The sequence below is a fragment of the Citrobacter sp. Igbk 16 genome (genome assembly GCF_028069755.1).
GTDB lineage: Bacteria > Pseudomonadota > Gammaproteobacteria > Enterobacterales > Enterobacteriaceae > Citrobacter.
On record NZ_JANEWJ010000006.1, the window covers coordinates 1 to 57671 of the forward strand.

At 51.3% G+C, this 57671-nt stretch carries 52 protein-coding genes and 1 other RNA gene (1 of these 53 running past the window's edge); 33 read left to right on the forward strand and 20 right to left on the reverse strand.

Translation table 11 applies throughout. The features are described from left to right. Nucleotides 1-123: 123 nt before the first annotated feature. From fumD to ttrS, 3 genes are all read right to left on the reverse strand, one after another. Nucleotides 124-333 (reverse strand): fumarate hydratase FumD, encoded by a 210-nt coding sequence (gene fumD / locus NNO03_RS05960; RefSeq protein WP_271449136.1) that lies wholly within the window; start codon nt 331-333, stop codon nt 124-126. Nucleotides 334-425: 92 nt separating this feature from the next. After that, complete coding sequence (gene ttrR / locus NNO03_RS05965) at nt 426-1010, reverse strand: tetrathionate respiration response regulator TtrR (protein ID WP_271449064.1); 585 nt, start codon at nt 1008-1010, stop codon at nt 426-428. Further along, nucleotides 985-2718, reverse strand: a complete 1734-nt coding sequence (gene ttrS / locus NNO03_RS05970; RefSeq protein WP_271449137.1) for a tetrathionate respiration histidine kinase TtrS — start codon at nt 2716-2718, stop codon at nt 985-987. Before ttrS ends, ttrR begins: the two co-directional genes overlap by 26 nt. A gap of 227 nt (nt 2719-2945) precedes the next feature. Here ttrS and ttrB point away from each other — a divergent pair, with 227 nt between their 5' ends. Genes ttrB through ttrA form a run of 3 tightly spaced genes read left to right on the forward strand, consistent with a single transcriptional unit; the run spans nt 2946 to nt 7764 of the window. Then, nucleotides 2946-3680: a tetrathionate reductase subunit TtrB gene (gene ttrB, locus NNO03_RS05975; RefSeq protein WP_005122827.1), complete on the forward strand. Its 735-nt coding sequence runs from the start codon at nt 2946-2948 to the stop codon at nt 3678-3680. After that, nucleotides 3681-4706: a tetrathionate reductase subunit TtrC gene (gene ttrC / locus NNO03_RS05980; RefSeq protein WP_271449065.1), complete on the forward strand. Its 1026-nt coding sequence runs from the start codon at nt 3681-3683 to the stop codon at nt 4704-4706. Further along, nucleotides 4699-7764, forward strand: coding sequence for a tetrathionate reductase subunit TtrA (gene ttrA / locus NNO03_RS05985; RefSeq protein ID WP_271449066.1), 3066 nt, complete (start codon nt 4699-4701; stop codon nt 7762-7764). The genes ttrC and ttrA overlap by 8 nt, the downstream gene beginning before the upstream one ends. A gap of 76 nt (nt 7765-7840) precedes the next feature. Here ttrA and NNO03_RS05990 read toward each other — a convergent pair whose 3' ends face one another. Genes NNO03_RS05990 through NNO03_RS06000 form a run of 3 tightly spaced genes read right to left on the reverse strand, consistent with a single transcriptional unit; the run spans nt 7841 to nt 10358 of the window. Further along, complete coding sequence (locus NNO03_RS05990; protein WP_048211834.1) at nt 7841-8653, reverse strand: MetQ/NlpA family ABC transporter substrate-binding protein; 813 nt, start codon at nt 8651-8653, stop codon at nt 7841-7843. 21 nt (nt 8654-8674) lie between these two features. Then, on the reverse strand, nt 8675-9343 hold the full coding sequence (locus tag NNO03_RS05995; protein ID WP_271440792.1) for a methionine ABC transporter permease: 669 nt from the start codon (nt 9341-9343) through the stop codon (nt 8675-8677). Beyond that, a complete protein-coding gene (locus NNO03_RS06000) occupies nt 9336-10358 on the reverse strand; it encodes a methionine ABC transporter ATP-binding protein (protein ID WP_271449067.1) in 1023 nt (340 codons plus the stop codon). The genes NNO03_RS05995 and NNO03_RS06000 overlap by 8 nt, the downstream gene beginning before the upstream one ends. A 509-nt stretch (nt 10359-10867) precedes the next feature. Here NNO03_RS06000 and NNO03_RS06005 point away from each other — a divergent pair. From NNO03_RS06005 to lpp, 7 genes are all read left to right on the forward strand, one after another. Beyond that, entirely contained in the window at nt 10868-12094 is a 1227-nt protein-coding gene (locus NNO03_RS06005) for a PfkB family carbohydrate kinase (RefSeq protein WP_271449068.1), read from the forward strand. Nucleotides 12095-12106: 12 nt separating this feature from the next. Beyond that, complete coding sequence (locus NNO03_RS06010) at nt 12107-12844, forward strand: glutamine amidotransferase (protein ID WP_271449069.1); 738 nt, start codon at nt 12107-12109, stop codon at nt 12842-12844. A gap of 61 nt (nt 12845-12905) precedes the next feature. Continuing rightward, a complete protein-coding gene (locus tag NNO03_RS06015; protein ID WP_271449070.1) occupies nt 12906-13799 on the forward strand; it encodes a proline iminopeptidase-family hydrolase in 894 nt (297 codons plus the stop codon). 20 nt (nt 13800-13819) lie between these two features. Continuing rightward, entirely contained in the window at nt 13820-15163 is a 1344-nt protein-coding gene (locus NNO03_RS06020) for an APC family permease (RefSeq protein ID WP_271440787.1), read from the forward strand. A 214-nt stretch (nt 15164-15377) separates the two neighbouring features. Next, nucleotides 15378-15572 carry a hypothetical protein gene (locus NNO03_RS06025; protein ID WP_245163452.1) on the forward strand — a complete coding sequence of 65 codons (195 nt, stop codon included), beginning with the start codon at nt 15378-15380 and terminating at the stop codon, nt 15570-15572. A gap of 7 nt (nt 15573-15579) precedes the next feature. After that, nucleotides 15580-16992, forward strand: a complete 1413-nt coding sequence (pykF, locus tag NNO03_RS06030; RefSeq protein ID WP_137383325.1) for a pyruvate kinase PykF — start codon at nt 15580-15582, stop codon at nt 16990-16992. 308 nt (nt 16993-17300) lie between these two features. Next, nucleotides 17301-17537 (forward strand): murein lipoprotein Lpp, encoded by a 237-nt coding sequence (lpp, locus tag NNO03_RS06035; RefSeq protein WP_003029373.1) that lies wholly within the window; start codon nt 17301-17303, stop codon nt 17535-17537. Nucleotides 17538-17604: 67 nt separating this feature from the next. Here lpp and NNO03_RS06040 read toward each other — a convergent pair whose 3' ends face one another. From NNO03_RS06040 to NNO03_RS06075, 8 genes are all read right to left on the reverse strand, one after another. Continuing rightward, nucleotides 17605-18609 (reverse strand): L,D-transpeptidase family protein, encoded by a 1005-nt coding sequence (locus NNO03_RS06040; protein WP_271449138.1) that lies wholly within the window; start codon nt 18607-18609, stop codon nt 17605-17607. A 123-nt stretch (nt 18610-18732) separates the two neighbouring features. Beyond that, the gene (gene sufE, locus NNO03_RS06045; protein ID WP_271440786.1) at nt 18733-19149 is read right to left on the reverse strand and encodes a cysteine desulfuration protein SufE; all 417 of its coding nucleotides are present in this window, start codon (nt 19147-19149) and stop codon (nt 18733-18735) included. 12 nt (nt 19150-19161) lie between these two features. Beyond that, nucleotides 19162-20382, reverse strand: a complete 1221-nt coding sequence (gene sufS, locus NNO03_RS06050) for a cysteine desulfurase SufS (RefSeq protein ID WP_271440785.1) — start codon at nt 20380-20382, stop codon at nt 19162-19164. Next, on the reverse strand, nt 20379-21650 hold the full coding sequence (sufD, locus tag NNO03_RS06055; RefSeq protein ID WP_271449071.1) for a Fe-S cluster assembly protein SufD: 1272 nt from the start codon (nt 21648-21650) through the stop codon (nt 20379-20381). Before sufD ends, sufS begins: the two co-directional genes overlap by 4 nt. Next, nucleotides 21625-22371 carry a Fe-S cluster assembly ATPase SufC gene (sufC, locus tag NNO03_RS06060; RefSeq protein ID WP_271440783.1) on the reverse strand — a complete coding sequence of 249 codons (747 nt, stop codon included), beginning with the start codon at nt 22369-22371 and terminating at the stop codon, nt 21625-21627. The genes sufD and sufC overlap by 26 nt, the downstream gene beginning before the upstream one ends. Nucleotides 22372-22387: 16 nt before the next feature. Further along, a complete protein-coding gene (gene sufB, locus NNO03_RS06065; RefSeq protein WP_061067803.1) occupies nt 22388-23875 on the reverse strand; it encodes a Fe-S cluster assembly protein SufB in 1488 nt (495 codons plus the stop codon). 8 nt (nt 23876-23883) lie between these two features. Further along, a complete protein-coding gene (gene sufA / locus NNO03_RS06070) occupies nt 23884-24252 on the reverse strand; it encodes a Fe-S cluster assembly scaffold SufA (protein ID WP_005120243.1) in 369 nt (122 codons plus the stop codon). 491 nt (nt 24253-24743) lie between these two features. Further along, on the reverse strand, nt 24744-25619 hold the full coding sequence (locus tag NNO03_RS06075; RefSeq protein WP_271449072.1) for a LysR family transcriptional regulator: 876 nt from the start codon (nt 25617-25619) through the stop codon (nt 24744-24746). A 122-nt stretch (nt 25620-25741) separates the two neighbouring features. Between NNO03_RS06075 and NNO03_RS06080 the strand changes: the two genes are divergently transcribed. Continuing rightward, nucleotides 25742-26593 (forward strand): Vmh family MBL fold metallo-hydrolase, encoded by an 852-nt coding sequence (locus NNO03_RS06080; RefSeq protein ID WP_271449073.1) that lies wholly within the window; start codon nt 25742-25744, stop codon nt 26591-26593. A gap of 70 nt (nt 26594-26663) precedes the next feature. Here the strand turns inward: NNO03_RS06080 and NNO03_RS06085 are convergent, their stop codons facing one another. From NNO03_RS06085 to NNO03_RS06095, 3 genes are all read right to left on the reverse strand, one after another. Further along, entirely contained in the window at nt 26664-26852 is a 189-nt protein-coding gene (locus tag NNO03_RS06085) for a YdiH family protein (RefSeq protein WP_005120249.1), read from the reverse strand. Nucleotides 26853-26929: 77 nt separating this feature from the next. Continuing rightward, the gene (gene menI, locus NNO03_RS06090; RefSeq protein WP_271449074.1) at nt 26930-27340 is read right to left on the reverse strand and encodes a 1,4-dihydroxy-2-naphthoyl-CoA hydrolase; all 411 of its coding nucleotides are present in this window, start codon (nt 27338-27340) and stop codon (nt 26930-26932) included. After that, nucleotides 27337-30393, reverse strand: coding sequence for an FAD-binding and (Fe-S)-binding domain-containing protein (locus tag NNO03_RS06095; RefSeq protein ID WP_271449075.1), 3057 nt, complete (start codon nt 30391-30393; stop codon nt 27337-27339). Before NNO03_RS06095 ends, menI begins: the two co-directional genes overlap by 4 nt. A 213-nt stretch (nt 30394-30606) precedes the next feature. Between NNO03_RS06095 and ydiK the strand changes: the two genes are divergently transcribed. The 9 genes from ydiK to NNO03_RS06140 all read left to right on the forward strand — a co-directional run bounded on the left by ydiK (nt 30607) and on the right by NNO03_RS06140 (nt 40004). Beyond that, a complete protein-coding gene (gene ydiK, locus NNO03_RS06100; RefSeq protein ID WP_271440778.1) occupies nt 30607-31716 on the forward strand; it encodes an AI-2E family transporter YdiK in 1110 nt (369 codons plus the stop codon). Nucleotides 31717-31904: 188 nt separating this feature from the next. After that, an RNA gene (rprA, locus tag NNO03_RS06105) (antisense sRNA RprA) lies at nt 31905-32012 on the forward strand. A gap of 192 nt (nt 32013-32204) precedes the next feature. Further along, a complete protein-coding gene (locus NNO03_RS06110; RefSeq protein ID WP_271449076.1) occupies nt 32205-32561 on the forward strand; it encodes a YdiL family protein in 357 nt (118 codons plus the stop codon). Between the two features lie 146 nt (nt 32562-32707). Continuing rightward, on the forward strand, nt 32708-33928 hold the full coding sequence (locus NNO03_RS06115; RefSeq protein WP_271440776.1) for an MFS transporter: 1221 nt from the start codon (nt 32708-32710) through the stop codon (nt 33926-33928). Between the two features lie 242 nt (nt 33929-34170). Beyond that, nucleotides 34171-35406 (forward strand): MFS transporter, encoded by a 1236-nt coding sequence (locus NNO03_RS06120; protein WP_202038793.1) that lies wholly within the window; start codon nt 34171-34173, stop codon nt 35404-35406. Nucleotides 35407-35427: 21 nt separating this feature from the next. Next, nucleotides 35428-36294 (forward strand): quinate/shikimate dehydrogenase, encoded by an 867-nt coding sequence (ydiB, locus tag NNO03_RS06125; RefSeq protein ID WP_271440775.1) that lies wholly within the window; start codon nt 35428-35430, stop codon nt 36292-36294. 34 nt (nt 36295-36328) lie between these two features. Continuing rightward, complete coding sequence (gene aroD, locus NNO03_RS06130; RefSeq protein ID WP_271449077.1) at nt 36329-37087, forward strand: type I 3-dehydroquinate dehydratase; 759 nt, start codon at nt 36329-36331, stop codon at nt 37085-37087. Nucleotides 37088-37243: 156 nt separating this feature from the next. Continuing rightward, nucleotides 37244-38839 (forward strand): acyl CoA:acetate/3-ketoacid CoA transferase, encoded by a 1596-nt coding sequence (locus NNO03_RS06135; RefSeq protein ID WP_271440774.1) that lies wholly within the window; start codon nt 37244-37246, stop codon nt 38837-38839. Between the two features lie 13 nt (nt 38840-38852). Further along, nucleotides 38853-40004 (forward strand): acyl-CoA dehydrogenase, encoded by a 1152-nt coding sequence (locus tag NNO03_RS06140; protein ID WP_271440773.1) that lies wholly within the window; start codon nt 38853-38855, stop codon nt 40002-40004. A 54-nt stretch (nt 40005-40058) separates the two neighbouring features. Here NNO03_RS06140 and NNO03_RS06145 read toward each other — a convergent pair whose 3' ends face one another. Beyond that, a complete protein-coding gene (locus NNO03_RS06145) occupies nt 40059-40949 on the reverse strand; it encodes an AraC family transcriptional regulator (RefSeq protein WP_271440772.1) in 891 nt (296 codons plus the stop codon). A 509-nt stretch (nt 40950-41458) separates the two neighbouring features. Between NNO03_RS06145 and NNO03_RS06150 the strand changes: the two genes are divergently transcribed. From NNO03_RS06150 to fadK, 5 genes are all read left to right on the forward strand, one after another. After that, on the forward strand, nt 41459-42223 hold the full coding sequence (locus NNO03_RS06150; protein ID WP_271449078.1) for an electron transfer flavoprotein: 765 nt from the start codon (nt 41459-41461) through the stop codon (nt 42221-42223). A 21-nt stretch (nt 42224-42244) separates the two neighbouring features. Next, nucleotides 42245-43180, forward strand: coding sequence for an electron transfer flavoprotein subunit alpha (locus NNO03_RS06155; RefSeq protein ID WP_271449079.1), 936 nt, complete (start codon nt 42245-42247; stop codon nt 43178-43180). 57 nt (nt 43181-43237) lie between these two features. Then, a complete protein-coding gene (locus NNO03_RS06160; RefSeq protein WP_271449080.1) occupies nt 43238-44527 on the forward strand; it encodes an FAD-dependent oxidoreductase in 1290 nt (429 codons plus the stop codon). Then, nucleotides 44524-44817 (forward strand): ferredoxin family protein, encoded by a 294-nt coding sequence (locus NNO03_RS06165; protein ID WP_271440768.1) that lies wholly within the window; start codon nt 44524-44526, stop codon nt 44815-44817. Before NNO03_RS06160 ends, NNO03_RS06165 begins: the two co-directional genes overlap by 4 nt. 81 nt (nt 44818-44898) lie before the next feature. Beyond that, on the forward strand, nt 44899-46536 hold the full coding sequence (gene fadK, locus NNO03_RS06170) for a medium-chain fatty-acid--CoA ligase (RefSeq protein ID WP_271449081.1): 1638 nt from the start codon (nt 44899-44901) through the stop codon (nt 46534-46536). A gap of 67 nt (nt 46537-46603) precedes the next feature. Here fadK and ppsA read toward each other — a convergent pair whose 3' ends face one another. Continuing rightward, a complete protein-coding gene (gene ppsA, locus NNO03_RS06175; protein WP_271449082.1) occupies nt 46604-48982 on the reverse strand; it encodes a phosphoenolpyruvate synthase in 2379 nt (792 codons plus the stop codon). 329 nt (nt 48983-49311) lie between these two features. On the opposite strand from ppsA, the gene ppsR reads away from it, so the two are divergent. The 8 genes from ppsR (at nt 49312) to NNO03_RS06215 (ending at nt 57432) form a co-directional block, all read left to right on the forward strand. Continuing rightward, a complete protein-coding gene (gene ppsR, locus NNO03_RS06180; RefSeq protein WP_137383349.1) occupies nt 49312-50145 on the forward strand; it encodes a posphoenolpyruvate synthetase regulatory kinase/phosphorylase PpsR in 834 nt (277 codons plus the stop codon). A 126-nt stretch (nt 50146-50271) separates the two neighbouring features. Further along, entirely contained in the window at nt 50272-51318 is a 1047-nt protein-coding gene (aroH, locus tag NNO03_RS06185) for a 3-deoxy-7-phosphoheptulonate synthase AroH (RefSeq protein WP_137383350.1), read from the forward strand. Between the two features lie 209 nt (nt 51319-51527). Continuing rightward, a complete protein-coding gene (gene hemP / locus NNO03_RS06190) occupies nt 51528-51716 on the forward strand; it encodes a hemin uptake protein HemP (RefSeq protein WP_271449083.1) in 189 nt (62 codons plus the stop codon). 72 nt (nt 51717-51788) lie between these two features. After that, the gene (locus NNO03_RS06195; protein WP_271449084.1) at nt 51789-53774 is read left to right on the forward strand and encodes a TonB-dependent hemoglobin/transferrin/lactoferrin family receptor; all 1986 of its coding nucleotides are present in this window, start codon (nt 51789-51791) and stop codon (nt 53772-53774) included. A gap of 47 nt (nt 53775-53821) precedes the next feature. Further along, nucleotides 53822-54850 carry a hematinate-forming heme oxygenase ChuS gene (gene chuS, locus NNO03_RS06200; protein WP_271449085.1) on the forward strand — a complete coding sequence of 343 codons (1029 nt, stop codon included), beginning with the start codon at nt 53822-53824 and terminating at the stop codon, nt 54848-54850. Next, on the forward strand, nt 54847-55668 hold the full coding sequence (locus tag NNO03_RS06205) for a hemin ABC transporter substrate-binding protein (RefSeq protein ID WP_271449086.1): 822 nt from the start codon (nt 54847-54849) through the stop codon (nt 55666-55668). The genes chuS and NNO03_RS06205 overlap by 4 nt, the downstream gene beginning before the upstream one ends. Next, a complete protein-coding gene (locus NNO03_RS06210; protein WP_271449087.1) occupies nt 55668-56660 on the forward strand; it encodes an iron ABC transporter permease in 993 nt (330 codons plus the stop codon). The genes NNO03_RS06205 and NNO03_RS06210 overlap by 1 nt, the downstream gene beginning before the upstream one ends. Next, nucleotides 56653-57432, forward strand: coding sequence for a heme ABC transporter ATP-binding protein (locus tag NNO03_RS06215; RefSeq protein WP_271449088.1), 780 nt, complete (start codon nt 56653-56655; stop codon nt 57430-57432). The genes NNO03_RS06210 and NNO03_RS06215 overlap by 8 nt, the downstream gene beginning before the upstream one ends. On the opposite strand, the gene selO is transcribed toward NNO03_RS06215, so the two are convergent. Continuing rightward, nucleotides 57429-57671: the end of a protein adenylyltransferase SelO gene (selO, locus tag NNO03_RS06220; protein WP_271449089.1), read on the reverse strand. It continues 1200 nt past the right edge of the window; the window shows 243 of its 1443 coding nt (coding positions 1201-1443); its start codon lies beyond the right edge, outside the window; it ends in the stop codon at nt 57429-57431. The two genes, NNO03_RS06215 and selO, sit on opposite strands and share 4 nt — an antisense overlap.

A 57671-nucleotide genomic window follows, 5' to 3' on the forward strand; every position in this document is an offset into this window, starting at 1 on the left:
AATATAATAGAATATATAACGAAGTTTGTGATTTTAGTGACCGAACTAAATTATATTTATTGGAAGATAACGAAGATGAAAATAAGAGGACGGCAGAATATTTCTACCGACCTCTTTTATGGATTAACCGGCCAATGCTTTGATCACCGTCTCCATGGCCTGTTTTTCTAACTCACTGCGTTTCACACGCTGATTGGCGAGGGTTGTTCTCAGTACGCCAGCAATGACGATATGCTTAGGCTCTTGCCCCAGATCGCGCATTTCCAGCACTAATTTACCGACTACTCTGCACATCTCGCGGTACAGCTCGTCGTCTTTGGTCTGATTTCCCATATTCACCCGCTCGTCATTAACTCAAACCCACAGCATATATCACTCTGGTGAATTAGACAAAATCCAATGAAAATCAAACAAATGTCACAATTTTACTGGATCCGCTGAAGCCGATTTACCAGCTCGGCAAGGCTTCCGGCCTTCATTTTTTCCATCACCCGCGCCCGATGCACTTCAACCGTGCGAACGGCAATATTCATGGCATCGGCTATTTCCCGATTTATCAATCCCTTTGCAACCAGATTCGCCAGTTCTCGTTCCTTCGGTGTAAGTTGCTGATAGCAAGCAACAATTTCCTGTCGCGAAAAAGCCGCTGCCGAGGTCTGCAAAGCATTTTCCAGCGCAGCCTGTAGCGGCGCGGCTGAAACCGGCTTCTGTAAGAAATCGACGGCTCCGCGCTTCATTTGTTCAACCGCCATGGGCACATCACCATGTCCGGTAAGAAATACCACCGCCAGGGTGCTCTCGCGCTGACGCATTGCTTCATGCACGGCATGCCCATCCAGTACCGGCATGCGCATATCCAGCAGCAATACGCCGACCTGGTGCAGATCGGCCTGAGCCAAAAACGTTTCGCCCTGCTCCCAGCAACGTACCTCGTACCCCATACTTTCCAGTAAAAATGCACAGGCCTGAGTCACCGCTATATCGTCATCCAACAGATGAATTATTGCCACGAGGCCCTCCTTCCTGTGTTTGCTTAAAATGTAATGTCACCACTGCCCCCGCCATGCCGTCAGGCGCTGGGTGATTTTTGATGCTGATGTCGCCATTTGCATAGCGAACCAGTCGCTGACAAATGGCCAGACCGAGTCCCATCCCTTCCTTGCGGGTGGTCATAAAGGGCTGGAATGCCTGGTATAACTGCGCATCGTCGATCCCTCCGGCGTTATCCTGCACCAGAATGCGTACACCATGCTCCTCACTGTACGCGGAGAACCACACCGTTTTTGCCCCCGCCTGAGCCGCGTTTAGTACCAGATTAGCCAGAACCTGCTCCAGCAAAACGGTCGGCAGTGTAACCGTGAGCGAATTGTCGACCTGCGTTTGTAACATTACCGTCGGGAATTGCTGTGCCATGCGTAACAACTGCCAGACATGATGGATCGCATCATGAACGTTAATAGGCTCCCAGTCGTCGGTCATCACCGGATTTCCCTGCGCCTGACTGACCCACTGACGTAAATTGCGTAGCGTATCGGCGCCCCGCTGCGCCTGCGCGTCAATCTGTTCAAGGGCGGGTAACAACGGATGCTGCTGATCCTGGCCACGCAGACGAATCAGACAGCCCTGTGCATAGTGGCGGATAGCCGAAAGAGGTTGGTTAAGTTCATGAGCGAATCCGGACGTCATCTCGCCCAGCACACTCATTTGACGCGCGGTTTCCAGCGCCTGTTCCTGTTTGCGCAACAACACATTATTACGCTCAAGCAGTCTTCCGCGTCGGCGGACCAACAGCATGACCCATATGTAATTGAGCGTCAGCAACAACAGGACGATACCTGCAGCCCCCATGGCCAGACGATGTTGAATAAACCAGCTTTTGACATCCAGCCAGAGTTGGCGTTGCTGTGGATGCTGACGGACATCGCGCAGTAAAGCTTCTACTTCGCGGGTCGAGGCCGGCGCGCCCCAACGAAAGGCGGCGTTTTGTGGCGCGTTAAACAGTACCCGCGTCACGCGATCGGCCAGTTCATCACTGACCGCGGGCAAGGCAGCAAACGACCAGTCAGGATAGAGCGGCGTACTGGTTACGCAAGGAATTGACGTTGGATAGGTAATCACGGGCCTAAAGTCCGCTTTGCGGATTAGCCCTTCTTCATCCATTTTTTCCAGCAGACACACGGGCACAATCACCGCCTGAACCGCTTTTTCACGTAATAAATACAGCAAAGCATCAGCAGGAAAGCCGGTAAACGTCAGACGTAAATCACGCTCAGGGCGTAAACCGGCATCGCTGAGTGCTTTGTATCCCAGCAAATAACCGCCAAATGCCTGAGCATCAATGGCACCTACCGTTTTACCAATCAGGTCGTGTGCATTCACAATCCCACTGTCACGCCTGACGAGGACAGCACTGCCAATCACGTTGCTGGTTGCCTTTCCGCCGCGAGTGGAGCGTAATGATGCCAGCCAGCGAAGCGCTGCATGGCTGTTTAGCTGCACGAATTGCGCAGGGTTGGTGACCACAAACTGGACGGTTCCACGGTTAACCGCCTCCTGCATCTGCTGCAGGTCCAGCGGTTGAATATGAAACTGTTCACCCGGGATTTGCTGATTTAACAGAGTTTCCAGCGGTTGCCAGTGGGTACGTGTCGAGACCTCTCCACGCATCGCTAAAACACCCACATTCCACGAACCTGCCCATGCCACGCTGCTGAGCATCCACACGGAGGCCAATAGCGTCAGGCATCGAACGATGTTACTTCCCACTGAATTATCCCTGTCAATTATGTTGTTTTAGATCAACAACAAGCCGGGTATGTGGTTAACCACAATAGAGCTGCCCCTGCCACGATTTTTACACTGTAAATCATTGAGATTCTTTATTCATCACACGCAAATCAACGGCGTGACCAATGTTTCGTTGTTGCATCGTGACGGGAGAAAATATGGACAGCAGTAAACGGCAGTTTCTCCAGCAACTGGGCGTCCTGACCGCTGGCGCATCACTGGTTCCCCTGGCACAGGCCCAGTTTCCCTTTTCGCCTGAACGACATGAAGGATCGCCCCAGCATCGCTACGGCATGCTGGTCGATCTGCGTCGGTGTATTGGCTGCCAGGCCTGCACCGTGAGTTGCGCGATTGAAAACCAGACGCCGCAAGGTGAGTTTCGTACCAACGTGAATCAGTATCAGGTGCAACTTGAAGGCCAGCAAAGCGTCACCAACGTCCTGCTGCCGCGCCTGTGCAACCATTGTGATAACCCCCCTTGCGTGCCGGTGTGCCCGGTGCAGGCTACCTTCCAGCGCGAAGATGGCATTGTGGTTGTCGACAACACACGCTGTGTTGGCTGCGCCTACTGTGTGCAGGCCTGCCCATACGATGCACGGTTTATCAACCATGAAACGCAAACCGCCGATAAATGCACTTTTTGCGTTCATCGACTGGAGGCGGGCCTGCTCCCGGCCTGCGTCGAGTCGTGCGTTGGCGGCGCGCGCATCATCGGTGATATCAAAGATCCACACAGCCGGATTTCTCAAATGCTGCAGCAACATCATGACGCCATCAAGGTCCTGAAACCGGAAAGTGGCACCTCGCCGCACGTGTTCTATCTGGGCCTGGATGAGGCCTTTGTGACACCATTAATGGGGCGCGCCCAGCCCGCGCTCTGGCAGGAGGTTTAAATGAACCCTACCCTGATTATCGAAGAGATTCTGACGCATCCGCAGGACGTAAGCTGGTTACCCTGGGCTGTGCAATATTTCTTTTTTATCGGCATTGCCGCCTGCGCGGCACTGTTTGCCTGCGTGCTCCACTGGCGCAAAAAGGAGAGGCCGGAGTTAGAAAACCTCACGCTGCTGGTAGCCCTGACCTGCGCGATTACTGCACCGTTGGCACTGACGGCTGATTTACACCAGACGGCACGCGTCTGGCATTTCTATGCCTACCCGACACCGTGGTCATGGATGCCGTGGGGGGCGCTATTTTTACCGCTGTTTACCGGGTTTTTAGGACTGTGGTTTATAGCACAACATGTTAAGCGATTAACCGCTAAAAGTTACAGTGTCACTAAATGGTTGGCCGTGGGAAGTGCGTTGTCGGCTATTGGACTGTTGGTCTATACCGGTCGCGAGGTCTCTATTGTCGAAGCGCGTCCGATCTGGTTCAGCTACGCCTTCCCGGTAGCGATGTTCCTCAGTGCCCTGCAAACGTTCCTTGCCCTGCTTATCGCCACGGTGAAAAACGCAGGGACAACATTACCGCGCCAACTGGCATGGGGACAGATAGTCACGCTGTGCGCGCTGGCTATCGTGGTGGTGATGTGGGCAAGTGGCAACACGCTATCGGGGTCAGCGATTCGCCAGTGGCTGGATGTGGCGGCTTCTGCGCGGCATTACGCCATCGGCTGGATTGCACTTTGGGTTACCTCACTGGGTCTTTGCGCCCTGGTGTTACGCCATCCGTTATCACTGCCATTACGTATTTTGCTGGCAATAAGCGCAATGGCATTGTGCTGGCTGATGCGCTGGACATTACTCATTCAGGTACAGACCGTACCGAAATTTAACGCCCAGTTTAACCCCTATACCCTGCCCGGTGGCACTGATGGCTGGCTGGCCATTCTTGGCACTTTTGGCCTGTGGGTCGCACTGATCATTATGGTTCGTGAAGCCCTGAACGCGATCGCAAGGAGAATGCAACATGGCTAATTTAACTCGTCGTCAGTGGCTAAAAGTCGGTCTTGCTGTCGGGGGCATGGTGACCTTCGGCCTGAGTTATCGGGACGTGGCGAAGCGCGCGATTGATGGTTTGCTTGATGGAACATCAGGAAAAATAACCCGCGATCGTATCTTTGGTAATGCACTCATCCCCGAAGCACATGCCCAACCGCGCTGGCAACAGAACCCGCAGCAGGTGATCTCCATGACGCAGTGTTTCGGCTGCTGGACGCAATGTGGCGTGCGTGTCCGTGTTGATAACGAACAAGGCAAAGTGTTGCGTATTGCGGGCAACCCGTACCATCCGCTATCTCACGAACACCACATTGACTCCTCAGTTCCCTTTGCCACCGCGATGGAACAACTGGCGGGTGAAACCGGACTCGATGCCCGCTCCACCGCCTGCGCTCGCGGTGCAACGTTACTTGAAGGCCTGTACAGCCCACTGCGTATTCTGGAGCCAATGAAACGCGTGGGTAAACGTGGAGAAGGCAAATGGCAGCGCATCAGCTTTGAGCAACTGATCAAAGAAGTGGTGGAAGGCGGTAATCTGTTTGGCGAAGGCCACGTTGACGGCCTGCGCGCGATCCACGATCCCGATACGCCGATTGATGCCCGACACCCCGGTTTCGGCCCAAAATCCAATCAGCTACTGGTCACCAATACCAGTGATGAAGGACGTGATACATTTTTGCGCCGCTTTGCCCTGAACAGTTTCGGCAGCAAAAACTTCGGCGCACATGGCGCGTACTGTGGTCTGGCCTATCGTGCCGGGTCTGGCGCTTTGATGGGCGATCTGGATAAAAATACCCACGTGAAACCCGACTGGGATAATGTCGAATTTGCGTTGTTTATGGGGACATCTCCAGCACAATCCGGCAACCCGTTTAAGCGCCAGGCTCGCCAGCTTGCCAGTGCCCGTTTACGTGATGACTTCCGCTATGTTGTGGTTGCACCAGCTCTACCGCTAACGACAGTGCTTGCCGACGATCGTGGGCACTGGCAGCCCGTACGTCCAGGGACGGACTCCGCACTGGCGATGGGGATGATCCGTTGGATAATCGAAAAGCAGCGCTATAACGCTGATTACCTGGCGATTCCTGACATACAGGCCATGAAGCAGGCCGGGGAAAAAAGCTGGACCAACGCTACCCATCTGGTCATTACCGATGAAATTCCAACGCTCGCCGGTCAGCATTTAACGCTGGCGCATTTACGCGCAGACGCCGCCAACGAACCCACCGTCATTAACGAAGCCGGAGAGATTGTCGCCGCCAACAGTTGCCAACGTGCCCAACTGTTCATCTCCCGTGAAGTCACGCTGGCCGGGGGGCAAACGGTCACGGTAAAAAGTGGCTTCCAGTGTCTGAAAGAATCCGCTGAGAAACTGTCAATGGCGCAATACAGCCAGCAGTGTGGTGTTTCTGAGGCAGACATTGGCGCGCTGGCCGATGCTTTCACCCGTCACGGACGAAAAGCTGCAGTGATCACCCACGGCGGGATGATGGCGGGTAACGGTTTTTATAATGCCTGGTCGGTGATGATGCTTAATACGTTGATCGGGAACCTGAGCCTCGAAGGCGGCGTGTTCGTCGGCGGCGGTAAGTTCAACGGTGCAACTGACGGCCCGCGCTACAATATGGACAGTTTTGCCGGGAAGGTGAAACCTAAAGGTCTGAGCATTGCCCGCAGCAAGACAGCCTATGAGTCTTCCGACGAGTACCGCAACAAAGTCGCCGCCGGGCAATCGCCCTTCCCGGCCAAAGCGCCCTGGTATCCATTTGTCGCAGGCCAGCTTACCGAATTACTGGTTTCTGCACTGGAAGGTTATCCGTATCCGCTAAAGGCCTGGATCTCCAACATGACCAACCCGTTTTATGGGATTGCAGGCTTACGCGGTGTAGCAGAAGAAAAGCTAAAAGACCCTGCGCGTTTGCCGTTGTTTATCGCGATTGATGCGTTCATGAACGAAACAACCGCACTTGCGGATTACATCGTACCGGACACGCATAACTTCGAAAGCTGGGGATTCAGCGCCCCGTGGGCCGGTGTCGCCAGTAAAGCCACCACCGCCCGCTGGCCTGTGGTCAGGCCTGCTACCCGTCAGACCGCTGACGGTCAACCCGTCTCGATGGAGGCTTTCTGCATCGCGGTGGCAAAGCGCATTGGTCTCCCCGGCTTTGGCGACAATGCCATTTCCGATCCACAGGGCAACGTGTATCCGCTCAACCGCGCCGAAGATTATTATCTGCGCCTTGCCGCCAACATTGCCTTTATGGGCAAAGCGCCGGTGGCAGAGGCACGGGAAGAGGATATCGCGCTCACCGGGGTGCAACGAATTTTGCCGGTGATGACCCAAACGTTAAAAGCCGATGAGGTGAGTCGCGTAGCGTTTATCTATTCGCGCGGTGGCCGTTTTGCGCCAGACAACAGTGGTCGGGTCGATAACCGCGTCGGTAATGCGTGGGAAAAACCGCTGCAAATCTGGAATGCGGATGTCGCTGCACACCGTCATGCGATTACCGGTGAACGCTACAGCGGCTGTCCGGCCTGGTATCCTTCGCGACTCTCTGACGGACGTTCAGTGGAGGAACTATTCCCTGAGCAGGAATGGCCACTGAAGTTGATTTCATTTAAATCGAATACCATGTCCAGCGCGTCGGCCGTGATCCCCCGGCTGCATCATCTTAAGCCAGTCAATCTGGTGGCGCTTAACCCGCAGGACGGCAAGCGCTATGGTTTATCTCACGGCGATACCGTTCGCATCACCACGCCAGGTGGGCAGGTTGAAGCGCAAATCAGCTTACTGCATGGCGTGATGCCAGGGGTAATCGCGATTGAGCATGGCTATGGGCATAAAGAGATGGGCGCTGCGCAGCATACGCTCGACGGTGAGCCGATGCCGTTTGATAAAAAGATAAAGTCGGGAATCAATATCAACGATCTGGGTTTTGCGGATCCGACACGAAAAGTGGCCAACACCTGGCTGGATTGGGTTTCAGGAGCCGCTGTGCGCCAGGGGTTGCCAGCGAAGCTTGAACGAGTGTAACTCGGGTGCCGGATGGCAACGCTAACGCGTTTATCCGGCCTACAGCACATCGTAGGCCGGGTACGGCATAAACGGATCAATTATTAACCGGGATAACCGCGCCTTTATATTTGGTGCGGATCCAGTCCTGGATCTCTTTTGAGTGCAGCACATCAACCAGCGCCACGATATCCTTTTTCTTCTCATCACCGCGATGAACGGTAATGATATTGGCATACGGGTTGTTTTCACCGCTTTCTACGGCAATCGGATCTTTCACCGGATCCAGCCCGGCGTCGATGGCATAGTTGGCGTTAATCACGACCGCATCCCCTTCTTCATTGTTATACATTTGCGGTAACAGCGCTGCTTCAACGTTAGGTAAGAACTTCAGCTTTTTCGGGTTCTCTACGATGTCGCTAATGCGCGCCGTCACTTTATCCACACCCGGCTTCAGCTTGATCACGCCCTCTTTTTCAAAAATCGACAGAATACGACCTTCTTCAGATACCGCATCACGCATGATCACCTTGCCACCTTCCGGCAGATCTTTCAGTGACTTCACCTTTTTCGAATAGATACCAATCGGCTCAATATGAATCGCCCCTGCGCTAACGAAATCATAGGATTTGTCGCCAGCATGATCTTTAATCACGCTATTCAGGTACGGGATATGCTGGAAATAGTTTGCATCAATCTCGCGACCCGCCAGGGCGGTGTTCGGCAGAATGTAGTCCTGGAATGGTTTAATCTCCAGGTCTATCCCCTGCTTCGCCAGAATCGGCTTGGCCTGCTCAAGGATCTCCGCATGGGGTACGTTTGACGCGCCAACGGTCAGCGTATCAGCCCAGGAAGCAAAGCTCAGGGCGCTTAAGGTTGCTGCTGCGAGTAATGTCAGTGATTTTTTCATGATGATGGTTTCCGTATTTTATTAGCGTTTATCTAACAGAGAGGTGATCACATCGCCGCAAAGCTGAATGATGAAGACGATGAGCAGAATCGTGACCGTCGCCACCAGCGTGACGTCGCTGTGGTTGCGCTGGAATCCTTCCAGATAAGCCAGGTTCCCTAAACCACCGGCACCAATCACCCCCGCCATCGCGCTGTAGCTAACCAGAGCAATCAGCGTCACGGTGATCCCGGACACCAGAGCGGGTGAGGATTCCGGCAGTAAAACCCGAAAAACAAGCGTCGTCAGACGTGCGCCCATCGAGCGCGTCGCTTCAATAACGCCTTTATCTACTTCACGCAGGGCGATTTCGACCAGGCGTGCGTAAAAAGGTGCAGCACCCACAATCAACGCGGGCAATGCGGCATTTGCACCGAGAATGGTGCCAACGATCGTTTTGGTAAAAGGTATTAACAACACGATCAGAATGATGAACGGGATCGAGCGGAAAATATTGACCACCAGCGAGATCGCGCTATACAAGGCGCGGTTCTGGAATAGTCCACCGCGCGCGGTCAGGAACAGCGCCATCCCGAGTGCAATCCCAAGGACAAACGTTGCCGCGCCAGAAAGCGCCGTCATGTAAAGCGTTTCCTGGGTCGCTGCCAGCAGTTGGTCCCACTTCAGATGGGGAAACAGATCTTCAGGCATGTTGAATCACCTCGCCTTCAATGTCGCTGTGGCGCAGGTCGGCCAGAATATTGCTGAGTTGTTCTTCGCTAGCCACAACATGCACCCAAAGCTGCCCGAACACGCCATGCGCGGTTTGCGTCATCTTGCCGTGCAAAATGTTAAACGGCAGGCCATAGCGCAGGGTTAATTCCCCAACAACCGGCCGGTGAGTGCGCTGCCCGGTAAAAGTTAACTTGATCACGACACCGCCCAGTTCGCTTGCCAATTGCGGATTAAACTCCTCTTCTTCGGTGTATTGGCTCACCTGCCGCACAAACTGTCGGGTAATCGGCTGCTGCGGATGGGTAAAGACAGTAAGTACATCGCCCTCTTCAACCACCCTGCCGTTTTCCATCACCGCGACGCGATCGCAGATTTTGCGCACCACATGCATCTCGTGGGTGATCAACACGATGGTTAATTTGAAGCGACGGTTAATATCGAGCAGTAACTCCAGAATCTGATCGGTGGTTTGCGGATCCAGCGCCGAGGTGGCTTCGTCACACAGCAGGACGTCCGGATTGTTCGCCAGCGCACGGGCAATCCCTACCCGCTGCTTTTGCCCACCACTCAGTTGGGACGGATACGCATTTTCGCGACCGCTCAGACCGACAAGGGTAATCAGCTCGGCCACTCTCGCCTTAATCATCGCTTTCGGCGCACCGGCAATTTGCATAGAGAAAGCGATATTTTCACTGACGGTGCGTGACCACAGTAAATTAAAGTGCTGAAACACCATGCTGATTTTCAACCGTGCCTGACGCAGCGATTCCCCGCGTGCGGCAGAAATATCGTGGCCGTTAATGGTCACGCTGCCGGACGAGGGTTTCTCCAGACCATTCAGCAGGCGAATCAAGGTACTCTTCCCTGCACCACTGTAGCCAATGATCCCGTAAATCTGCCCCTGCTCAACCGTCAGGTTGACATCATCGACAGCGGTAATGGAAAGCCTGCCTGGCGTAAACACTTTCGAAATATTTTTCAGGACAATCATGTCGTTTGGGTATCCGCTGCTGCTTATTGTTATCCTGCTAGTGCTTTTAGCTGTTTAGCAGTATGGATGTCCAAATGAGTGTAATCAGCGAGATGGTGTTTTAAAATGAATTAAAACGAATTTGATATAACTTTAAGGAATATCCATACCGCAACAAGAGACTCAGTCCGCGTTCACTTCCACATCCGAGTGGGCTGACAGCATGAAAAATTCTTCTGAAATATTTACTCACTGATTTTTAACTGACCAAACCGTGGTTATTTAAAACTGAATCGAGAAAGCCAACACCTTTATAAGAAGCGTTCAAAAATTGCATCACTGAGATATGACAATCATCACAAACTATAGCCCCACAAGTGTAAGCATATAAGAACTAATAAAATGAAAATGTCTTTTTACCCTGCGTGATAATTTGGTTTTGCTTCCGGTTTACAGCATGATCTGTGATTCATTTCACCACATGTCAACATTACTCTAAATACAATTCAACGAAATACACGGAGGCTTTAATGTTTAAAGAAGAAAGGCGCGCCACTATTCTTAACTTGTTGATCAAAGATCATAGCGTAAGCGTAAGTAAACTTGCCGTTCTTTTTAATGTGAGCCAGGAGACTATTCGTTCAGATCTTTATTATTTTCAGAAAACAGGAATGCTGGTGCGTTGTTACGGTGGTGGTATTGTTAATCGTCAAGCATTAAGCAAACTTATTACTGAAAATAAAATAGATATCTCCGGCACTATAGCAACTCCGGCAAACAAAGATATTCGCTTAAACAAAGAAGGGGCTAAAATGTCGGGCAAAGTTTGTATTTTAGGTTCATTTAATATTGACGTATCCGCCACTGTGCCGTGGCTGCCTCAGAGCGGTGAATCTATCCTCGCAAGCCAGTTCGGTTTTTATCCGGGAGGAAAAGGTGCCAACCAGGCTCTGGCCGCAAATAATGCGGGTGCTGATGTCCATTTTATTTTTAAAGTTGGCAAAGATCAGTTCAGCGCTTTCGCGCTCAATCATATTATTCAATCGGGCATCAACTCTTATTGTGCCTATCAAACCGATGATGCCCCCACCGGGAGTGCACTCATTTATGTTTCAGCGGAGGATGGTGATAATATCATCGCCATCTATCCCGGCGCTAATATGACGCTGAGCAAACAAGAAATTAATGAACAGCAGGGTTATATCTCTGAAGCCGATGTCCTGCTGATGCAACTGGAGACGAATATCGATGCTATTGAAGAGTTCGTGCGCCTGGGTAAATTAGAAAACAAAACTATCATTCTTAATCCAGCCCCCTATACTAAAAATATCCACCATTTATTATCTTCCATCGATATCCTGACACCTAATGAAACCGAGGCTTCATTTTTGTCAGGTATTACCATTACCGATATTGATGATGCAAAAAAAGCAGGGAATATCATTCTGCAGTCAGGCGTTAAGAAGGTCATTATCACTCTTGGCGCGCAAGGATCATTGCTGTGCGAACATCACCGAACGTTGTTTATCCCCGCCTGGAGTGCCGTCGTCAAGGATGCCGCGGGCGCGGGTGACGCATTTAATGGCGCACTGGCCACCTCACTTGCCCGAAAATCGGACCTTGTGTCAGCCATTCAGTATGCCTCTGCTTTTGCTTCACTGGCAGTAGAACAAGAAGGCGCATCGAGCATGCCGCAACATGAGCAGGTACTGCACCGAATGCGCACTCAATCGCATGAAATTGTTAATATCAAATAATAGGATATCAGTATGAAAATTTTATTTATCGGTGAGTCATGGCATATTCATATGATTCATTCTAAGGGATATGACAGCTTCACATCCAGTAAATACGAAGAAGGTGCTGACTATCTCTTATCCTGTCTGCGCCAGCAGAATATTACTATCGACTATATGCCAGCGCATATTGTACAAACCCGTTTTCCGCAAACCGTAGCGGAACTCGACGTATACGACGCGATCGTGATTAGTGATATTGGCAGCAATACCTTTTTGTTGCAAAACAAGACCTTTTATCAGATGAATATCATCCCGAATGCGTTAGCGCTGATTAAAGAATATGTCTCCAATGGCGGCGGTCTGTTAATGATTGGCGGATATCTGTCCTTCACCGGCATTGAAGCTAAAGCGAATTATAAAAACACCTTGCTGGCCGACGTTTTGCCTGTCGAAATGCTGGACTATGACGATCGCGTTGAAATTCCAGAAGGATGCAGCCCAATCAACACTGATGAACGGCATGTCATTACGCAAGATCTGACGCAGTGGCCCCCCTTACTCGGTTATAACAAACTGCGCGCCAAAGTAAACGCGACAACGCTGGTCAAAATAAATGACGACCCGCTATTAGTTCTCGGTGAATACAATAAAGGGAAAGTCGGTTGTTTTGCCAGTGATTGTGCGCCGCACTGGGGTAGTCCACAATTTATGCAATGGGAACATTACACGCCATTTTGGTGTAACGTTCTGCAATCAATTAAAAAATAAGCGTCTGTCTGCAGGTGATTATTGAATCACCTGCCCTTTTCTCTCTGTATCGGTTAAAAATATGCAAAGCCACTACAAATATGGTGAAATGTTTTACGATGGCATATTAACCAGCTATCGTATCTACGGCGATCCGGCATCTTCATTAATGCCATTAATTATTTTACATGGCGGCCCATCAGGCGGTTTTGATTATCTGTTAAATTATCACCAACTGTCTGATGATGGACGCATGGTGGTATTTTACGATCAATATGGCTGCGGTCGTTCCACGCATTTCCCGCTGGCGGAGGCCTCATTCTGGACAATAGAACGCTATCTTCAGCAACTCCAGCAATTAATCTGCCATCTGAATATTGGCCAGCGATATTCATTACTCGGACACTCCTGGGGAGGCATGCTGGCAGCAGAGCATGCCTGCACGCAGCCGGAAGGATTAGGTGGTGTGATATACGCTAGCTCTCCTGCCAGCATCCCACTTTGGCAAAGTGAAGTCCTGCGACTGTTTAAAGAACTCACGGCTGGCGCGGATACAATGCCAGACGATGTCATTATGCAGGCAAAAATCTATCAGCATCCGCCTGAGCAGCTTATTGCCTATTACGCCAGGCATGTTTATTCCCTGCAGCAAGAACCGCTGCATATTCAGCGTGCTAATGCGCAATTCGCCGCCGACCCCACGGCTTACCACATTTTGTGGGGCGCCAATGAGCTGGCGGTCAATGGCATGCTGGCACAGTGGGATATCACCGATTCATTGCACAAGATTCAATGCCCTGGATTAGTCCTTCATGGCGAGCACGATCAGGCGACATCGCAGGTCGTTCAACCGCTTATTACCCATATAACCCATTGTCGGGGCGTCACGATTCCTGACAGCAGCCATAACCCGCATGAAGAAAATACCGGGCCTTGCCTCACTGCGGTCCGTGCGTTTTTACGCGCCCTTGATTAACACGAATTGAGGTGTTTACTATGAGTAAAATCAAAAAGTTATCTCTTACAGATTTGGTGCTGTACGGGCTGGTATTTATGGTTCCGATCGCGCCGGTTTCTCTCTATGGTGTCGTCTATAACTTATCTCATGGCATGGTCGCGCTGGTGTATATTATTGGCGCTATCGCGATGTTTTTTACCGCCCACAGCTATTCAACATTGTCAAAGCACATCTCCTCCTCCGGGTCGGCTTATACCTATGCGGGCGTGTGCATCAACCCCGCGGTGGGTTTTCTCACCGGCTGGATTTTGCTGCTGGATTATCTGTTATTCCCTACGCTGGTTGCCGTGCTGGGCGGTGTTGCTGTTCATGCCATACTTCCGCAAATACCGATTTGGGTGTGGCCGTTAATTTATGTGGCCATCGGAACGGGCATAAACTATTTGGGAATACAACAAACGGCTAAATTCGACAAGCTGCTGGTCTTTATTCAACTCGGTATTCTGGCCATTTTTGTGGTGCTGATTTTGCGTCTGCTGATGCTCGATAGCAGCCATGTGTCATTCTCTTTCAAACCCTTTTTTGACTCTCAGTGGTTTACGCCTGGCTTAATTGCTACCGCTATCTCTGTTGCGGCACTCAACTTCCTCGGGTTTGATGCCATCAGTACCTTAAGCGAAGAAAGCGAAGGCGGCGGAAAAGCGGTCAGTAAGGCAACTCTTCTCGCCCTGATCCTGGCCACCGTGCTGTTTATTATTGTGGTGACGTTTGCCGCATTCGCCACCGGCAAAATAGACAGCTTTGCCGACGGCACTGAAACAAACGAAGCCTTCTTCACGATTGCAGGTGATGTTGGCGGTATCTGGCTTAAAGTCGCATTTTCTATCATCGTGGCGTTCGTTTGCGCGGTCGGCAATATCATTACGGCACAAACCGCCGTATCCCGCGTTCTGTTCTCTATGGGGCGCGACAAAATGTTGCCCACATTCCTGGCGCACGTACACAATAAAAGAAAAACACCTGACTATGCCATTCTGTTCACCGGGGCTGTGACACTCTTTCTTAGCTACCTGTTTTCCGGGAAAATTGAATCCATATCCACCCTTGTTAACTTCGGCGCGCTTTTCGCCTTCTTTGTGGTAAACCTGTGTGTCTTTGTGCTCTACAACGTAAAGATGAAAGAACATCGTCGCCTTTTCCCTCACGTGATCTCTCCTGTGCTGGGCATGGTCGTCATCGGTTATGTCTGTATGAATATGAACATTCACGCGCTGACGCTGGGGGGCATCTGGTCTGTCATCGGCCTGGCGATTCTGTGGTATCGGAAAGCGCATAAGCAGGACATCAATATCGATCTTGAGGGGCGAAAGCTACTCGACTAAGTCGTCTGAATACTGAGTTTGCAACAGGTTATTTTTTCTTGTTGCGCAACACCGCCTGACGTTGGGCGGTGTTTTGTTAACCAACCTGAAACAATTTAATGCAGATTCTTTGTTAAACTGCACAGAACTCTTTTGAAACGCTGTTTCCATTTTCCTTTTTGATAATTTTCAGCGTATAATGCGCGCCAATTGTCTCTTGAATGGTTTCAGCACATTGACCTGTAAAACTCAACGACTACAAAACTCACCATCCCGTTGGGCTGAAACGCAAGCACACATTCCTCTGCACGCTTTATCGATGTCACCTATTCTTAGAGCGAGGCATCACAACTTTCGTAACTCAGGTTTAGCTTTCCATCCGTGCGCGATGGAAGCCAGATTTCCATATCCTTCTCAACTTAAAGACTAAGACTGTCATGAAAAAGACGAAAATTGTTTGCACCATCGGTCCGAAAACCGAATCCGAAGAGATGTTATCCAAAATGCTGGACGCGGGCATGAACGTCATGCGTCTGAACTTCTCCCACGGTGATTACGCAGAACACGGTCAGCGCATCAAGAATTTGCGCAACGTCATGAGCAAAACCGGTAAAAAAGCTGCAATTCTGCTCGACACCAAAGGTCCGGAAATCCGTACCATTAAACTGGAAGGCGGCAATGACGTTTCTCTGAAAGCGGGCCAGACCTTCACTTTCACTACCGACAAATCTGTTGTCGGCAACAACGAAATCGTTGCTGTTACCTACGAAGGCTTCACTAAAGACCTGTCTGTCGGCAACACCGTACTGGTTGATGATGGCCTGATTGGCATGGAAGTTACCGCTATTGAAGGTAACAAAGTTATCTGTAAAGTGCTGAACAACGGCGATCTGGGCGAAAACAAAGGCGTTAACCTGCCAGGTGTTTCCATTGCCCTGCCAGCACTGGCTGAAAAAGACAAACAGGACCTGATCTTCGGTTGTGAGCAAGGCGTTGACTTCGTTGCGGCCTCCTTTATCCGTAAACGTTCTGACGTCGTTGAAATCCGTGAGCACCTGAAAGCACACGGCGGCGAAAACATCCAGATCATCTCCAAGATTGAAAACCAGGAAGGCCTGAACAACTTCGACGAAATCCTCGAAGCGTCCGACGGCATCATGGTTGCTCGTGGCGACATGGGCGTTGAGATCCCGGTTGAAGAAGTTATCTTCGCGCAGAAGATGATCATCGAGAAATGTATCCGTGCACGTAAGGTCGTTATCACTGCGACCCAGATGCTGGATTCCATGATCAAAAACCCACGTCCGACCCGCGCTGAAGCCGGCGACGTTGCGAACGCCATCCTCGATGGTACCGATGCCGTTATGCTGTCTGGTGAATCCGCGAAAGGTAAATACCCGCTGGAAGCTGTGACCATCATGGCCACCATCTGCGAACGTACCGACCGTGTGATGACCAGCCGCCTGGACTTCAATAATGACAGCCGTAAACTGCGCATCACTGAAGCGGTGTGCCGTGGTGCTGTTGAAACTGCAGAAAAACTGGATGCTCCGCTGATCGTCGTGGCAACCCAGGGCGGTAAATCTGCACGTGCTGTGCGTAAATACTTCCCGGATGCAACCATCCTGGCGTTGACCACCAATGAAACTACCGCTCGCCAGCTGGTGCTGAGCAAAGGTGTCGTTGCACAGGTTGTTAAAGAAATCACCTCTACTGATGATTTCTACCGTCTGGGCAAAGAAGTGGCGCTGGAAAGTGGTCTGGCACAGAAAGGTGACGTCGTTGTTATGGTTTCCGGCGCACTGGTTCCGAGCGGCACGACCAATACGGCATCTGTTCACGTGCTGTAATAATTCCATCGCGAATTAATTTGCTTAAAAAGCGCCCTTGCGGCGCTTTTTTTATTTTCTTGATAGCCACGATTAATAAAAAATCAAATCGGATTTCACTATCTAATCCGAGATTATCTAAGATGAATCCGATGGAAGCTTTCTGTTTTCTCTCGGGTTTTTAGCTGTTTTTGCACAATTCGATGCTTCTTTGAGCGAACGATCAAAAATAAGTGCATTCCCATCAAAAAAATATTCTCAACATAAAAAACTTTGTGTAATACTTGTAACGCTACATGGAGATTAACTCAATCTAGAGGGTATTAATAATGAATCGTACTAAACTGGTACTGGGCGCGGTAATCCTGGGTTCTACTCTGCTGGCAGGTTGCTCCAGCAACGCTAAAATCGATCAGCTGTCTTCTGACGTTCAGACTCTGAACGCTAAAGTTGACCAGCTGAGCAACGACGTGAACGCAATGCGTTCCGACGTTCAGGCTGCTAAAGATGACGCAGCTCGCGCTAACCAGCGTCTGGACAACGCAGCTACTAAATACCGCAAGTAATAGTATCTGTGTAATAAAAATGGCGCACATTGTGCGCCATTTTTTTTGCCCGTTATTTCCTTCCCTGTTACTGCGTTGTGCGCATCTGCGCATCCTCCCCTGGCGCACCGTTCTGCGCTGATTTCACTTCTGGTCCATTGGCAACGACAGGTGTCTGCCCGGCACTAACGGTCACGGGATAACCCGCACGACGATACAGAGCTCTCTCAACCAGACTGTTATCGACAGCCTTATTCTCTTTGAACTGATTAAAACCTACCGGTAATACATAGGGCATGGTCTGAACGTTTTGTTCCTCTTCCGGTGACAACGGCCTGTGCACCTCAACATAGCGCATACCATTTGGCTCAACGGAGTACTTTATCGGCTCGTTGATCACTCTGACAGGCGTACCTGGTCGCACCTGCTCGAACAACGCTTTGATATCCGGCGCGTTCATACGGATACAGCCAGAGCTTACGCGCAGGCCAACACTGTCAGGAGCACTAGTTCCATGGATAAGGTATTCACCATTTCCATGCGCCAGACGCAATGCAAAGCGTCCTAACGGGTTATTTGGCCCCGCAGGTACTACCGGCGGTAATGTTATGCCGCGCTCCAGAGAGCGCTTACGGATGCCCGGTGTAGGTGTCCAGGTAGGATTGGGTATTTTCTGCCCAACACGGGTTTCCATCACCGGTGTTTCCAGCCCCTGCAAACCAATGCCAATAGGGAATACCTGAACAATATTTTCTCCCGGCGGGAAGTAATACAAACGCAGTTCCGCCAGATTCACAATAATGCCTTCGCGTGGCACATCCGGTAGCAATAATTGCGAGGGAATGGTAATCAGGGTTCCAGGTCTGGGTACGGGGGCTATGGTGTTATTTGCTTCAAGGATAAGCATGGCAGCGGTGTCAAAACGCCGGGCTATCGCCTGGAGATTCTTATCGCCTTCCTGCACGGTGTAGGTTTGATTTTGCCCAACAAGACGGCTATTCGCCGCAGGCAACGGATAATCGACCGCCCAAGCGGCCTGTATAGCGCTGTAAGCGCCGATCAGCATTAACGTAATAATAGACGCGCGTTTCATACTCACTCACCCCCCTGGCGTTATTGCCGGATGACGGCAAGCGTCCGATCCGGCCTACGAGTCATTGCGGTGCCTTTCACGGAATCATTCCAGTCAGTCTGAAAGATGACGTGTTTTATCAGTTTAGCTAAGAGTTGCGGCTTTGGTGCGGATCGCCCGTATCATCGCTTCCAGTCCTTGTGAACGGGAAGGTGTGAGATGTTGTGCGAGCGCCATTTTTTCGAACCACGGACGCACATCAAAATTCACAATATCCTGAGCCGTCATCCGGTCATACAAAATGAAGACGACGGCGATAAGTCCTTTCACAATTGCCGCATCACTGTCGCCCTGCAATTCAATAATACCTTCAGCATTCTGCCGCATAACAATCCATACCTGACTTTGACATCCCTGAATGCTATTTTCCGGGCAGCGATCGTCGGCATTTAATTCCGGCAGCCGCTGACCCAGTTCAATGATGTACAGGTATTTCTCTTCCCAATTAGCGCAACGCAGAAAATTACGCAACAGTTTTTCTTTATCCGGTAGCGCAGCCATAATGCCTCCCTGTTATCCCAACAAGTGATGAATACGCTTGAGTCCCGTCACCAGGCGATCCACTTCTTCATGGGTGTTATACATGGCAATGGAAGCCCGGCACATCGCGGGAACGTGATAATAAGCCATCAACGGCATCGCGCAGTGATGCCCTGTACGCACGGCAATTCCATAGTTATCAAGAAAGCTACCAACGTCATACGCGTGATGTTTGCCCAGGTTAAAGGCGATCACGCCTAAACGATTTTCCGGGCCGTAGAGCGTCAGATTAGGTACCTCCGCCAGTTGCTCCAGCGCATAACGCATCATGAACTGCTCATATTCACTGATTTCAGTCAGCCCCAGCGCGCTAACATATTCAATGGCCGCTCCCAGACCGATAATCCCTCCGGTGTTCGGCGTTCCGGCTTCAAAACGCCAGGGGGCTTTGGCCCACGTCGTTCCCTGACTCAGACTGACGGTTGCTATCATCGAGCCACCGCCTTCCCACGGCGGCATTTCCTGCAGCAGCGATTCTCTGGCATACAGCACGCCAATGCCGGTGGGTCCATACAGCTTATGTCCGGAGAAGACATAAAAGTCACAATCCAGTGCCTGCACGTCCACCGGGTGGTGCATGACCGCCTGCGCGCCATCTACCAGCACTTTTGCGCCGTACTGGTGCGCCAGCTCAATCATCTCCGGCAGCGGGTTTTCCGTGCCCAGGACATTCGATACGTGGGTAATGGCCAACAGTTGAGTACGGTCGTCAAACAGCGTCGGCAACGTTTCCAGTTGCAACGTCCCGTCGGCATTCAGTGGGATAACACGCAGTTCCGCACCTACACGGGCGCACAGCATCTGCCAGGGGACAATATTGGCGTGGTGTTCCATTTCACTGATGATGATGTTATCACCCGCCCGGACATTGCTACTGCCCCAACTGTTCGCCACCAGGTTGATGCCCTCCGTCGTGCCGCGGACAAACACCAGTTCTTCGGCAGAACGTGCGTTAATAAACAATGACGCCAGCTTGCGTACATTCTCCATTTTTTCCGTCGCCTGGGCACTGAGCGTATGAATACCCCGATGGACTGCCGCATAGCCATGCCGATAAAACTCAGCCTCAGCATCAATCACCTGGTTGGGCTTTTGCGCACTGGCAGCACTGTCGAGGTAAGCCAGCGGTAAGCCGTTGACCTCACGCGTCAGGACCGGAAAGTCCGCCCGTACTTTTTCAATGGGAAATGTCATGCTACGCCTCCCGGTAGGCGTTGGGCTATCCGCGCCAGTACCTGTTGTTTCAGCGTTTCATCGCTCAGGGCTTCCGTCAGCTCAGCGGCAAACGCGTAGAGAATCATCTGTTGGGCATCCTGCTGGCCAATCCCACGCGAACGCAGATAGAACATCTGTTCATCGTCGATCCGCCCTACCGTCGCCCCATGGCTGCATTTCACGTCATCAGCGTAGATTTCCAGTTGCGGCTTGGTGTCCACTTCTGCCAGTTTACCGAGCAGTAAATTATTGTTCGTCATCTGACCGTCAGTTTTAATGGCATGCTGCGCCACGTTAATCAGGCCATTAAACACCGCACGGCCTTTATCGCTGACAATCGTTTTATGTAACTGGCGGCTGTTGCAATACCCCTTATTGTGTTCAAGCCAGGTTCGGGTATCGCAAACTTCATTTTTCACCGGCATCGCCAGGCTGTTAAGGCGCAGCGTGCTGTTCTCCCCGTTAAGCTGGGTACTGGTGTGATGGCGTAATACCGCACCACCGAGTAAGAAGCTGTAACTCATCGCCGTCGCATCTGCCCCTAACTGGATATCGTTATGCGCGAAATGGTGGCTAACCGGATTCTCAAACGCCAGTTTGATATGGTGCAAATGGGCATTTGCCGCCACGTTCATCGTTAAGCGTGCGCCGGTAAAATGTCGATGCGCATTCAGGCTAACATAGTGCTCAATGACGGTAGCTTCTGCGCCTTCAGCCAGTTCAAGATGGTGGCGATAGTGCGCGGTATTCACCTCATCACCCGCCAGCCCCTGGGTGATGTGCATCAACAGCAGCGGTTTCGCTGGACGTTGATGTCGTTTGACCTGTATGTGCGTGACGCTGCGTGAAAGGCTTTCGGTCAGATGCAGGAACACCTCTGGTTGGATAGCCGCAGGGAGCGCCTGACGCGCATCATCAACGGTAATGTCAAAGCCGCTGCCGTCAATGCTGTCGCTAAGTGCCTCGCAGTACTGACCGTCAACAAACACCAGACGTAGGGCATCAATAGCGCAGCTCAGCGCGTCGCACTGTGCTGACGTTATTGCAGAAAAACGGCTGACAAACTGGCTGTTGGTTAACCCTTCCAGCGGCGTATATTTCCAGTCCTCATGTTTACGCGTCGGCAACCCCAGCCGCAACATCTGTTGCAGGTGTTGTTGCGCATGCTGTGAGCGACGCTCACCCTGCGCTTCAAACAGATGGTGCCACTGCTGGAGCACGTTACTGCTGTTCACTAAGCCAGCCATACCCTTGCTCCTCCAGTTGTTTAACCAGCGTAAAATCACCGGACTTCACAATGCGCCCCTGGTAGAGAACGTGGACGTAATCGGGTTTGATATAGTCGAGGATTCGCTGGTAGTGGGTGACAATAACAAACGAACGCTTTCCGTCACGCAATGCGTTCACGCCATCTGCCACGATTTTCAGCGCATCGATATCCAGACCAGAGTCAGACTCATCAAGGATGCACAGCTGGGGTTCCAGCACCGCCATTTGCAGAATGTCATTACGTTTTTTCTCACCACCGGAGAAACCCACGTTCACCGAACGGGTGAGCAAATCTGCCGGCATCTTCAGCAATGCAATTTTCTCTTCCATCAGGTCCTGAAAGTCAAACCTGTCCAGCGACTCTTCGCCACGGTAGCCGCGCACCGCATTCAGTGCCGTTTGCAGGAAAAACTGATTGCTGACGCCGGGGATCTCCACTGGATACTGAAACGCCATAAAGATACCTTCACCAGCCCGGTCTTCCGGTGACAGTTCCAGCAAGTTCTTACCGTTAAATTCAACCGTCCCGCCCGTGACTTCATAATCTTCTCGTCCGGCGAGTGTCGCAGACAACGTACTTTTCCCGGAACCGTTCGGCCCCATAATGGCGTGTACTTCCCCGGGGCGAATCTCAAGACTCAGCCCACGCAGGATCGCCTTATCTTCCACACTGACCTGTAAATCTTTAATGCTTAACATGTGCTTTCCTTAAATTTTAGCCGACGCTGTGTTCAAGACTTATGGCGAGAAGTTTTTGCGCTTCCACAGCAAATTCCAGCGGCAGCTCAGAGAACACGTCTTTACAGAAGCCATTGACGATCATTGAGATAGCATCTTCTTCACTGATGCCACGTTGCAGGCAGTAGAACAGTTGGTCTTCACCAATGCGCGAGGTCGTCGCTTCGTGTTCAAGCTGAGCGCTGTTGTTACGGCACTCAACATACGGGAAGGTATGCGCCCCACAGTCCGCACCAATCAACATTGAGTCACATTGGGTGTAGTTACGGGCGTTAGTGGCGGTAGGCATAATTTTCACTAAGCCACGATAGCTGTTCTGGCTATGTCCGGCAGAAATTCCTTTCGAGATAATGGTCGATTTCGTGTTCTTGCCGATGTGAATCATTTTGGTGCCAGTATCAGCCTGCTGATGCCCGCTGGTCAGCGCAACAGAATAGAATTCACCGATCGAATTATCACCGCGCAGAATGCAGCTCGGGTATTTCCAGGTAATGGCTGAACCGGTCTCTGACTGCGTCCATGACATTTTGCTGTTTTCACCTTCACACAGCGCACGTTTGGTCACGAAATTCAGGATGCCGCCGGTATTGCCATCACCGGGGAACCAGTTTTGTACCGTTGAATACTTCACCTCAGCATCTTTATGGATGATCACCTCAACCACCGCCGCATGCAGCTGGTAACTGTCACGTACCGGAGCCGAACAACCTTCGATATAGCTGACGTAACTCCCCTCATCCGCCACCAGAATCGTGCGTTCAAACTGTCCGGTTTTTTCTGCATTGATACGGAAGTAAGTCGACAGTTCCATTGGGCAGCGCACACCTTTCGGCACATAAATAAACGTGCCGTCCGATGCCACCGCCGCATTCAGCGCGGCAAAGAAATTGTCATTCCCCGGGACGACGGTACCGAGGTATTTTTTTACCAGTTCAGGATGATCGTGAATGGCCTCGCCGAACGAGCAGAAAATAATACCCTGTTCCGCCAGCTTATCGCGGTAGGTCGTCGCGACTGACACCGAATCGAAAATGGCATCCACCGCCACTTCTTTGCCTTCACGGACCGGCACGCCAAGCTGCTCGAACGCGTCTTCAACCTCTTTGCTTAAAAACGCATTCGCGCCCGTTTGCTGAACCGCTCCCGGCTCAGAGGCGCAGGTTTCATCACAGTTACCGCAAGAAGGTGCAGAGTAATAGCTATAGTCCTGGTAGTTCAGTTTGTCATAGTGCGCTTTTAGCCAGTGTGGTTCTTCCATCGTCAGCCACGCGTTAAACGCATTCAGACGGAATTCCAGCATCCAATCAGGTTCATTTCGTTTTGCCGAAATTGCCCGGACAACCTCTTCGTTGATCCCTTTGGCCAGTTCATCGGTTTTGAGTTGGGTAAAGAACCCCTCTTTGTAATTGAGGTGCCCGCCAGCCCAGGTGTTGACATCGTCAGTTGCTTCAGTGTTACGAGACATAGTACCGCCTATACCCCAAAGCTTTCGCCACAGCCACATTCGTTCTGGGCTTTCGGGTTATGAAATTTAAATAACTGATTTAATCCTTCGCGAACGAAATCGACTTCAGTTCCATCGATAAACGGCATCGCCTGTAACGGGACATAAAGTCTGGCGCCCTCGGTTTCAAATAGCAGATCGTCTTTCTCAGGTTGCTTGACGGTGTCCAGCACATAGCCGAATCCCGCGCATCCGGTTTGTTTCACGCCTAACCGCACGCCCAACATATCGGGTTGCCTTGCCACCAGTTCACGGATATGCGCCGCTGCCGCTGGCGTTAACGTCAGCCCGCGCCACGCAAAATCGTTGGGATTAAATGTTCCTGAATGCAATTCCATAGGGTTACCTCGAGTCATTAGCTTTCAAGCTATAACACCATGTTAGTGATAATGATTATCACTTCAACCCCTCAACAGCAGGGGCATTCGGGTTAACCGCCCTTTTTGACGACTTTTATTAAGCATAGACCCTGCGGCGAGGGTTAACAGGGATGGATTTTTTTGTTCAATACATTGATTAATAATAGATTATGAATATGTAATCGTTCCGGCAGGTCAAATGCTAAAAGATGTATAGATAATGTCTATTTAAGGGATAGGTGGGGATGACTACGGGGGAACAATGCGATTCAAAACGCATGTGGGCCATAAAAAACCCTTAAGTCTGCATGCTGGCAGACTTAAGGGTTCCGGCCCCATCCGGCGCTTATCTCCGGCACTCACAATGGCTTAGCTCTTGAAGGGGCGATCAGAATAATCTCATACACTGATAAATTTTTTTTAACACAAATTGCGCTTTGACTATTTTATAAACACGCTCAATCACATAGTTAGCGCTGTGTCTCATTCAGTTCGTCCAGCAACAGCCGCAACCCCGCAGGCTGGTGATCGCGGGAAAGATATAAACCATAAATAGGCAGGCGTTTAGGCTGTAGTTGGGGGAGAAGTCGTATTAATCTCCCCTGCGCCAGCCCTTCTCTCGCCTCCTGCTCAGGAACCAACGCAATCCCCATCCCCGCCAGGGCGGATTCACATAGCAGTGACGAGATACCGGCGCTTAAATTCCCTTTAATGGCCACCGTGACGGCTTGCCCTTGCGCATCCAGAAAGTGCCATGACTTTCCGGCAAATCCACTGTAATAAAGGCAATTATGCTGCGCAAGATCGTCGACGGTTTTTGGGATGCCATGCTGGTTAAGGTAATCCACGGAGGCACATAACACCGATTCACAATCCCCTAAGCGCCGGGCAATCGTTCCGGGCTCGGGATTTTCCGTGATGCGGATCGCCACATCGATACGCTCCCCAACCAGGCTTACCGGTTGATTGTTGATCTCAACTTCAATGCGGAGTTCAGGATAGCGAGCAAGAAACGCGGGCAGCACCGGCGCCAGAATATGTATGGCAGTAAAATGTGCACACGCTACCCGTAGCGTGCCCGATGGGGTTTGCGCGAGCCCGGCGGCACCGATATCTCGCGAAAGCTGTGCCAGGGTGCGGGTTTTCACCAACGCTTCTTCGCCGGCAGGTGTGATTGTCAACCGTCGTGACGAACGATGGATAAGCCGCGCCCCGGTCCACTTTTCCATCTCATCCAGATAGCGACTGACCATCGGTCGGGAAAGCCCCAGCGCACGCGCGGCGGCACTCAAACTGCCTAAATCACAGATGTGGTTAAAAACGGTTGCCGCCATGACTCTGTCCATTGCATCCCATCCGATCGTTTTATGAAACTCAGCATGTCCTGATAAGGGAATTCTAACAGATCCGAATTTCCTTAAAATACAGGAACGATCAAAAGACAATGTCCTGCACAAGGTTCCCCGTTATGAAAATCAATACACTGGCTATGCTGTTACCCCTGTTTGCTTCTTCGGCATTTGCCGCTCCGCTACAGTTGGATGTCTATAATCCGCAGGAAAAGGCTATTTTCCCGGTCTCTTCTACGCTGGTGTCCGGCCCGAAAGAAGCCATTTTGTTTGATGCCCAATTCAGCACCAAAGACGGTGAAAAACTGGTACAAATGATTCGCTCCAGCGGTAAGACGCTGAAAGCCATTGTGATCACGTCTGGCGATCCGGATTTCTATTTTGGCCTTGAGCCACTCGTCAAAGCCTTCCCAGGTGTCAACGTGCTGGCTACGCCGCACGTGGTGGATCATATCCGTGCCACCAAAGAAGCCAAATTACAGTTCTGGGGCCCACAGATGAAAGACGGTGCCCCCACTTCACTCACTGTACCGCAGGCCATCACGCAAACACGCTTTACGGTTGATGGCGAAACGCTGGAATTACGCCATCCTAATGACTATGCGGCATATGTCTGGATCCCTGCGAACCGCGCCATCATTGGCGGAACCGGTATCGCTTCAGGTATTCACGTCTGGACAGCGGACACGCAGTCATCGGCTGGGCGCATGGCATGGCGTAACGTGCTGAGCGAAATGCAGCAATTACATCCTGCCCAGGTGGTTCCAGGTCATTATATTGGCGAACGCCCGGCGGGTGATAAAGCAATTCGCTTCACCCAGGATTACCTTCAGTCGTTTGAACAGGCGCTGGGCGCGAAAAAAGGTTCAGCCTACGTGATAAAAACAATGACCACAGCATGGCCTGGCCTTGCAGACGAAAGCTCTCTGGAACTGAGTGCGAAAGTGAATACCGGTGAGATGAAGTGGTAAACAAGGTTTAAGGCAAAAAATAACCCCGAACACATGTGTCGGGGTTTTTATTACGACAGGCATACCGGAATCAATGAACGCCCAGGCGCCAGGCAAAATAGATCTCTTCTTTCAGTTCAGTCGAAGAGAGCGTTAATAAATCGGCAAACTCCAGCTCTAATTGTTTCAGTCTTTTCAGGTACTGAGCCGGTGAAAGATCGGTTTTATCACGACGTAAAAATTCTATTGCCAGTTGGGCCGGGTCTAATTGGGTAGACATATCATCCTCGCTTGTGTTCAGAACCTGCACAGTATAACACCATTACCTGCGCAGATAATGACCAAACTCAACATGCATCACAAAATAGCAGTCGTCAGTCGCGAGGTGCAGCATAACCGGCCCTGCTCATCGAAGATTTCGATTTGCCACACCTGATGACGTGAACCGGTATGCACAGGGCTGCACACCCCTCTGACAAGCCCTTCACGTGCAGAACGAACGTGGTTGGCGTTAATCTCAAGGCCCACCACTTTCTGATCGCCCTGCGTACACAGATATCCAGCCACCGAGCCAATGCTTTCAGCCAGCACGACAGACGCCCCGCCGTGCAACAAACCAAAGGGTTGTTTGGTGCGATGGTCCACGGGCATTGTGGCTTCCAGAGTATTGTCGCCGATATGCACAAAACAAATATCGAGCAGCCCTACCATATTTCCTTCACCCATGGCGTTGAGCGCCTCGAGTGTGACTTCACGTTTCCAGATCATCCTATAATCTCCAGTAATGCCTGTAATGGGTGGCGAACGCCCGTGCCTTCTACGCGTTTAACCTGGCTGCGACATGAATACCCGGCTGCCAGACAACGGTTACGCGGCAATCGTTGCATTGCCTGGTGCCATGATAACTCATAGATCCCTAAAGAGTTCTGGTGATTCTTCACTTCATGGCCATACGTACCCGCCATCCCGCAGCACCCCACGCTGACATTTTCCAGTTTGGCCCCAAACCGGGCAAAAATCGCGGCCCACTGCGCAGGTGCTCCCGGCAGAGCGGTCACTTCGGTACAGTGTCCGAAGAAGTACCACGGTTCACCACCAACAGCGACCGACGGTTGTGACGCCAGTACAGCCGATAACCACTCATTGACCAGTAAGACATGGAAATCACCGCGCTGCTCGCCGAGCGCCAGCTTGTATTCATCGCGATAACATAGCACCAGCGCCGGATCGACACCGACCATCGGGATATTCAGCTTTGCCACCCGGTTGAGGAATTCAGCGGTCTTTTTCGCCGTTTTCGCAAACCGGTTTAAAAAGCCCTTTATATGCTGCGCTTTACCGTTAGGCGAGAATGGCAACAGCACCGGCTGTAAACCCAATTTTTCTACCAGTCGGATGAAATCAGCCACTACCTGTGCATCGTAATAGCTGGTGAAAGGGTCCTGCACCACCAGCACCGTACGGGCTTTTTGTTCCTGGCTGAGAGCTTCAAGCTGTTCCAGCGTCATATTGGCCGAACGATGCCCGACCAACTGTCGTTGTAATGATGGCGCAGACAACAGCGGCAAATCCACCATGCCGATGTGTTTTTTAGCCAGATTACGTACCAGCGGTTGATTGATGAAAAAGTTGAACGTTTTAGGTGCGCGCGCCATTAGCGGTGCATAACTCTCAACGGTGGCGACCATATGATCGCGGAGCGGGCGCAGATAGCGCGTGTGATACAGCTGCAGGAAGCGCGAGCGGAATTCCGGAACGTCAATTTTTATCGGGCACTGCGTCGAACACGCTTTACATGCCAGACACCCGGACATCGCCTCTTTCACTTCATGCGAGAAATCATACTCGCCCTTACGTGCATGCCAGCTGTTGCGGGTACGGGCGATTAGCATACGTAAACTGGCACGTTTTTCTGGCAACTCTTTTTCCAGTTTCACGGGGTCAATCCCACGATCGGCCAACAGACGCAACCATTCCCGTACCAGCGTTGCACGCCCTTTTGGCGAGTGAATGCGATTGAGGCTAATTTTCATCGACGGACACATCGGGCTTTTCGCATCGAAGTTAAAGCATAACCCGTTGCCGTTACACTCCATTGCTCCACGCCACTCCTGTCGAACGGCCAGCGGGATTTGACGATCGTAAGTCCCACGTTTAACCGCATCCACTTTCATCATTGGCGCATCGATGGCTTCCGGAGGGCAAATTTTCCCCGGATTGAGCCGGTTTTGCGGATCAAACGCCGACTTCACTTTGCGCAGTTCGCGATACAGTTCCTCGCCAAAGAACGCCGGGCTGTACTCAGCGCGGAAACCTTTCCCGTGTTCGCCCCACAGCAGGCCACCGTATTTTGCCGTCAGTGCCACCACATCATCAGAGATGCGTTTCATCAGCACTTCTTGTTGCGGATCGCACATATCCAGCGCGGGTCTGACGTGCAGTACCCCGGCATCCACGTGACCAAACATGCCATAGCTCAGGCCATGACTATCAAGTAGCGCACGGAACTCGGCAATATAGTCGGCCAGGTGTTCCGGCGGTACGCAGGTATCTTCGGCAAACGGAATCGGCTTCGCAGAGCCTTTGGCATTACCCAGCAGACCAACGGCCTTTTTCCGCATGGCGTAGATGCGCTCGACGCCGGCCAGTTCGGTACACAGTTGCCAGCCAATCACACCGGCTTCCTGCCGGGCAATTAGCCCGTCCAGGCGTTCACACAGCGCACTGACCTGCGAATCAATTAATGCTTCATCGTCACCCGCAAACTCGACGATATTCAGCCCGAGCATCTCTTTATCCGGGACATCGGTAATCAATTCGCTGACGGAGTGCCAGACAATATCTTCCCGCGCCAGATTAAGCACTTTGGAATCGACGGTTTCGACCGACAGCGCACGCGCCTCCACCATCACCGGCGCATTACGCAATGCAGAGTCAAACGAATCGTATTTGACGTTGACCAATCGCCGAACTTTAGGCAGCGGCGTGATATCAAGGCGGGCTTCGGTGATAAATGCCAGCGTACCTTCAGACCCCGTAAGGATGCGGGTTAAATCAAACTCGGTCATCTCATCATTGAAGACGTGCCGCAGATCGTAACCGGTCAGGAAGCGATTGAGCTTGGGGAATTTATCAATGATCAGCTGTCGGTTATCGCGGCACCGTTCATACACCGTTTTATAGATACGCCCAATCGCCGTATTGTTTTTACCGAGCATTTCGGCAAACTCAACCGGCATCGGCTGGGTATCGAGAATATCCCCGCCCATCAATACCGCGCGGATACCCAGCACGTGATCGGAGGTTTTACCGTAGACCAACGAACCTTGCCCGGAAGCGTCGGTGTTGATCATTCCCCCCAACGTCGCCCGGTTACTGGTGGACAATTCAGGCGCAAAGAAATAGCCGTAGGGTTTCAGATATTGGTTAAGCTGATCTTTTATCACCCCCGCCTCTACCCGCACCCAACCTTCCTGCACATTGATTTCGATGATGCGGCTCATGTAACGGGACATATCAACAATAATGCCCTGATTAAGCGCCTGACCGTTGGTGCCTGTGCCGCCACCGCGAGGGGTAAAAATCAACGACGAAAAGAGCGGCTCTGACGCCAGGCGAGCGATAAGTGCCACATCAGCCGTCGAACGAGGAAACACCACGGCATCAGGCAGAAGCTGATAGATACTGTTATCCGTCGACATTGTCAGACGATCGGCATAGCTCGTTGCCGTATCGCCCGTGAACCCTTGCTGCTCCAGCGCCTGCAAAAAATTGAGCACCAGTTGAACGACACCTGGCGCCTGAGAAATTTGTGGAATCATTATAGTGACCCTTTCCTGCGGTCTGTGTTGTGAATTTAATCGTTTGCGTGTTGCTTTGTTTGTTGTATCACATTTTTTTCTAATACGCTCAGCAGATTTACAGGCAGAATCCGCCTGTTCAAAACCGCTGAAATTGCTCATCATTATAGAGTGTGATTAACGTGTTCACGTCGCGTCAACGTTCTGACGCAAAGACAAAGGTGAAAAGTATTTATGGTAAATTTCCGTCAGCCCAGGGATATTGCACAAGTGCTGCTATCGGTGCTGTTTTTAGCCATCATGATTGTGGCCTGTCTCTGGATTGTGCAACCCTTTATCCTCGGTTTTGCCTGGGCAGGTACGGTGGTTATTGCGACCTGGCCCATCCTGATACGTATACAAAAATTGCTGTGGGGACGCCGTTCGCTTGCCGTGCTGGTGATGACCCTGTTGTTAGTTCTGTTATTCATTATTCCTATCGCTCTGTTGGTCAACAGCATCGTTGATGGCAGTGGTCCTCTGATTCATGCCGTTACCGCCGGTGATATGACGCTGCCGGATCTGGCGTGGTTAAACAGTATTCCTCTGGTGGGTGCCAAACTCTATGGCGCATGGCACAGTCTGTTGGATATGGGCGGTTCGGCTATCATGGCTAAGGTTCGTCCCTATATCGGTACCACAACCACCTGGTTTGTTGGCCAGGCCGCGCATATTGGCCGCTTTATGATGCACTGTGGCTTGATGTTGCTATTCAGCGCCCTGCTGTACTGGCGCGGTGAGCAGGTGGCGCTAGGTATTCGCCACTTCGCCTGCCGTCTTGCATCGAAACGCGGTGACGCTGCAATTCTGTTGGCAGCACAGGCCATTCGTGCGGTTGCATTAGGCGTGGTCGTCACGGCGCTGGTGCAGGCCGTCCTCGGTGGCATTGGTCTGGCGGTAACGGGGGTACCTTACGCTACACTACTGGCGGTGTTGATGATCCTCTCCTGTCTGGTGCAACTGGGGCCTTTACCGGTGCTGGTTCCAGCTATTATCTGGCTTTACTGGACAGGTGACTCTACCTGGGGCACGGTGCTACTTGTGTGGAGCGGTGTGGTCGGAACACTGGATAACGTTATTCGTCCCATGCTGATTCGTATGGGTGCTGATTTGCCATTGATCCTCATTCTTTCCGGGGTGATCGGTGGGTTGATTGCATTCGGTATGATTGGTCTGTTTATCGGCCCAGTGGTGCTGGCTGTTTCATGGCGCCTGTTCTCCGCATGGGTCAACGAAGCCCCTGCACCGGGCACCGACCCGGACCAAATCCTCGAAGAAATCGCTGAAATCGAAAGCAATAAGTAGTACAGCATCAGGCGGCAACATTGCCGCCTGATTGTTTAATATTGCTTATAATCGCATCACAGCTCCCCGAACCGAATCCAACGCCAGCCCTGTGTGAATACTCATTTATGTCGCAAATTCTTTACAGTTTTTAAACTATTGAGATGAATCTGATCGACGTGAAAAAGCAGCATGCCTACTATTACCCCAAGGCTTTAGATCAACACATTGATTTATAAGCATGGAAATCCCCTGAGTGAAATAACGAATTGCTGTGTGTAGTCTTTGCCCATCTCCCACGATGGGCTTTTTTTTTATCCTGAACTCTCCCCCTAACGACCTACATCGCATCAGCTAGCCCATTGCTTTATTTCACTCTCACACCAAATGCACCGACTTCACAGATTAATAACAAATAATATTGCACAAGATACTGTGACTCTCTTCAAGCCGAAATATCCACATTAATGTTATTACTATTCCACTGTCTTTTATGAAGTGATTAAATAATGAACGCATTAGAATTGCAGGCTATCCGCCATATTTTTGCTATGACGGTGGAAGAAAGCGCCGCGTATATCGCGCGGGATGGCGACATTGTCGCCTGGCAACAATGGGAAAGCGGTGAAAAAGAAATCCCAGAAAACATCGCGCGCATTTGTACAGAAATGAAAGCAAAGAGAAAGTTAAGAATTAACGCGATCATCGAAAAAATAAATAATCGTATCGGTAATAACACGATGCGTTTTTTCCCCGATCTGGTTTCTTTTCAGGCAGTTTATAGCCACGACAATTTTCTCGACTGGAAAATCTATCAATCGGCTGCTGTGGAACTCTATGCACACAACCTTGAGCGTTTGTGTTAAGCGGTTATAACGTCACCACTACGTTGCAACACGGGCACCCGACAATATGCCCTCGCTCACGCGCAGTCTGCATACTATTTGGGCTAACACGCCCTACGCGACACAGAACACAACATCCATTTAGCCTCTTCGCTGAGTAACACATTATGAAAAACACCTATTTCTCCACTGCGATAGGGCTGTACCTTAATTACCTGGTACACGGTATGGGGGTCATTCTAATGTCCCTCAATATGTCCTCACTTGAACAACAGTGGCAAACTAATGCAGCGGGGGTCTCGATTGTCATCTCCTCCCTTGGTATCGGTCGGTTAAGCGTTCTATTAGTTGCAGGCATGCTCTCCGATCGCTATGGCCGCAGACCGTTTATCATTTTTGGCATGATCTGCTACCTAATCTTCTTTTTTGGCATCATCAATACTCATAGCATTGTGATTGCCTACGCCTTTGGTTTTTTAGCGGGAATGGCAAACAGTTTTCTTGATGCCGGAACCTACCCCAGCCTGATGGAAGCCTTCCCCCGCTCGCCCAGCACCGCCAATATTCTGATTAAAGCCTTTGTGTCCAGCGGCCAGTTTCTGTTGCCGATGGTTATCAGCCTGCTGGTGTGGGCTGAACTCTGGTTTGGCTGGTCCTTCTTGCTGGCGGCGGGAATTATGGCAGTCAACGGCATATTTTTGTTTCGTTGCCGCTTTCCTGCACATCCTGGACCGAAGCATTCCATCACGCCATCATCCGTTTTACAGGAACCGATCCAACCAGAGCACCGTTGTTCCCTTCTCGATCTGGGGAGTTACACGTTGTATGGCTATATCTCGATGGCCACATTTTATCTGGTTAGCCAGTGGCTGGCACAGTATGGTCAGTTTGTCGCCGGTATGCCGTATACGTTATCTATCAAGCTGTTAAGTATTTACACCTGTGGTTCGCTGTTGTGCGTATTCATTACTGCTCCCCTGGCGAGAAAAGCGGGTCGTGCAACATCTCTGTTAATGCTGTACACCTTTATCTCCTTTGTCGCGCTGCTGGCGGTTTGCCTGCATCCAACAACCTGGGTCGTGATTACATTCGCCTTTGTCATCGGATTCTCTTCAGCCGGTGGTGTCGTACAAATCGGTCTAACGCTAATGGCTGCTCGCTTTCCGCATGCGAAAGGTAAAGCTACCGGTATTTACTACAGCGCGGGCAGTATCGCGACCTTCACGATCCCACTGATTACCGCCAGGCTCTCCGAAACCAGCATTGCGCACATCATGTGGTTTGATGCAGGCATTGCTGCACTCGGCTTCCTGCTGGCACTGTTTATTGGTTATCGCAGCCGACTTGCCGCAAAGCGTCAGTTAAACATGGCTCCGCTCGCGCAATAGCGCGGATGCAATATTGTTCCCCTCTTCTGCAAAATAATTGGACGTATTTTTAAAATAACGGCAAAACGTCGGTCTGACGAATTAGATTTCACAGTTTGATATGCAATATACCTGGTAACTTAAACGCCATGCTATGTAGGTACAATAACTACTGCCTGGTATATTAATTACAAGGTCGCCGAAATTTAAACTACACCGACGAGCACAGAATAATTTTAAAATCCGCAAGGAGTTGTGAAAAAATGTCTCAGAAAAAGACCTTTAACACGCCATTTCTTCTGGCGATAACCTGTATTTATTTAAGTTATTTTTTACACGGTATTAGCGTCATCACACTGGCGCAAAACATGACCTCCCTGGCTGAAAAGTTTTCAACCGATAATGCAGGAATTGCCTATCTAATTTCCGGTATTGGTCTTGGTCGACTGGTCAGTATTTTATTCTTTGGCGTTCTATCAGATAAGTTCGGTCGCCGGGCTATCATTTTGTTAGGCGTTATTCTATATATGCTGTTCTTCTTCGGTATTCCCGCCAGCCCCAATCTGATGATTGCCTTTATTCTTGCTGTATGCGTTGGCGTAGCAAATTCAGCGCTGGATACCGGTGGTTATCCTGCGTTAATGGAATGTTTCCCTAAAGCATCCGGCTCGGCGGTTATTCTGGTTAAAGCCATGGTGTCGTTTGGCCAGATGATTTACCCCATCATCGTCAGTACCATGCTGCTCAACCATGTCTGGTACGGCTATGCGGTCATCATCCCGGGTGTCCTGTTCGTGGTCATCACCCTGATGCTGTTAAAAAGTCGCTTTCCCAGTCAGATGGTGGACGCGGGTCTCGCCAAAGATCTGCCACAGATGAACAGTAAACCCCTGGTCTGGTTGGAAGGTGTCGCTTCCGTGCTGTTTGGGGTTGCCGCATTCTCAACCTTCTATGTCATCGTGGTCTGGATGCCGAAATATGCCATGGCATTTGCTGGCATGGCAGAAACTGACGCCTTAAAAACCATCTCTTACTACAGCATGGGATCGCTGGTCTGCGTATTCATCTTTGCTGCCCTCCTGAAGAAAATGGTTCGCCCCATTTGGGCTAACGTTTTTAACGCCGGTTTGGCAAGCATTACCGCTGCGGTCATTTATTTGTATCCCTCTCCGCTGGTTTGTAACGCAGGATCGTTTCTGATTGGCTTCTCTGCTGCTGGCGGTATTTTACAGCTCGGTGTCTCGGTGATGTCGGAGTTTTTCCCGAAGAGCAAAGCCAAAGTCACCAGTGTTTATATGATGATGGGTGGTGTAGCCAACTTTATTATCCCACTGATCACCGGATACCTTTCTAACATCGGCCTGCAATACATCATCTTGCTGGACCTTGCATTTGCTCTGCTGGCATTCATCACCGCCATCATCGTCTTTATTCGCTATTACCGCGTATTTGATATCCCCAAAAACGATGTGCGGTTGGGCGAACGTTATTTTCAATAAATTGTTTAGAAGGAGTATCAAATGGACGTAACTGCAAAATATGAACTGATTGGTCTGATGGCCTACCCTATCAGACACAGTCTGTCCCCTGAAATGCAAAATAAAGCATTAGAAAAAGCAGGGCTGCCTTTTACCTACATGGCATTTGAAGTCGATAACTCAACATTTGCTAATGCCATTGCCGGTTTAAAAGCGTTAAAAATGCGTGGTACCGGGGTTTCCATGCCCAATAAACAGCTGGCCTGTGAATATGTTGATGAATTGACGCCTGCCGCCAAACTGGTTGGCGCAATCAACACCATCGTTAATGATGATGGCTACCTGCGTGGTTACAACACCGACGGCACCGGCCATATTCGCGCGATTAAAGAAAGCGGCTTCGATATTAAGGGTAAAACCATGGTACTGTTGGGCGCGGGCGGCGCGTCTACAGCCATTGGCGCTCAGGCAGCTATTGAAGGCATCAAAGAAATTAAGATCTTTAACCGTAAAGATGAGTTCTTTGAAAAGGCGCAGGCATTCGCCAAACGTGTTAATGAAAACACCGACTGCGTTGTCACCGTTATCGACCTTGCCGATCGCCAGGCTTTTGCCGAGGCTCTCGCCAGCGCGGATATTTTGACCAACGGCACGAAAGTCGGCATGAAACCGCTGGATAACGAATCTATTGTGACCGACGTTTCCCTGCTTCGCCCGGAACTGCTGGTGACCGAATGTGTGTATAACCCGCATATGACCAAGTTGTTGCAACAGGCACAACATGCCGGTTGCAAAACGATTGATGGTTACGGCATGTTGTTGTGGCAAGGGGCTGAGCAGTTCAAGCTCTGGACCGGGAAAGACTTCCCGCTGGAGTATGTCAAACAGGTTATGGGTTTTACAGCCTGATGGGCAGTATTTGTGAATAGTTAAAGGGTAATCAATGAAAACCGTAACCGTAAGAAACCTCGTGATTGGCGAGGGTGCGCCGAAGATCATTGTCTCACTGATGGGTAAAGACATCTCAACGGTAAAAAGCGAAGCACTGGCCTATCGCGAAGCGGATTTCGACATTCTGGAATGGCGTGTTGACCATTTCGCCGATGTCGCTTCCATTGACGCAGTACTGGAGGCCGCACGTGCGATCCGTGATGTGATAACTGATAAACCGTTGCTGTTCACCTTCCGTAGTGCACAGGAAGGTGGTGAACAGGCACTGTCCGTCGAAAACTATATTGCATTAAATCGTGCAGCAGTGGACAGCGGTCTGGTGGATATGATTGACCTGGAGCTTTTCACCGGTGATGACCTGGTTAAAGCCACCGTCGAGCATGCACACGCGAAAAATGTCTTCGTTATTATGTCGAACCATGATTTTCACAAGACACCTGTAGCCGATGATATTGTCCAGCGACTGCGTAAGATGCAGGAACTTGGTGCAGATATTCCCAAAATCGCGTTGATGCCGCAAAGCAAAACGGATGTGCTGACATTGCTTAGCGCAACGCTGGAGATGCAGGAACGCTACGCCGACCGCCCTATTATTACCATGTCAATGGCGAAAACCGGTGTGATCTCACGACTGTCCGGTGAAGTCTTCGGTTCAGCGGCGACGTTTGGTGCGGTGAAAAAAGCCTCGGCCCCAGGACAAATCTCCGTAACCGATCTACGTACCGTTCTGACAATATTACACCAGGCTTAATAGCCAAATATTTTTAAATTGCAATAAATAACACCCTGCCCCAGATATTCGTTTTGCCACGAATATCTGGCAGACGATTAAATATTTTCAAATAACGCAAAACACTATTATCGAATATAGCGATAGGTATTCGCACGAATATAACATGGAGTTTATATGAAACTTTCAAGACCAACACGTTTAGATGGTCGGGTACCGGTACTATCTGCAGCTGACGCAATTAATTATATTCCGGATGAAGCCACACTCTGCGTATTAGGCGCTGGCGGTGGGATACTTGAGGCCACAACATTAATTAATGCACTGGCTGAGAAATATAAAAATAGCCAATCCCCACGTAATTTGTCGCTAATTAGCCCGACAGGACTGGGCGACCGCGCAGACCGGGGGATTAGTCCACTGGCTCAGGAAGGTTTAGTTAAATGGGCGTTGTGCGGCCATTGGGGGCAATCCCCACGTATATCCGACCTCGCGGAACAAAATAAAATTGCAGCCTACAACTATCCGCAAGGCGTATTAACTCAAACCCTGCGTGCCTCTGCGGCCCATCAGCCAGGTATTTTGAGTGATATCGGCATTGGCACGTTTGTCGATCCTCGCCAACAAGGTGGCAAACTCAATGAAGTGACCACCGAAGATCTGATCAAACTGGTAGAAATTGATAACAAAGAGTATCTCTACTACAAAGCCATTGCACCGAATATCGCCTTTATTCGTGCCACCACCTGTGACAGCGAAGGCTACGCCACCTTTGAAGACGAAGTGATGTATCTCGATGCGCTGGTCATCGCGCAGGCCGTGCATAACAACGGCGGCATCGTCATGATGCAGGTACAAAAAATGGTGAAGAAAGCCACACTGCACCCTAAAGCAGTGCGGATCCCTGGCTATCTGGTGGATATCGTCGTTATCGATCCTGAACAGACTCAGCTGTATGGCGGAGCGCCGGTTAACCGCTTTATTTCAGGCGATTTCATCCTTGATGACAGCTTGCAAACTGCCCTGCCGCTTAACCAACGTAAACTGGTAGCAAGACGTGCTCTGTTCGAAATGCGGAAAGGTGCAGTGGGTAACGTTGGCGTAGGAATTGCCGATGGTATTGGTCTCGTCGCGCGTGAAGAAGGCTGTGCCGATGACTTCATACTGACGGTTGAAACCGGGCCAATCGGCGGTATTACCTCGCAGGGCATCGCTTTTGGGGCCAACGTCAATACCCGCGCTATTCTGGATATGACCTCCCAGTTTGACTTCTACCATGGTGGCGGCCTGGATGTGTGCTATTTAAGCTTTGCCGAAGTCGATCAGCACGGCAACGTCGGTGTGCATAAATTTAATGGCAAGATCATGGGCACTGGCGGTTTTATTGATATCAGCGCCACCTCGAAGAAAATTATTTTCTGCGGCACCCTGACAGCCGGAAGTCTGAAAACAGATGTTGCCGACGGCAAATTGAATATCGTGCAGGAAGGTCGGGTGAAGAAATTCGTTAGCGAATTACCTGAAATCACCTTCAGTGGAAAAATTGCCCTCGAACGTGGACTGGATGTGCGTTACATCACCGAGCGCGCCGTATTTACGTTAAAAGAAGACGGTCTCCATTTAGTGGAAATTGCCCCGGGTGTTTCTTTACAAGAAGACATTTTGGACAAAATGGATTTCACTCCCGTTATTTCTCCAGACCTGAAACTGATGGACGAAAGATTATTTATCGATGCCACGATGGGTTTTGTTTTGCCCGACGCTGCCAATTAAAAGGAGTACCCTGATGGACTTTTCATTAACTGAAGAACAAGAGCTGCTGCTTGCCAGCATTCGGGAACTGATCACCAGTAATTTCCCGGAAGAATATTTCCGCACCTGTGATCAAACTTCCACCTACCCTAAAGAATTTATGCGCGCGCTTGCGGATAACGGCATTTCGATGCTGGGCGTGCCGGAAGAGTTCGGTGGCATTCCGGCAGATTACGTCACGCAAATGCTGGCACTGATGGAAGTCTCAAAATGTGGTGCGCCTGCCTTTCTGATCACTAACGGTCAGTGTATCCACAGTATGCGCCGTTTTGGCTCCGCGGAGCAGCTACGTAAAACAGCTGAAAGCACTATGGAGACAGGCGATCCAGCCTATGCGCTGGCGTTAACCGAACCGGGAGCTGGCTCAGATAACAACAGTGCCACCACCAGCTACATCCGCAAAAACGGCAAGGTGTACCTTAACGGGCAAAAAACCTTTATTACCGGTGCCAAAGAGTACCCGTATATGCTGGTCCTGGCTCGTGATCCCGAGCCGAAAGATCCGAAGAAAGCCTTTACCCTGTGGTGGGTGGATTCGAAGAAACCCGGCATCAAAGTTAATCCGCTGCATAAAATCGGCTGGCACATGTTAAGTACCTGCGAAGTCTATCTTGATGACGTTGAAGTTGACGAAAGTGATATGGTCGGCGAAGAAGGTATGGGCTTCCTCAACGTGATGTACAACTTCGAAATGGAGCGATTGATCAACGCAGCACGCAGCACCGGCTTTGCCGAATGCGCTTTCGAGGATGCCGCACGTTACGCCAACCAGCGTATCGCCTTTGGTAAACCGATTGGCCACAACCAGATGATCCAGGAAAAACTGGCGCTGATGGCGGTTAAAATCGAAAACATGCGCAATATGGTATTGAAAGTCGCCTGGCAGGCCGATCAGGAACAATCACTGCGTACCAGTGCGGCGCTGGCAAAACTGTACTGCGCCCGCACAGCGATGGAAGTTATCGACGACGCGATTCAGATAATGGGTGGTCTGGGTTATACCGATGAAGCCCGTGTATCCCGGTTCTGGCGTGATGTGCGCTGTGAACGCATTGGCGGTGGCACCGATGAAATCATGATCTACGTCGCAGGACGTCAGATCCTGAAAGATTATCAAAACAAGTAAGCCGTTCTGTCATCCGGATAGCGGATAAACGCTATCCGGACTTACGCCAGAAAATCAGACTTCCGGCTGCAGGCATTCCTGCTCGGTCAGATTATTTTTAAACTGCTTACGATAATCGCTGGGAGTACAGCCTACGTGTCGCTGAAAGAGTTTGGCAAAGTGATCAACATTTTCATACCCTACCCGCCACGAGATTTCCGCTAACGACGCTTCCGTATTCGTCAGCGAAAATTTTGCTTCCGTCATCCGCCGTTGAATAACATAATTAATCGGCGAAATACGATATTCTTTAGTGAATTCGTGACAGATATAACTCACACTGGCTCGAAATTTTTTAGACAACTGGTCAAGTGTGATTTTTTCGCGAAAGTTGTTATTCAAATACACCAGAACATCTTTAATTAACACGTCTTTTTTAATATACCCCTGCTCCGAACGATAAGCATTTTTAAAGTTTTCGTAATACAAGACGGTTAATGCATAGGCAAAGGCATCATAAGCTGAGGATGACAGATTATTTTTACACTGCGGTATCATAATACTCAGTTCATTAAAAATACTCTTAATAACCTCTTTTCCCTGGCCGACGCTGATGACCGGACACGAATGTAACTGCAACAACTGGTTATCCTGCCAACCATTGAAACGAAAACCGTACAGTGCGCAGGTGTAGGTAGTGGCAGGCGCGCTGCTATCCGAGGCGACGGCATGCAACCTCCCTTGTTCTATCACCACAATATCCCCGGCATGTGCGACGTACAGTGAAGAATCAATGATTAATCGCGCGACACCTTTTTTGACATAGATTAGCTCTGTCTCATTGTCATGAACATGGTGACCAGACTCCCAGTTAGGATCATCACTGATGACAAATCGCGAAAATCTGGGGGTCTTCCCCTGCTCAAAAAGGGTTTCCATGGCATTATCAAAACATCGTTGATACATGACAGCCTCCACCTTTAGATGGTAAATATGCGGAAAATTAATAGTGTTAAATGATAACGATTAACCACGTTATACAACGATATTCTATCCAAGCGAAACAAAATTATTTGCGTCGTCTGCAAGATGACACTTCTTGCTCAAGAATGCTCTTAGCTTGCGTTATTTACGTTTTATACTAATTGAAAAGAATAAATGTTATTAATTCAACATTAACGATTTACATACCAGAAACAAACGCCGCCAGATATCGATTAAAAATATGATGTATTTCTCAATTACCCTCCCGACTCTGGTTTCCGTGGTGTAATTTTCTGTACACAATATTTACCCCTCGCTTAGAAACTGAGCATTCCCATTGCACATTTTTCTGCAAGATTGTTGGGAATGAAAACAGATTACCCCGTCGAAAACAGGCCCCGCTCTGCCGCACACTATTTTCAGTCAAATTTTCCCTACTGCCGATAATGACGCGCACCGTCATCATCCGAACGTGACTCACTGGAGATGCCATGAAAATAATAACCTGCTTTAAGTTGGTGCCTGAAGAACAGGACATTGTTGTTACCCCAGAGCGCTCGCTTAACTTTGATCGGGCCGATGCCAAAATCAGTCAATTTGATCTGAATGCGATTGAAGCCGCCACACAACTTACCGCTGAAGGCGATGAGATTGTCGCCTTAACGGTGGGCGGCTCCTTGTTGCAAAATTCTAAAGTACGTAAAGACGTGCTATCCCGCGGTCCGGATAGCCTGTTTATGGTGCAGGATCCACAGCTGGAACATGCGCTGCCGCGCGATACTGCCCAGGCACTGGCTTGTGCGGCTAAAAACATTGAATTTGATCTGATGCTGTTCGGTGAAGGGTCCGGCGATGTCTACGCACAACAGGTCGGTTTACTGGTAGGCGAGCTCCTGCAGCTTCCTGTGATTAACGCGGTAAGCAGGATCCAACGTAATGGCGACCGCATACTGGTTGAGCGCACCCTTGAAGATGAAGTCGAAGTCATTGACCTGCCGCTCCCAGCAGTAATTTGCGTTACCTCAGATATTAATACACCGCGGATTCCGTCAATGAAAGCCATTCTTGGGGCCGGCAAAAAACCCGTCACCCCCTGGCAGGCCAGCGATATTGGCTGGACGCCAACGTCACCACTAGCGGAATTAGTCAGCCTTAGTGTTCCACCGCAGACAGAACGCAAGCACATCATTTTGGAAAATGACTCAGCAGAAGCCATTGCCGAACTGGCCGAACATCTGAAAAAAGCCCTGAACTAAGCCCAACGGAGAACAATCATCATGAGTAAATTAGCCAACGTATGGGTGTTTAGCGATAACGTAGAACGCTATGCGGAATTAATGACCGGCGCCCGCCAGTGGGGCGAGCAGGTACACCTTATTGTGCAGGGTAACGAACAAGCCGATCAGGTTAAAGCGCTGGGTGCCGATGACATCATCGTGCTCGAACACGCTTGTGGGCTGCAACGTGTTGAAAACTACGCCGAGACTGTCTCAGCCTTACTGCAAACACACACCGGGCTATTGCTGATGCCTGCGTCTAAACGCGCAAAATCACTGGGCGCGCGGTTGAGCATTCAACTCAATGCGGCGATGGTAAACGACGCCACAGCGGTCACTCTCGATGCTGGTGCGCTGTTTGCAGAACACCGTATGTATGGCGGTCTGGCCTTCGGTAAAGAAAAACTGAATAGCGCGCTGGCCATTATCACACTTGCCCCAGGCATGTTTGAACCCGTAGCAGCCAATCCTGCGCATACCTGCCCTGTCGTCTCAGCACCTTATATCACGCCACTTCATGAGATTGTTTGCCAGGAACGTCGAGCCAAATCCCTCAGCAGCGTGGATCTCAGCAAAGCCAAACGCGTGGTTGGCGTCGGTCGTGGCCTGGTTGCCGAGAGCGATCTGCAGATGGTACGCAATCTTGCCACCGTTCTGGGTGCCGAAGTGGGTTGTTCACGCCCTATTGCCGAAGGTGAAAACTGGATGGAGCGCGAGCGCTATATTGGCGTTTCCGGCGTGCTGTTGAAATCAGATTTGTACCTGACACTGGGCATCTCAGGACAAATTCAACATATGGTCGGCGGGAACGGCGCGAAGATCATAGTCGCCATCAATAAAGATAAAAAAGCCCCGATCTTCAACTACGCCGATTACGGTCTGGTTGGTGACATTTACAAAGTCGTCCCGGCCCTTATCGAACAGCTCAGTCGCTAACTGCCACATTTAACGCACATATCCCGCTGCACTCGCGGCGGGAAAGGAGCAAATAACATGTCAGATGAAAAATTTGATGCCATTGTGGTCGGAGCTGGCGTGGCGGGTGCGGTAGCGGGTTACGTTATGGCCCAGGCTGGGCTGGACGTGCTGGTTATTGAACGCGGAAACAGTGCTGGCAGCAAAAATATGACCGGAGGACGGCTCTACACACATAGCCTTGAGCATATTATGCCCGGCTTCGCAGAGGAAGCCCCTGTCGAACGGAAAGTGACTCGCGAAAAAATCTCTTTCCTTACCGAAGAAAGTGCTGTCACCCTCGATTTCCATCGTGAAAAAGACAACAGCCCAGCGCAGGACTCCTATACCGTATTGCGCAACAGACTCGATCCCTGGTTGATGGAAAAAGCCGAACAGGCCGGGGCTCAGTTTATTCCGGGCGTTCGCGTCGATTCCCTGATCCGAGAAGGCAACAAAGTCACTGGCGTGCAGGCGGGTGACGATATCCTGGAAGCCAACATCGTTATCCTTGCTGATGGCGTCAATTCTATGCTGGGCCGTTCACTGGGAATGGTACCGCCCTCTTCGGCGCATCATTATGCCGTTGGCGTAAAAGAACTGATCGGCCTGCCACCAGCAGTCATTGCAGATCGTTTTAATCTATCAGGAAATGAAGGGGCCGCCTGGTTGTTTGCCGGTTCGCCATCTAATGGACTGATGGGCGGAGGTTTCCTGTACACCAACAAAGACTCCATCTCTCTGGGGCTGGTATGTGGTCTGGGCGATATCGAGCATGCGACAAAAAGCATTCCGCAAATGCTGGAAGATTTTAAACAACACCCAACTATTCGCCCACTGATCGCCGGCGGTGAGCTGCTGGAGTATTCCGCGCACATGGTTCCGGAAGGTGGCCTGGCGATGGTACCGAAGCTGGTTGATGACGGGGTGATGATCGTCGGCGACGCCGCCGGTTTTTGTCTGAACCTGGGCTACACCGTGCGTGGCATGGATTTGGCGATCGCTTCTGCAGAGGCTGCGGCCAAAACCGCCATTGCCGCGAAAGAACGTCAGGATTTCTCCGCCAGCAGCCTGATGGACTACAAACGCGCCCTTGAACAGGGTTGTGTAATACGTGATTTACAACATTTCCGTAAGATCCCCGCGCTAATGGAAAACCCCCGTTTGTTTACCCAATACCCGCGCATGGTGGCCGATATCATGAGCGATATGTTCACCGTTGATGGCAGCCCGAACCAGCCAATTCGCAAGACCATTTTGTCCCACGCGAAGCAGATTGGGCTGATGAACCTACTGAAAGACGGCATCAAGGGAGCAACCGCGCTATGAGTCAGGACAACACCGTAAATGTTGACGTCAAACTGGGCGTTAACAAATTCAATGTCGATGAGGGGCATCCGCACATCATCCTTGCCGAACATCCTGACATGAAAGAATTTCGCAAGCTGCTGAAAGCCTGTCCTGCTGGACTTTATAAGCAGGACGAAAGTGGAAATATTCATTTTGATTCCGCCGGCTGCCTGGAATGTGGTACCTGCCGGGTTCTGTGCGGTTCCACTATCCTCGAACAATGGGAATACCCGGTTGGGACATTTGGTGTGGATTTCCGTTACGGCTAACACGTATCGCCTGTTGTACGCCGGGTACAGCACGTCTGTTATCCGGCAGGACGTGTACCGAAATTATCCAGGGAATAACTCATGAGTGTCACATTAACGTTTAATGCCGAACGTCGGGAAGCTTATCGACAACAAGGATTTTGGGGGGATGCATCGCTGGGTGATTACTGGAGCCAAACCGCCCAGGCGATGCCGGACAAAATCGCTGTGGTCGATAATCACGGCGATTCATACACCTACGCCGCGCTCGACAGTGCGGCTAGCCGCCTGGCGACCTGGTTGTTAGCCTGCGGAATCCAGCCTGGTGACCGCATCGCCTTTCAATTGCCCGGCTGGTGTGAATTCACCCTTATCTATCTGGCCTGTCTGAAAACCGGGGCGGTTTCCGTACCACTACTTCCTGCCTGGCGCGAAGCCGAACTGGTATGGGTACTGAACAAATGCAAGGCAAAGATTTTTTTCGCTCCTACGCTGTTTAAACAAACCCGGCCGGTGGATCTGATCCTGCCCTTGCAAAACCAGTTGCCGCATCTGCAACAGATTGTTGCCGTCGATAAGCTGGCACCCGCGACAGACTCACTGGCACTCAGCCAGCTTCTTTTATCACCCCCCTTAACTCAGCCAGTCAACGTGCATGCCGATGAGCTGGCTGCGGTGCTGTTTACCTCCGGAACAGAGGGGATGCCCAAAGGGGTAATGCTGACCCACAATAACATCCTGGCCAGTGAACGCGCCTATTGTGCCCGTCTTAATCTCACCTGGCTGGATGTATTTTTAATGCCTGCGCCACTCGGCCATGCTACCGGTTTTTTACATGGCGTGACCGCGCCGTTTTTAATTGGCGCACGCAGCGTACTGCTGGATATTTTTACTCCCACTGCCTGCCTCGAATTGCTCGAACAACAGCGCTGTACCTGCGTACTCGGCGCTACACCGTTCGTCTATGACATGCTGTGTAGTGTGGAAAAACATCCCTACGATCTCTCGTCGTTACGCTTTTTCTTATGCGGCGGCACCACTATTCCGAAAAGAATAGCCCGCGATTGTCAGCAGCTCGGCATTAAACTGTTAAGCGTCTATGGCTCAACAGAAAGCTCGCCGCACGCGGTGGTCAATCTGGATGATTCACTTTCCCGCATGATGAACACCGACGGATATGCCGCTGCCGGCGTGGAAATTAAAGTCGTCGATGAGGCACGTAACACGTTGCCTGCGGGTATGGAAGGAGAAGAGGCATCCCGCGGACCCAATGTCTTTATGGGTTACCTTGATGAACCTGAACTGACCGCCCGAGCATTGGATAATGACGGCTGGTATTACAGCGGCGATTTGTGCCGAATGGACGATGCCGGATACATCAAAATCACCGGGCGTAAGAAAGATATTATTGTGCGCGGTGGAGAAAATATCAGTAGCCGCGAGGTCGAGGATATTCTGTTGCAGCATCCGCGTATCCATGATGCCTGCGTTGTGGCAATGCCTGACGATCGTTTAGGCGAAAGATCGTGTGCGTATGTGGTGCTAAAACCTCCGCACCATTCGCTGTCGCTGGAGTCTGTCGTGGCCTTTTTTAGCCGTAAACGGGTAGCAAAATACAAGTACCCGGAGCACATCGTGGTTGTCGAGAAGTTACCGCGCACGGCGTCTGGCAAGATCCAAAAATTTCAGCTACGTCAGGATATTATTCAGCGTTTGAGCGTGGAGAGTATTACCGGATAAAGCGCCGGATGGCAATGCTAACGCATCTTATCCGGCCTACGTTGAATAGGCCGGATAAGGCATGATATTACTTGTTCAGTTCAGCCAGACTCAGCCAGGTTTGTACTACGGTGTCCGGGTTCAGCGACAGGCTGTCGATCCCCTCTTCCATCAGCCAGGCCGCGAAGTCTTCGTGGTCAGATGGGCCCTGACCACAAATACCAACGTATTTGCCCTGTTTCTTAGCGGCACGAATCGCCATCGACAACAGTGCTTTCACCGCATCGTTACGCTCATCAAACAGCTCAGAAACCACGCCAGAGTCACGGTCCAGACCCAGCGCCAGCTGTGTCATGTCGTTAGACCCGATAGAGAAGCCGTCGAAGTATTCGAGGAACTGTTCAGCCAGCAAGGCGTTGGATGGGATCTCACACATCATGATGATCTTCAGTCCATGCTCGCCGCGCTTCAGCCCCTGACGTGCCAGCTCTTCCACGACCGCTTTCGCCTGGGCAACGGTACGAACAAACGGTACCATTACTTCCACGTTAATCAGCCCCATGTCGTTACGGACACGTTTTACGGCATCACATTCCAGCGCAAAACAGTCACGGAAGCTATCCGCAACATAACGACCGGCGCCACGGAAGCCCAACATCGGGTTCTCTTCATGCGGTTCATAACGCTCACCGCCGACCAGGTTGGCATATTCGTTGGACTTAAAGTCCGACATGCGCACGATGACACGTTTCGGATAAAACGCCGCACCCAGCGTCGCGATCCCTTCAGTCAGGCGACCTACGTAGAACTCGCGTGGTGAATCAAACCCTTTCATCATCGCGCGAATTTCGTTTTGCAGTTCCGGCGTTTGATCATCGAATTCCAGCAGTGCACGTGGGTGCACGCCAATCATACGGTTGATAATAAACTCGAGACGCGCCAGGCCGACACCTTCGTTTGGCAGACAAGCGAAGTCAAAAGCGCGGTCCGGGTTACCGACGTTCATCATCACTTTCAACGGCAGATCCGGCATGGTTTCCACGCTGGAACTCTTCACGCTGAAGTCCAGCATGTCGGCATACACGTAGCCGGTGTCGCCTTCCGCACAGGAGACAGTGACTTTCTCGCCGTCTTTCATGCGTTCGGTCGCATCGCCACAGCCAACAACTGCCGGAATTCCCAGTTCACGGGCAATAATCGCCGCATGACAGGTACGACCGCCGCGGTTGGTGACGATCGCCGCCGCTTTTTTCATGATCGGTTCCCAGTCCGGGTCGGTCATGTCGGTAACCAGCACATCGCCTGGCTCGATACGGTTCATTTCGCTGATGTCATGAATGACTTTTACCGGACCAGCACCGATACGGTGACCGATGGCGCGACCTTCAGCAATAATTTTACCCTGAGCATGCAGCGTATAACGTTCCATCACCTGGCCACGAGAACGCACGGTTTCCGGGCGAGCCTGTACAATGAACAGCTTGCCGGTATGACCGTCTTTAGCCCATTCGATGTCCATCGGACGACCGTAGTGCTTCTCGATTTGCACCGCCTGCTTCGCCAGCTCCTGCACTTCCTCGTTGGTCAGTGAGAAAATATCGCGTTGCGCCTGCGGAACGTCTTCAATGGTAACCTGCTTGCCATGCTCCTGAGTCGGCGCATAAATCATGCGGATTTTCTTAGAGCCCATAGTACGACGCACGATGGACGGACGGTTGGCCGCCAGTGTCGGTTTGTGCACGTAGAATTCATCCGGGTTCACAGCACCCTGCACCACCATTTCACCCAGTCCCCACGCGGAGGTGATAAACACCACCTGGTCGAAGCCGGATTCGGTATCAATGGAGAACATGACGCCGGAAGACGCCAGGTCTGAGCGCACCATCCGCTGAACGCCCGCAGACAGCGCTACACCACGGTGATCATAGCCCTGATGAACACGATAGGAGATTGCGCGGTCGTTAAACAGCGAGGCAAACACGTGTTTGATAGCGACCAGTACCGCATCAAAGCCCTGGACGTTAAGGAACGTTTCCTGCTGGCCGGCGAATGACGCATCTGGCATATCTTCTGCGGTAGCGGAGGAACGCACAGCAAAAGAAGCATTGGCATCGTCCGCTGACAGCTGCGCGTAGGCATCGCGGACGGCATTTTCCAGTTCAGGCTGGAAAGGAGTGTCGATAATCCACTGGCGGATCTGTGCACCCGCTTTTGCAAGCTCGGTAACATCGTCGATATCCGTTTTATCCAGCAGCTCATAAATGCGCTGGTTTACGCCGCTTTGGTCCAGAAACTGGTTAAACGCATCGGCGGTCGTTGCAAAACCATTCGGTACGGAAACGCCCATACCTGAAAGGTTAGTAATCATTTCACCCAGGGAGGCATTTTTGCCCCCAACTCTGTCTACATCATTCATGCCGAGTTGGTTATACCAAAGCACCAGCGGTGACGAGCCATTGTTGGACATCGAACAATCCTTATATATGAACGAGGTTAGGAAACTCAATTTTGCGTAATTATCTTGGCATATTTACCTCAGCGAAAAAAACGGTGAATCGTTCAAGCAACTTTATTTTTTATTTTTTCAGATTCTTTCCGCATTTGCGCAAACCCGCGAACGGCACGGGATCACCACAAAATCAGTCGGTATAAACATTTGTTCCGAAAAATGAAATGTACTTTTCATTAAATATAAAAATAGCGTTTCATTTTATAAAATAGATACAGCAATATTCGCTTCTGACGAATTTTAATTTATGCTTTCAGAGAATTATGTCTGCCCCCAGGATGAGCAAAATGGATAATGCTGTTGATCGTCATGTATTTTATATTTCTGATGGCACCGCCATCACCGCAGAGGTATTGGGTCATGCGGTAATGTCGCAATTTCCGGTCACGATCAGCAGCATTACGCTGCCGTTTGTTGAAAATGAGAGTCGTGCTCGTGCGGTTAAAGACCAGATTGACGCCATTTATCAACAAACGGGTGTGCGTCCGCTGGTGTTCTACTCCATCGTGTTGCCGGAAATTCGCTCGATCATTTTACAAAGCGAGGGTTTTTGCCAGGACATCGTCCAGGCACTGGTTGCCCCGCTGCAACACGAGATGAAACTCGACCCCACACCGATCGCGCATCGCACGCACGGCCTGAATCCTGGCAATCTCAACAAGTATGATGCGCGTATTGCCGCCATTGATTATACCCTCGCGCACGACGACGGTATCTCGTTGCGCAACCTTGATCAGGCACAGGTGATCCTGCTTGGAGTTTCCCGCTGCGGAAAAACGCCTACCAGCTTATACCTGGCAATGCAGTTTGGTATCCGGGCCGCTAACTACCCCTTTATTGCCGATGATATGGATAATCTGGTACTGCCCGCCTCTCTGAAGCCGTTACAACACAAACTGTTTGGTCTGACGATTGACCCTGAACGCCTGACGGCCATCCGCGAAGAACGCCGTGAAAACAGTCGCTACGCCTCGCTGCGCCAGTGCCGAATGGAAGTTGCTGAAGTAGAGGCGCTGTACCGGAAAAATCAAATTCCGTGGTTAAACAGTACCAATTATTCAGTAGAAGAGATTGCCACCAAGATCCTCGACATCATGGGGCTGAATCGCCGCATGTACTAGAATGCTAGTGCATTGGTTCGATTTTTTGTTATTATGCTCGCCACCAGGCAGGATGAGTGTGATATTGTGATGTACATCACTTCCCGGTAGTCCTGCCGTTGAAGCAACAAATTTCTGAGATAAGTAATGAACAGAACCGATGAACTCCGTACTGCGCGTATTGACAACCTGGTCACTCCAGCAGAGCTTGCGCAACGGCATCCTGTTTCGTCCTCCGTCGCCCGTCATGTCACGGAATCCCGACGCCGGATAGAAAAAATTTTGAATGGTGAAGACCCTCGCTTGCTGGTTATCGTTGGCCCTTGCTCGATTCACGATCTCGATGCCGCCATGGAATACGCCACGCGTTTGCAGGCACTGCGTACTAAACACCAGGCGCGTCTGGAAATCGTGATGCGTACCTATTTTGAAAAACCGCGTACCGTCGTGGGCTGGAAAGGCCTCATTTCCGACCCGGATTTGAATGGCAGCTATCGTGTAAATCATGGTATTGAGCTGGCACGTAAACTGCTGTTACAGGTCAATGAACTGGGTGTACCGACAGCCACTGAATTCCTCGATATGGTGACAGGGCAGTTTATTGCCGATCTGATCAGTTGGGGCGCAATTGGTGCACGCACCACAGAGAGCCAAATTCACCGTGAAATGGCTTCTGCGCTCTCCTGCCCTGTCGGGTTCAAAAACGGGACAGATGGCAATACACGTATCGCCGTCGATGCTATTCGCGCGTCACGCGCCAGCCACATGTTCCTCTCACCGGATAAAACCGGGCAGATGACTATCTATCAGACCAGCGGCAACCCCTACGGTCATATCATCATGCGCGGTGGTAAAAAGCCGAACTACTCTGCCGAAGATATTGCTGCTGCCTGCGATACACTGCATGAATTCTCTTTGCCGGAGCATCTGGTGGTGGATTTCAGCCATGGCAATTGCCAGAAGCAGCATCGCCGTCAGTTAGAAGTGTGCGATGACGTCTGTCAGCAGATTCGCAATGGTTCGACGGCAATAGCAGGGATCATGGCGGAAAGTTTCTTACGCGAAGGTACGCAAAAAATCGTCAGCGGCCAGCCACTGGTTTATGGTCAGTCAATCACCGATCCCTGCCTGAACTGGGAAGATACGGAACTGCTGGTCGAAAAACTCGCCGCGGCGGTAGACAGTCGATTCTAACATCATGCCCGGGTGGCGGTTTCGCCTGACCCGACCTACGGTTCGTGCCCCTCCAGGCCCGGTCAGCATCATGCTACCGGGCTTTTTTAATGCAGCGCAATCCCGCAAATTTGATCCCGTCACAATTATTTCACAAAAAGGCTTGATGCAAATTCTCAGTTTATTGATAATGATTATCATTGTTACATTGATTGTTATTTTTAAACACTATGTCACGTATGGATAACACTACAGCAACGCCTGCAAAAGAAAAAACACCGCCCTCTGTCACGCCTAACGAACGTCGGATTGACAGTAAAAGCCTGCTGGGAAATGAAGGACGAGTGATCATAGAACATGATGGTCAGCACTACCTGCTGCGCCAGACACATGCCGGAAAACTCATTCTGACTAAATAAATACCTATTACGCCAGCCACCCAGGTGATACCCAGGCAGCCAGCGCTTTCGATTTTCTAATGGAGAGTTGCTATGCCACACCTGCACACAACATCGCTGCGCCCATCGCTTTTGGCACTGGCGATCGTAAGTCACCTTCCCGTCGCCGCCTATGCGGCGGCTGAAGATATGACTGTCACCGCCACCGGCAATGCCCGCAGTGCCTTTGAAGCGCCAATGATGGTCAGCGTGATTGATGCAACCGCGCCGGAAAACCAGACGGCCAGTTCAGCGGCAGATCTGTTACGTAAAGTGCCTGGACTTACCCTTGATGGTACGGGACGAACCAACGGTCAGGACGTCAATCTGCGCGGCTATGACCGCCGCGGAGTGCTGGTGCTGGTAGACGGCGTACGTCAGGGAACCGACACCGGACACCTGAACAGTACATTTCTGGATCCGGCGCTCATTAAACGTATCGAAGTGGTACGAGGCCCTTCGGCTCTGCTGTATGGCAGCGGTGCGCTCGGAGGGGTAATCGCCTATGACACAGCGGACGCTAAAGACTTACTTGAAGCGGGTAAAAACAGCGGTTACCGCGTGTTCGGTACTGCTGCCTCGGGCGATCATAGCCTCGGCATGGGTGCCAGCGCGTTTGGTCGAACCGACACGCTGGACGGTCTGCTCGCCTGGTCAACTCGCGATCGCGGTGACTTACGCCAGAGCGACGGTACCACCGCGCCGAACGATGAAGCAATAAACAATATGCTGGCAAAAGGTAGCTGGAAAATTGACAGCGCCCAGACTCTGGCAGGCTCACTACGTTATTACAACAATGATGCACGTGAGCCCAAAAATCCGCAAACCAGCGCAGCAGATACCAGTAACAACCCGATGACCGATCGCTCAACGATCCAGCGTGACGCACAGTTGACCTACACGCTCGCCCCTGCGGACAATGACTGGCTGAACGCTGATGCTCGCATTTACTGGTCCGAGGCGCGCATTAATGCCCAGAATCCGGATGCAACTAATGAGTTTCGCAAACAAACGACCAAAGGCGGAAAAATTGATAACCGCAGCCGGTTGTTTACCGACTCTTTTGCTTCTCACCTGTTAACTTACGGGGGGGAGTACTATCGCCAGGAACAACGCCCCGGCGGTGCGACGACCGGTTTCCCTGAGGCAAAAATTGATTTCAGCTCCGGCTGGCTACAGGATGAAATCACCCTGCGAGATCTGCCAGTAACATTGCTGGGTGGTACACGCTATGACTCATATCGCGGTAGCAGCGATAGTTACGCGGATGTCGATGCCGACAAATGGTCGTCCCGCGCAGGAATGACCGTCACGCCGGCCGACTGGCTGATGCTGTTCGGGTCCTGGGCTCAGGCTTTCCGCGCGCCGACAATGGGCGAGATGTACAACGATGCAAAACACTTCTCCATCGGCCGTTTTTACACCAACTATTGGGTACCCAACCCTAACCTGCGTCCGGAAACCAACGAAACGCAGGAGTATGGCTTCGGTTTGCGCTTTGACGATTTGCTGATGGCAAGCGATGCGCTCGAATTTAAAGCCAGCTATTTCGATACCAAAGCGAAAGATTACATCTCCACCAGCGTCAATTTTGCTGCCGCGACGACCATGTCCTATAACGTACCCAATGCCAAAATCTGGGGCTGGGACGTGATGGCGAAGTACTCCGCCGATCTGTTCAGTTTAGACATGGCCTACAACCGTACACGAGGCAAAGATACCGACACCGGTGAATACATTTCCAGCATTAACCCGGATACCGTCACCAGCAAACTGAACATACCCGTAGCACACAGCGGTTTCTCAGTCGGCTGGATAGGTACGTTTGCGGACCGCTCAACCCATATCAGCAGCAGCTACACCAAACAGCCCGGCTATGCCGTAAACGACTTTTACGTGAGCTATCAGGGTCAACAGGCGCTGAAAGGTATGACCACCACGCTGGTACTGGGTAACGCTTTTGACAAAGAGTACTGGTCTCCGCAAGGCATTCCGCAAGATGGCCGTAACGGCAAAATTTTCGTGAGTTATCAGTGGTAATCACCCTGCCCCGACGAGCCGGGGCAGCAATCTGGAAGGAAGAGGCAATGAATCACTACACACGCTGGCTGGAACTGAAAAAAGAACATCCTGGAAAATATGCCCGTGACATCGCAGGGTTGATGAACATTAGCGAAGCTGAACTGACCTTCGCACGCGTCGGTCATGACGCGTGGCGTTTACGCGGCGAAGTGCGCGAGATCCTGGGCGCTCTGGAAGCCGTAGGCGAAACAAAATGTATTTGCCGTAATGAATATGCAGTGCATGAACAAACCGGTGCCTTTACCAACCAACACCTTAACGGTCATGCCGGGCTGGTACTGAACCCACGCGCCCTCGATTTACGTCTGTTCCTGAACCAGTGGGCCAGCGCCTTCCATATCAGCGAAACCACCGCCCGTGGCGAACGTCAAAGTATCCAATTTTTCGACCATCAGGGTGATGCGCTGCTGAAGGTTTATGTCACGGAGAATACCGATATTACCGCATGGGGTTCGCTGCTGACCCGTTTCATCTTCGCAGAAAATCCGCCGCTGACGCTGCAAACTGTCGAACCCGTCGTACCCGCCGTTAATGTAGACGCTGCGACAGTGGACAAAGAGTGGCGCGCCATGACCGATGTTCATCAGTTCTTCGGCCTACTGAAGCGCCATAATCTGACCCGCCAACATGCATTTAATCTGGTAGGTGACGACCTGGCCTGTAAAGTCAGTAATGGTGCGTTGGCACAGTTACTCGAAACCACACAACAAGATGGCAACGAAATCATGGTATTTGTGGGAAATCGCGGCTGCGTGCAGATCTTTACCGGCGTGGTAGAAAAGCTGGTGCCGATGAAAGGCTGGCTCAATATTTTCAACCCGACCTTTACCCTGCATCTGCTGGAAGAGCGCGTCGCCGAAACGTGGGTAACACGTAAACCGACCGCCGATGGTCACGTGACCAGCCTGGAGTTGTTTGCCGCAGATGGCACGCAAATCGCCCAGCTTTATGGACAGCGTACGGAAGGTGAACCGGAGCAGGCACAATGGCGAGCGCAGATCGATGCCTTAACGCCAAAAGGACTGGCCGCATGAAAAAACTGCTGGTCCTGATTGCGTTGCTCCCCGTCACGGCGCTGGCAGCGCCTGAGGAAAGGGTTGTGGCGCTCGGTGGCGACGTCACCGAAATTGTGTATGCGCTGGATGCGCAATCATCCCTTGTGGCACGTGACAGCACCAGCCAGTGGCCTGAAGCGGCAAACACGCTACCGGATGTTGGTTATTTACGCCAACTCAACGCCGAAGGGATCCTGGCTACCCGCCCAACGCTGGTGCTAGCAAGCGCACAAGCGCAGCCTTCTCTGGCGCTAAAACAGCTTGAGCAGAGCAACGTCAGGGTTGTCACGATCCCGGCGAGTAACGATCTTAACGTGATTGATGAAAAAATTCGCGTCATCGCCAAAGCCACCCATCGGGAGGCTGACGGTGAAACGCTGCGCACCCGCTTACGTCAGGAAATGACGGCATTGCCGTCATCTGAACTTAACAAACGCGTGCTGTTTATTCTCAATCATGGCGGGATGACCGCGATGGCGGCAGGGCAGGAAACGGGGGCAGATGCCGCTATTCGCGCGGCCGGCTTACGTAACGCAATGCAGGGTTTTAGCCGTTACCAGCCGTTATCACAAGAAGGCGTAATAGCCAGCCAGCCTGACCTGGTGGTGATCTCACGGGATGGTATTCAGGCCGTTGGTGGTGAAGCTAACCTGTGGGCACTGCCTGGACTTGCGCAAACGCCTGCCGGGCGCAATAAGCAGGTACTGCAGATTGATGATATGGCATTACTGGGCTTTAGCGTTCGCACGCCACAGGCCATTTTGCAGCTACGCGCCAAAGCGGAGCAATTGCCCTGATGACCCGACGAATCACCTGCTCGTTATGGACGCTGGCCTTTATGCTGGGTGTCATGACGATACTGGCGACCGGTTTTGGCGCGTTGCGCCTGCCGGTAAGCCTGCTCTGGCAGGACGGAGATGACGCTTTGCGTCAAATCTGGCTCACCATTCGGCTACCGCGCGTTCTGCTCGCGCTGGTGATTGGCGGCTCACTGGCACTGGCTGGTTGCGTCATGCAGGGATTGTTTCGCAACCCGCTTGCCGACCCAGGGCTACTGGGCATTAGCAGCGGTGCGGCCTGCGCCGTCGCCCTGTGGGTAGTGTTACCGGTCTCATTACCCGCGTTACTCATGCTGTATGCGCCAATGATGGCAGCATTTCTCGGGGCACTGGCTGCCACCGTGGTGATTTTTATCCTCAGCCAACAGCGTGACGGTTCACTATCGCGTCTGTTATTGGTCGGAATTGCCATCAACGCACTCTGCGGGGCGGCGGTCGGCGTTCTGTCGTGGATCAGCAATGATGCGCAACTGCGCCAGTTGTCACTGTGGGGGATGGGCAGTTTGGGTTCTGCGCAGTGGTCAACACTACTGGCCGTCACCTCGCTAATGCTCCCAACAGTACTGGTTATCTGGCGCCTGGCTGCGGCACTGAACCTGTTACAACTGGGTGAGGAGGAGGCGCATTATCTCGGCGTTGATGTCCGGACGATCCAGCGTATTTTGTTGTTGTGCAGCGCATTACTCGTGGCCGCTGCTGTAGCGGTCAGCGGAGTCATTGGGTTCATCGGTTTGGTTGTTCCGCATTTAATGCGTATGTGGCTCGGCTCAGACCATCGGGCCGTGATCCCCGGTTCTGTTCTGGCTGGCGCATTTTTACTACTGATTGCCGATACTCTCGCCCGCACCGCCGTTGCGCCTGCGGAAATGCCCGTTGGTCTGTTGACCAGCATTCTCGGTGCGCCATGGTTTTTATGGCTTATTTTTCGTCAGCGAGGAGCGCATGACTGAACATTTTATTGCAGAAGGGCTTCACTATCGCCTTGCTGGTCGCTCAGTTATTGACGACGTATCGCTCAAACTTGCTAAAGGTGAACTGGTCGCGCTAATCGGGCCGAATGGTGCGGGAAAATCCACCCTGCTACGTCTGTTGACCGGCTTTCTTAAACCGGCTGCCGGACACTGTTTGTTAGATGGCAAATCACTGGCTGACTGGAGTACGCAGTCGCTGTCGCGCCATCGTGCGGTTATGCGTCAGCAAACGCAGGTAGGTTTTGACTGGCAGACAGAAGCCGTCATCGCGATGGGCCGCGCACCCTGGACCCAACAGCAGGAACCCCGACTTATCGCTCAGGTAATGGAAATGACCGGATGCACACCGTTGGCGGGCCGGCAATACGCCGCGCTTTCCGGTGGCGAACAACAGCGAGTGCAGCTGGCCCGTGCACTGGCACAACTTTGGTGCAACGGCGCGCCTCACGGCTGGTTATTCCTTGATGAACCCACCTCTGCGCTGGATCTTTATCACCAGCAGCACCTGTTACGCTTGCTGAAGACGCTAACCGCTTCGGGAGAGCTGCATGTGTGCATTGTGCTTCACGATCTCAATCTGGCAGCACTGTGGGCTGACCGGATCATACTGCTCCATCAAGGAAGCATTGTGTCTCAAGGGAGACCCGACGCCGTGTTACAGGCTGATGATCTGATGCGCTGGTATGGTGCTCAGGTTCACGTTGGCCAACACCCGGCCAACGCATCCCCACAAGTTTTTCTCGCACCTTAGCTGGAACAACTTACCTCCAGCCGTTTACCCCAGTCAGGTGGACGGCTGATATAATCATCATCCCGATCGATAAACGGCGTACGTAACGCAGCGTGTAACCGATGTAGTTCGGTATAATCACCCTGCTCTGCCTGGCTTATTGCCCGCTGAGCCAGCCAGTTACGTAGCACCATAGCCGGATTCGCCGTCTTCATCTGCGCTTGTCTGACAACATCAGCCACATTGTCTTGTTGCAGGCG

Coding starts and splice junctions, on each gene's coding strand:
- fumD (WP_271449136.1), bottom strand. CDS start 333: ATGGGAAATCAGACCAAAGACGACGAGCTGTACCGCGAGATGTGCAGA.
- ttrS (WP_271449137.1), bottom strand. CDS start 2,718: ATGCTCAGCAGCGTGGCATGGGCAGGTTCGTGGAATGTGGGTGTTTTA.
- ttrB (WP_005122827.1), top strand. CDS start 2,946: ATGGACAGCAGTAAACGGCAGTTTCTCCAGCAACTGGGCGTCCTGACC.
- ttrC (WP_271449065.1), top strand. CDS start 3,681: ATGAACCCTACCCTGATTATCGAAGAGATTCTGACGCATCCGCAGGAC.
- ttrA (WP_271449066.1), top strand. CDS start 4,699: ATGGCTAATTTAACTCGTCGTCAGTGGCTAAAAGTCGGTCTTGCTGTC.
- NNO03_RS05990 (WP_048211834.1), bottom strand. CDS start 8,653: ATGAAAAAATCACTGACATTACTCGCAGCAGCAACCTTAAGCGCCCTG.
- NNO03_RS05995 (WP_271440792.1), bottom strand. CDS start 9,343: ATGCCTGAAGATCTGTTTCCCCATCTGAAGTGGGACCAACTGCTGGCA.
- NNO03_RS06000 (WP_271449067.1), bottom strand. CDS start 10,358: ATGATTGTCCTGAAAAATATTTCGAAAGTGTTTACGCCAGGCAGGCTT.
- NNO03_RS06005 (WP_271449068.1), top strand. CDS start 10,868: ATGTTTAAAGAAGAAAGGCGCGCCACTATTCTTAACTTGTTGATCAAA.
- NNO03_RS06010 (WP_271449069.1), top strand. CDS start 12,107: ATGAAAATTTTATTTATCGGTGAGTCATGGCATATTCATATGATTCAT.
- NNO03_RS06015 (WP_271449070.1), top strand. CDS start 12,906: ATGCAAAGCCACTACAAATATGGTGAAATGTTTTACGATGGCATATTA.
- NNO03_RS06020 (WP_271440787.1), top strand. CDS start 13,820: ATGAGTAAAATCAAAAAGTTATCTCTTACAGATTTGGTGCTGTACGGG.
- pykF (WP_137383325.1), top strand. CDS start 15,580: ATGAAAAAGACGAAAATTGTTTGCACCATCGGTCCGAAAACCGAATCC.
- lpp (WP_003029373.1), top strand. CDS start 17,301: ATGAATCGTACTAAACTGGTACTGGGCGCGGTAATCCTGGGTTCTACT.
- NNO03_RS06040 (WP_271449138.1), bottom strand. CDS start 18,609: ATGAAACGCGCGTCTATTATTACGTTAATGCTGATCGGCGCTTACAGC.
- sufE (WP_271440786.1), bottom strand. CDS start 19,149: ATGGCTGCGCTACCGGATAAAGAAAAACTGTTGCGTAATTTTCTGCGT.
- sufS (WP_271440785.1), bottom strand. CDS start 20,382: ATGACATTTCCCATTGAAAAAGTACGGGCGGACTTTCCGGTCCTGACG.
- sufD (WP_271449071.1), bottom strand. CDS start 21,650: ATGGCTGGCTTAGTGAACAGCAGTAACGTGCTCCAGCAGTGGCACCAT.
- sufC (WP_271440783.1), bottom strand. CDS start 22,371: ATGTTAAGCATTAAAGATTTACAGGTCAGTGTGGAAGATAAGGCGATC.
- sufB (WP_061067803.1), bottom strand. CDS start 23,875: ATGTCTCGTAACACTGAAGCAACTGACGATGTCAACACCTGGGCTGGC.
- sufA (WP_005120243.1), bottom strand. CDS start 24,252: ATGGAATTGCATTCAGGAACATTTAATCCCAACGATTTTGCGTGGCGC.
- NNO03_RS06075 (WP_271449072.1), bottom strand. CDS start 25,619: ATGGACAGAGTCATGGCGGCAACCGTTTTTAACCACATCTGTGATTTA.
- NNO03_RS06080 (WP_271449073.1), top strand. CDS start 25,742: ATGAAAATCAATACACTGGCTATGCTGTTACCCCTGTTTGCTTCTTCG.
- NNO03_RS06085 (WP_005120249.1), bottom strand. CDS start 26,852: ATGTCTACCCAATTAGACCCGGCCCAACTGGCAATAGAATTTTTACGT.
- menI (WP_271449074.1), bottom strand. CDS start 27,340: ATGATCTGGAAACGTGAAGTCACACTCGAGGCGCTCAACGCCATGGGT.
- NNO03_RS06095 (WP_271449075.1), bottom strand. CDS start 30,393: ATGATTCCACAAATTTCTCAGGCGCCAGGTGTCGTTCAACTGGTGCTC.
- ydiK (WP_271440778.1), top strand. CDS start 30,607: ATGGTAAATTTCCGTCAGCCCAGGGATATTGCACAAGTGCTGCTATCG.
- NNO03_RS06110 (WP_271449076.1), top strand. CDS start 32,205: ATGAACGCATTAGAATTGCAGGCTATCCGCCATATTTTTGCTATGACG.
- NNO03_RS06115 (WP_271440776.1), top strand. CDS start 32,708: ATGAAAAACACCTATTTCTCCACTGCGATAGGGCTGTACCTTAATTAC.
- NNO03_RS06120 (WP_202038793.1), top strand. CDS start 34,171: ATGTCTCAGAAAAAGACCTTTAACACGCCATTTCTTCTGGCGATAACC.
- ydiB (WP_271440775.1), top strand. CDS start 35,428: ATGGACGTAACTGCAAAATATGAACTGATTGGTCTGATGGCCTACCCT.
- aroD (WP_271449077.1), top strand. CDS start 36,329: ATGAAAACCGTAACCGTAAGAAACCTCGTGATTGGCGAGGGTGCGCCG.
- NNO03_RS06135 (WP_271440774.1), top strand. CDS start 37,244: ATGAAACTTTCAAGACCAACACGTTTAGATGGTCGGGTACCGGTACTA.
- NNO03_RS06140 (WP_271440773.1), top strand. CDS start 38,853: ATGGACTTTTCATTAACTGAAGAACAAGAGCTGCTGCTTGCCAGCATT.
- NNO03_RS06145 (WP_271440772.1), bottom strand. CDS start 40,949: ATGTATCAACGATGTTTTGATAATGCCATGGAAACCCTTTTTGAGCAG.
- NNO03_RS06150 (WP_271449078.1), top strand. CDS start 41,459: ATGAAAATAATAACCTGCTTTAAGTTGGTGCCTGAAGAACAGGACATT.
- NNO03_RS06155 (WP_271449079.1), top strand. CDS start 42,245: ATGAGTAAATTAGCCAACGTATGGGTGTTTAGCGATAACGTAGAACGC.
- NNO03_RS06160 (WP_271449080.1), top strand. CDS start 43,238: ATGTCAGATGAAAAATTTGATGCCATTGTGGTCGGAGCTGGCGTGGCG.
- NNO03_RS06165 (WP_271440768.1), top strand. CDS start 44,524: ATGAGTCAGGACAACACCGTAAATGTTGACGTCAAACTGGGCGTTAAC.
- fadK (WP_271449081.1), top strand. CDS start 44,899: ATGAGTGTCACATTAACGTTTAATGCCGAACGTCGGGAAGCTTATCGA.
- ppsA (WP_271449082.1), bottom strand. CDS start 48,982: ATGTCCAACAATGGCTCGTCACCGCTGGTGCTTTGGTATAACCAACTC.
- ppsR (WP_137383349.1), top strand. CDS start 49,312: ATGGATAATGCTGTTGATCGTCATGTATTTTATATTTCTGATGGCACC.
- aroH (WP_137383350.1), top strand. CDS start 50,272: ATGAACAGAACCGATGAACTCCGTACTGCGCGTATTGACAACCTGGTC.
- hemP (WP_271449083.1), top strand. CDS start 51,528: ATGTCACGTATGGATAACACTACAGCAACGCCTGCAAAAGAAAAAACA.
- NNO03_RS06195 (WP_271449084.1), top strand. CDS start 51,789: ATGCCACACCTGCACACAACATCGCTGCGCCCATCGCTTTTGGCACTG.
- chuS (WP_271449085.1), top strand. CDS start 53,822: ATGAATCACTACACACGCTGGCTGGAACTGAAAAAAGAACATCCTGGA.
- NNO03_RS06205 (WP_271449086.1), top strand. CDS start 54,847: ATGAAAAAACTGCTGGTCCTGATTGCGTTGCTCCCCGTCACGGCGCTG.
- NNO03_RS06210 (WP_271449087.1), top strand. CDS start 55,668: ATGACCCGACGAATCACCTGCTCGTTATGGACGCTGGCCTTTATGCTG.
- NNO03_RS06215 (WP_271449088.1), top strand. CDS start 56,653: ATGACTGAACATTTTATTGCAGAAGGGCTTCACTATCGCCTTGCTGGT.